Source organism: Olsenella sp. Marseille-P4559 (assembly GCF_900605015.1).
Taxonomy (GTDB): domain Bacteria; phylum Actinomycetota; class Coriobacteriia; order Coriobacteriales; family Atopobiaceae; genus Tractidigestivibacter.
Genome location: NZ_LR027573.1, coordinates 80,375 through 138,045, shown reverse-complemented (window position 1 = coordinate 138,045; position 57,671 = coordinate 80,375). Strand labels below are relative to the sequence as shown.

At 62.8% G+C, this 57,671-nt stretch carries 44 protein-coding genes, 3 tRNA genes, 3 rRNA genes and 2 pseudogenes (1 of these 52 cut by a window edge); 41 read left to right on the top strand and 11 right to left on the bottom strand.

From position 1 onward, the window contains the following. From E0E00_RS14210 to E0E00_RS00620, 9 genes and pseudogenes are all read left to right on the top strand, one after another. Positions 1 to 19, top strand: partial view of a hypothetical protein gene (locus E0E00_RS14210; protein ID WP_165443477.1) — the 3' portion only. 758 nt of this gene lie to the left of the window's left edge; only the last 19 of its 777 coding nucleotides appear in the window; the start codon falls outside the window, past its left edge; it ends in the stop codon at positions 17 to 19. Between the two features lie 461 nt (positions 20 to 480). Continuing rightward, positions 481 to 1,993, top strand: a 16S ribosomal RNA gene (locus E0E00_RS00650). Between the two features lie 230 nt (positions 1,994 to 2,223). After that, positions 2,224 to 5,160 (top strand): 23S ribosomal RNA (locus tag E0E00_RS00645). Between the two features lie 101 nt (positions 5,161 to 5,261). After that, positions 5,262 to 5,377 (top strand): 5S ribosomal RNA (rrf, locus tag E0E00_RS00640). The 16S, 23S and 5S rRNA genes sit together here, the layout of an rRNA operon. A 454-nt stretch (positions 5,378 to 5,831) precedes the next feature. Continuing rightward, on the top strand, positions 5,832 to 8,654 hold the full coding sequence (locus E0E00_RS00635; RefSeq protein ID WP_165443476.1) for a BTAD domain-containing putative transcriptional regulator: 2,823 nt from the start codon (positions 5,832 to 5,834) through the stop codon (positions 8,652 to 8,654). A gap of 194 nt (positions 8,655 to 8,848) precedes the next feature. Next, positions 8,849 to 11,446: pseudogene (secA, locus tag E0E00_RS00630) on the top strand (preprotein translocase subunit SecA); the annotation flags it as partial. 81 nt (positions 11,447 to 11,527) lie between these two features. Continuing rightward, positions 11,528 to 11,647: pseudogene (locus E0E00_RS15235) on the top strand (SEC-C metal-binding domain-containing protein); the annotation flags it as partial. A gap of 2 nt (positions 11,648 to 11,649) precedes the next feature. Beyond that, entirely contained in the window at positions 11,650 to 12,765 is a 1,116-nt protein-coding gene (gene prfB, locus E0E00_RS00625; protein WP_130810461.1) for a peptide chain release factor 2, read from the top strand. Continuing rightward, the gene (locus tag E0E00_RS00620) at positions 12,762 to 13,637 is read left to right on the top strand and encodes a YitT family protein (RefSeq protein ID WP_242622070.1); all 876 of its coding nucleotides are present in this window, start codon (positions 12,762 to 12,764) and stop codon (positions 13,635 to 13,637) included. Before prfB ends, E0E00_RS00620 begins: the two co-directional genes overlap by 4 nt. On the opposite strand, the gene E0E00_RS00615 is transcribed toward E0E00_RS00620, so the two are convergent. Next, positions 13,634 to 14,449 carry a DeoR/GlpR family DNA-binding transcription regulator gene (locus E0E00_RS00615; protein WP_130810457.1) on the bottom strand — a complete coding sequence of 272 codons (816 nt, stop codon included), beginning with the start codon at positions 14,447 to 14,449 and terminating at the stop codon, positions 13,634 to 13,636. The two genes, E0E00_RS00620 and E0E00_RS00615, sit on opposite strands and share 4 nt — an antisense overlap. A 414-nt stretch (positions 14,450 to 14,863) precedes the next feature. On the opposite strand from E0E00_RS00615, the gene E0E00_RS00610 reads away from it, so the two are divergent. The 9 genes from E0E00_RS00610 (at position 14,864) to E0E00_RS00570 (ending at position 21,075) form a co-directional block, all read left to right on the top strand. Continuing rightward, positions 14,864 to 15,319 carry a PTS sugar transporter subunit IIA gene (locus E0E00_RS00610; RefSeq protein WP_130810455.1) on the top strand — a complete coding sequence of 152 codons (456 nt, stop codon included), beginning with the start codon at positions 14,864 to 14,866 and terminating at the stop codon, positions 15,317 to 15,319. After that, positions 15,319 to 15,630 (top strand): PTS sugar transporter subunit IIB, encoded by a 312-nt coding sequence (locus tag E0E00_RS00605; RefSeq protein ID WP_130810453.1) that lies wholly within the window; start codon positions 15,319 to 15,321, stop codon positions 15,628 to 15,630. Before E0E00_RS00610 ends, E0E00_RS00605 begins: the two co-directional genes overlap by 1 nt. Before the next feature lie 75 nt (positions 15,631 to 15,705). After that, positions 15,706 to 17,019 carry a PTS ascorbate transporter subunit IIC gene (locus tag E0E00_RS00600; RefSeq protein WP_130810451.1) on the top strand — a complete coding sequence of 438 codons (1,314 nt, stop codon included), beginning with the start codon at positions 15,706 to 15,708 and terminating at the stop codon, positions 17,017 to 17,019. Between the two features lie 103 nt (positions 17,020 to 17,122). Further along, positions 17,123 to 17,890 carry an HpcH/HpaI aldolase/citrate lyase family protein gene (locus E0E00_RS00595; RefSeq protein WP_130810449.1) on the top strand — a complete coding sequence of 256 codons (768 nt, stop codon included), beginning with the start codon at positions 17,123 to 17,125 and terminating at the stop codon, positions 17,888 to 17,890. A gap of 18 nt (positions 17,891 to 17,908) precedes the next feature. Next, positions 17,909 to 18,649 carry a hypothetical protein gene (locus tag E0E00_RS00590; protein WP_130810447.1) on the top strand — a complete coding sequence of 247 codons (741 nt, stop codon included), beginning with the start codon at positions 17,909 to 17,911 and terminating at the stop codon, positions 18,647 to 18,649. 41 nt (positions 18,650 to 18,690) lie between these two features. Beyond that, complete coding sequence (locus E0E00_RS00585) at positions 18,691 to 19,299, top strand: SIS domain-containing protein (RefSeq protein ID WP_130810445.1); 609 nt, start codon at positions 18,691 to 18,693, stop codon at positions 19,297 to 19,299. Positions 19,300 to 19,344: 45 nt separating this feature from the next. Continuing rightward, positions 19,345 to 20,241 carry a dihydrodipicolinate synthase family protein gene (locus tag E0E00_RS00580; RefSeq protein ID WP_130810443.1) on the top strand — a complete coding sequence of 299 codons (897 nt, stop codon included), beginning with the start codon at positions 19,345 to 19,347 and terminating at the stop codon, positions 20,239 to 20,241. Positions 20,242 to 20,276: 35 nt separating this feature from the next. Then, positions 20,277 to 20,924: a ketohydroxyglutarate aldolase gene (locus E0E00_RS00575; protein ID WP_130810441.1), complete on the top strand. Its 648-nt coding sequence runs from the start codon at positions 20,277 to 20,279 to the stop codon at positions 20,922 to 20,924. A gap of 64 nt (positions 20,925 to 20,988) precedes the next feature. Next, positions 20,989 to 21,075 (top strand) — tRNA-Leu (locus E0E00_RS00570). 121 nt (positions 21,076 to 21,196) lie between these two features. Here E0E00_RS00570 and E0E00_RS00565 read toward each other — a convergent pair. Beyond that, the gene (locus E0E00_RS00565; RefSeq protein ID WP_130810439.1) at positions 21,197 to 22,450 is read right to left on the bottom strand and encodes a site-specific integrase; all 1,254 of its coding nucleotides are present in this window, start codon (positions 22,448 to 22,450) and stop codon (positions 21,197 to 21,199) included. Between the two features lie 21 nt (positions 22,451 to 22,471). After that, on the bottom strand, positions 22,472 to 23,602 hold the full coding sequence (locus tag E0E00_RS00560) for a hypothetical protein (protein ID WP_130810437.1): 1,131 nt from the start codon (positions 23,600 to 23,602) through the stop codon (positions 22,472 to 22,474). Between the two features lie 156 nt (positions 23,603 to 23,758). On the opposite strand from E0E00_RS00560, the gene E0E00_RS00555 reads away from it, so the two are divergent. From E0E00_RS00555 to E0E00_RS00535, 5 genes are read left to right on the top strand one after another with little or no spacing between them, the layout of a single operon-like run. After that, positions 23,759 to 23,923: a hypothetical protein gene (locus E0E00_RS00555; RefSeq protein ID WP_207302592.1), complete on the top strand. Its 165-nt coding sequence runs from the start codon at positions 23,759 to 23,761 to the stop codon at positions 23,921 to 23,923. Beyond that, positions 23,924 to 24,151: a hypothetical protein gene (locus E0E00_RS00550; protein ID WP_130810433.1), complete on the top strand. Its 228-nt coding sequence runs from the start codon at positions 23,924 to 23,926 to the stop codon at positions 24,149 to 24,151. After that, positions 24,151 to 24,594 (top strand): hypothetical protein, encoded by a 444-nt coding sequence (locus tag E0E00_RS00545; protein ID WP_130810431.1) that lies wholly within the window; start codon positions 24,151 to 24,153, stop codon positions 24,592 to 24,594. The genes E0E00_RS00550 and E0E00_RS00545 overlap by 1 nt, the downstream gene beginning before the upstream one ends. Continuing rightward, positions 24,578 to 24,859, top strand: a complete 282-nt coding sequence (locus tag E0E00_RS00540) for a helix-turn-helix domain-containing protein (protein WP_165443475.1) — start codon at positions 24,578 to 24,580, stop codon at positions 24,857 to 24,859. Before E0E00_RS00545 ends, E0E00_RS00540 begins: the two co-directional genes overlap by 17 nt. Before the next feature lies 1 nt (position 24,860). After that, positions 24,861 to 27,164: an AAA family ATPase gene (locus E0E00_RS00535; RefSeq protein WP_165443474.1), complete on the top strand. Its 2,304-nt coding sequence runs from the start codon at positions 24,861 to 24,863 to the stop codon at positions 27,162 to 27,164. A 919-nt stretch (positions 27,165 to 28,083) separates the two neighbouring features. Here the strand turns inward: E0E00_RS00535 and E0E00_RS00530 are convergent. Next, a complete protein-coding gene (locus E0E00_RS00530) occupies positions 28,084 to 28,278 on the bottom strand; it encodes a DUF6724 family protein (protein ID WP_130810424.1) in 195 nt (64 codons plus the stop codon). 147 nt (positions 28,279 to 28,425) lie between these two features. Here E0E00_RS00530 and serS point away from each other — a divergent pair, with 147 nt between their 5' ends. Further along, positions 28,426 to 29,712, top strand: a complete 1,287-nt coding sequence (gene serS / locus E0E00_RS00525) for a serine--tRNA ligase (RefSeq protein ID WP_130810422.1) — start codon at positions 28,426 to 28,428, stop codon at positions 29,710 to 29,712. A 115-nt stretch (positions 29,713 to 29,827) separates the two neighbouring features. Here the strand turns inward: serS and E0E00_RS00520 are convergent, their stop codons facing one another. Further along, positions 29,828 to 30,778, bottom strand: coding sequence for a patatin-like phospholipase family protein (locus tag E0E00_RS00520; protein ID WP_165443473.1), 951 nt, complete (start codon positions 30,776 to 30,778; stop codon positions 29,828 to 29,830). A 184-nt stretch (positions 30,779 to 30,962) separates the two neighbouring features. Between E0E00_RS00520 and E0E00_RS00515 the strand changes: the two genes are divergently transcribed. Then, complete coding sequence (locus E0E00_RS00515) at positions 30,963 to 31,352, top strand: hypothetical protein (RefSeq protein ID WP_130810418.1); 390 nt, start codon at positions 30,963 to 30,965, stop codon at positions 31,350 to 31,352. A gap of 66 nt (positions 31,353 to 31,418) precedes the next feature. On the opposite strand, the gene E0E00_RS00510 is transcribed toward E0E00_RS00515, so the two are convergent. From E0E00_RS00510 to E0E00_RS00495, 4 genes are all read right to left on the bottom strand, one after another. Further along, a tRNA-Arg gene (locus tag E0E00_RS00510) sits at positions 31,419 to 31,495 on the bottom strand. Between the two features lie 148 nt (positions 31,496 to 31,643). Beyond that, positions 31,644 to 31,734 (bottom strand) — tRNA-Ser (locus E0E00_RS00505). 92 nt (positions 31,735 to 31,826) lie between these two features. Further along, positions 31,827 to 32,840, bottom strand: a complete 1,014-nt coding sequence (gene gluQRS / locus E0E00_RS00500) for a tRNA glutamyl-Q(34) synthetase GluQRS (RefSeq protein ID WP_130810416.1) — start codon at positions 32,838 to 32,840, stop codon at positions 31,827 to 31,829. A 19-nt stretch (positions 32,841 to 32,859) separates the two neighbouring features. Beyond that, positions 32,860 to 33,588, bottom strand: a complete 729-nt coding sequence (locus E0E00_RS00495; RefSeq protein WP_130810414.1) for an N-acetyltransferase — start codon at positions 33,586 to 33,588, stop codon at positions 32,860 to 32,862. Between the two features lie 219 nt (positions 33,589 to 33,807). On the opposite strand from E0E00_RS00495, the gene E0E00_RS00490 reads away from it, so the two are divergent. From E0E00_RS00490 to E0E00_RS00440, 11 genes are all read left to right on the top strand, one after another. Continuing rightward, positions 33,808 to 34,467 carry a hypothetical protein gene (locus tag E0E00_RS00490; RefSeq protein WP_130810412.1) on the top strand — a complete coding sequence of 220 codons (660 nt, stop codon included), beginning with the start codon at positions 33,808 to 33,810 and terminating at the stop codon, positions 34,465 to 34,467. Between the two features lie 357 nt (positions 34,468 to 34,824). Further along, complete coding sequence (gene nifJ / locus E0E00_RS00485; RefSeq protein WP_130810410.1) at positions 34,825 to 38,379, top strand: pyruvate:ferredoxin (flavodoxin) oxidoreductase; 3,555 nt, start codon at positions 34,825 to 34,827, stop codon at positions 38,377 to 38,379. Between the two features lie 642 nt (positions 38,380 to 39,021). After that, positions 39,022 to 40,110 carry a hypothetical protein gene (locus tag E0E00_RS00480; RefSeq protein ID WP_130810408.1) on the top strand — a complete coding sequence of 363 codons (1,089 nt, stop codon included), beginning with the start codon at positions 39,022 to 39,024 and terminating at the stop codon, positions 40,108 to 40,110. A 410-nt stretch (positions 40,111 to 40,520) separates the two neighbouring features. Beyond that, positions 40,521 to 41,744 (top strand): glycosyltransferase family 2 protein, encoded by a 1,224-nt coding sequence (locus E0E00_RS00475; RefSeq protein WP_130810405.1) that lies wholly within the window; start codon positions 40,521 to 40,523, stop codon positions 41,742 to 41,744. Beyond that, a complete protein-coding gene (locus E0E00_RS00470) occupies positions 41,737 to 43,077 on the top strand; it encodes a sensor histidine kinase (RefSeq protein ID WP_130810403.1) in 1,341 nt (446 codons plus the stop codon). Before E0E00_RS00475 ends, E0E00_RS00470 begins: the two co-directional genes overlap by 8 nt. 85 nt (positions 43,078 to 43,162) lie before the next feature. After that, positions 43,163 to 43,882 carry a LytTR family DNA-binding domain-containing protein gene (locus E0E00_RS00465; RefSeq protein ID WP_207302591.1) on the top strand — a complete coding sequence of 240 codons (720 nt, stop codon included), beginning with the start codon at positions 43,163 to 43,165 and terminating at the stop codon, positions 43,880 to 43,882. Between the two features lie 27 nt (positions 43,883 to 43,909). Continuing rightward, positions 43,910 to 44,374, top strand: coding sequence for a metallophosphoesterase (locus E0E00_RS00460; RefSeq protein WP_130811620.1), 465 nt, complete (start codon positions 43,910 to 43,912; stop codon positions 44,372 to 44,374). A 192-nt stretch (positions 44,375 to 44,566) separates the two neighbouring features. After that, positions 44,567 to 45,091, top strand: a complete 525-nt coding sequence (locus E0E00_RS00455) for a hypothetical protein (RefSeq protein ID WP_130810401.1) — start codon at positions 44,567 to 44,569, stop codon at positions 45,089 to 45,091. 565 nt (positions 45,092 to 45,656) lie between these two features. Beyond that, a complete protein-coding gene (locus E0E00_RS14820) occupies positions 45,657 to 46,169 on the top strand; it encodes a Spy0128 family protein (protein WP_130810399.1) in 513 nt (170 codons plus the stop codon). Next, complete coding sequence (locus tag E0E00_RS00445; protein ID WP_242622146.1) at positions 46,133 to 46,630, top strand: Cna B-type domain-containing protein; 498 nt, start codon at positions 46,133 to 46,135, stop codon at positions 46,628 to 46,630. The genes E0E00_RS14820 and E0E00_RS00445 overlap by 37 nt, the downstream gene beginning before the upstream one ends. A gap of 180 nt (positions 46,631 to 46,810) precedes the next feature. After that, positions 46,811 to 47,518, top strand: a complete 708-nt coding sequence (locus E0E00_RS00440; protein WP_165443472.1) for an HAD-IIB family hydrolase — start codon at positions 46,811 to 46,813, stop codon at positions 47,516 to 47,518. Positions 47,519 to 47,763: 245 nt separating this feature from the next. Here the strand turns inward: E0E00_RS00440 and E0E00_RS00435 are convergent, their stop codons facing one another. Both E0E00_RS00435 and E0E00_RS00430 read right to left on the bottom strand, forming a co-directional pair. After that, complete coding sequence (locus tag E0E00_RS00435) at positions 47,764 to 49,071, bottom strand: alpha-amylase family glycosyl hydrolase (protein ID WP_130810392.1); 1,308 nt, start codon at positions 49,069 to 49,071, stop codon at positions 47,764 to 47,766. A 116-nt stretch (positions 49,072 to 49,187) separates the two neighbouring features. After that, positions 49,188 to 50,006 carry a spermidine synthase gene (locus E0E00_RS00430; RefSeq protein ID WP_130810390.1) on the bottom strand — a complete coding sequence of 273 codons (819 nt, stop codon included), beginning with the start codon at positions 50,004 to 50,006 and terminating at the stop codon, positions 49,188 to 49,190. 177 nt (positions 50,007 to 50,183) lie between these two features. Here E0E00_RS00430 and tatA point away from each other — a divergent pair, with 177 nt between their 5' ends. The 5 genes from tatA (at position 50,184) to disA (ending at position 57,659) form a co-directional block, all read left to right on the top strand. Continuing rightward, positions 50,184 to 50,540 carry a twin-arginine translocase TatA/TatE family subunit gene (tatA, locus tag E0E00_RS00425; RefSeq protein WP_130810388.1) on the top strand — a complete coding sequence of 119 codons (357 nt, stop codon included), beginning with the start codon at positions 50,184 to 50,186 and terminating at the stop codon, positions 50,538 to 50,540. Between the two features lie 51 nt (positions 50,541 to 50,591). Continuing rightward, the gene (greA, locus tag E0E00_RS00420) at positions 50,592 to 51,071 is read left to right on the top strand and encodes a transcription elongation factor GreA (RefSeq protein ID WP_130810386.1); all 480 of its coding nucleotides are present in this window, start codon (positions 50,592 to 50,594) and stop codon (positions 51,069 to 51,071) included. Positions 51,072 to 51,481: 410 nt separating this feature from the next. Then, positions 51,482 to 53,731: a lysine--tRNA ligase gene (gene lysS / locus E0E00_RS00415; protein ID WP_130810384.1), complete on the top strand. Its 2,250-nt coding sequence runs from the start codon at positions 51,482 to 51,484 to the stop codon at positions 53,729 to 53,731. Positions 53,732 to 53,881: 150 nt separating this feature from the next. Beyond that, the gene (locus tag E0E00_RS00410) at positions 53,882 to 56,482 is read left to right on the top strand and encodes an ATP-dependent Clp protease ATP-binding subunit (RefSeq protein WP_130810382.1); all 2,601 of its coding nucleotides are present in this window, start codon (positions 53,882 to 53,884) and stop codon (positions 56,480 to 56,482) included. 97 nt (positions 56,483 to 56,579) lie between these two features. Beyond that, positions 56,580 to 57,659: a DNA integrity scanning diadenylate cyclase DisA gene (disA, locus tag E0E00_RS00405; protein WP_130810379.1), complete on the top strand. Its 1,080-nt coding sequence runs from the start codon at positions 56,580 to 56,582 to the stop codon at positions 57,657 to 57,659. Positions 57,660 to 57,671 lie beyond the last annotated feature (12 nt).

Here is a 57,671-nt window from a genome sequence, read left to right as displayed (position 1 = left end):
CTACCGCTCGAACGACTAAGCTCGCGCCGCGTGTAATCGTCTAGGCAAGGAGACGTCTATGGGGGCAACGGGGGCAATCCCGTTGCCCCTTTTTCGATGGGTAAGCGTCCATGCACCGTAGGGAAGGGCCAGCAGGAGGTCCAACTCGCCGAGAAGCCACACGTGCCCTTGTCCGCCCCTGCAATCCGCGTTTGTGTGCAAACCATGGATGTCCCCCCCTCCCCCTTCCCCCCGCCCCGCGGGGGGCGTATATTACTTCCTCGCGCGGCGCGCCCCAAGCGGGAGGCGCCGCGGGGCACCCTGAGAACCGGATACCGTGTCCGAGAGATCGGACGACGAAGGACAGACTAGCGATGCTCGAATGCCGGGGGCGACCCCGGCGCCGAGTCGATTCCAGTGAAGTCCGAGACCGGCGTGGTCTTGGAGCGGGACCCGGACATCCGTCGCGAAGGAGACAGACGCCGCCCCCGGGCGGCGCTCCGAACGGAGAGTTCGATCCTGGCTCAGGATGAACGCTGGCGGCGCGCCTAACACATGCAAGTCGAACGGCCGGACCCCCCCGGGGGGCGAGGCAGTGGCGAACGGCTGAGTAACACGTGGGCAACCTGCCCCCCTCCCCGGGACAGCCTCGGGAAACCGTGGGTGATACCGGATGGGCCGCCCCCTCCGCATGGGGGGGCGGGAAAGCTCCGGCGGGGGGGGATGGGCCCGCGGCCTGTTAGCCAGTTGGCGGGGCAACGGCCCACCAAGGCGATCATGGGTAGCTGGGTTGAGAGACCGACCAGCCAGATTGGGACTGAGACACGGCCCAGACTCCTACGGGAGGCAGCAGTGGGGAATCTTGCGCAATGGGCGGAAGCCTGACGCAGCGACGCCGCGTGCGGGAGGGAGGCCCTCGGGTCGTAAACCGCTTTCAGCAGGGACGAGGCCGCGAGGTGACGGTACCTGCAGAAGAAGCCCCGGCTAACTACGTGCCAGCAGCCGCGGTAACACGTAGGGGGCGAGCGTTATCCGGATTCATTGGGCGTAAAGCGCTCGTAGGCGGCCCGTCTGGTCGGGAGTCAAATGCGGGGGCCCAACCCCCGGCCGCTCCCGATACCGGCGGGCTTGAGTGTGGTAGGGGAAGGCGGAACTCCCGGTGTAGCGGTGGAATGCGCAGATATCGGGAGGAACACCGGTGGCGAAGGCGGCCTTCTGGGCCACCACTGACGCTGAGGAGCGAAAGCTGGGGGAGCGAACAGGATTAGATACCCTGGTAGTCCCAGCCGTAAACGATGGACACTAGGTGTGGGGGGGACGCCCCTCCGTGCCGCAGCCAACGCATTAAGTGTCCCGCCTGGGGAGTACGGCCGCAAGGCTGAAACTCAAAGGAATTGACGGGGGCCCGCACAAGCAGCGGAGCATGTGGCTCAATTCGAAGCAACGCGAAGAACCTTACCAGGGCTTGACATCCCGGTGAAGCGGCGGAGACGCCGTGGCCGAGAGGAGCCGGGACAGGTGGTGCATGGCTGTCGTCAGCTCGTGTCGTGAGATGTTGGGTTAAGTCCCGCAACGAGCGCAACCCCCGTCGCATGTTGCCAGCGGTCCGGCCGGGCACCCATGCGAGACCGCCGGCGCCAAGCCGGAGGAGGGCGGGGACGACGTCAAGTCATCATGCCCCCCATGCCCTGGGCTGCACACGTGCTACAATGGCCGGCACAGCGGGCTGCCAGGCGGCGACGCCGAGCGAATCCCCAAAGCCGGCCCCAGTTCGGACCGGGGGCTGCAACCCGCCCCCGCGAAGCCGGAGTTGCTAGTAATCGCGGATCAGCACGCCGCGGTGAATGCGTTCCCGGGCCTTGTACACACCGCCCGTCACACCACCCGAGTCGACTGCACCCGAAGTCGCCGGCCCAACCCGCGAGGGGGGGAGGCGCCGAAGGCGTGGCCGGCGAGGGGGGTGAAGTCGTAACAAGGTAGCCGTACCGGAAGGTGCGGCTGGATCACCTCCTTTCTAGGGAGACACCCCAGAGAGAAAGACAGAGACGGACGGGTCCCGCCGACCACGCCCGCCGGCCTGCCACCTTCGCCGCGCCGCGAGGCGCACGGCGTCCGGTCCCCGGGGCCAGCCCCCGCCGCACCCTGAGAGCCGCATAGCGTGACGCAAGCAAGAAGATTCTCCATTAGTGGATCGCATCATGCACGATTGGATACGTGAAAGAGGGGCGCCGGCCGAGTGCCGGCGCGAAGGATACCAAGGGCACGAGGTGGATGCCTTGGCACAGGAAGCCGACGAAGGACGCGACAAGCCGCGATAGTCCACGGCCAGGGGCACATGCCCGCACGAGCCGTGGGTCTCCGAATGGGAGAACCCGCCGGGACTTGAGGCCCGGCGCCCGCCTCCGGAACACATATGGTGGCGGGGGGCGACCGGGGGAACTGAAACATCTAAGTACCCCGAGGAAGAGAAATCAAACGAGATTCCCCGAGTAGCGGCGAGCGAAAGGGGACCAGGCCAAACCGGCGCGCGGGAGGCCGCCGCCGGGGTTGTGGGGCCCGCCACACGGCAGTCAGAAAGGCGAGAGGCAGCGGAACGGCCTGGGAGGGCCGGCGAGACAGGGTCACAGCCCCGTACGCGAAGCCCCGCGCCCTGCCGGTGGGCACCCGAGTACCGCCGGGCACGTGAGACCCGGTGGGAAGCCGGGGGGACCACCCTCCAAGCCTGAACACTCTCCTGTGACCGATAGTGGACCAGTACCGCGAGGGAAAGGTGAAAAGCACCCCGGGAGGGGAGTGAAACAGCACCTGAAACCGCGTGCCCACAAGCAGTCGGAGCGGCCGCTCGCGGCCGTGACGGCGTGCCTTTTGTAGAATGAGCCAGCGAGTTGCGGTGCGCGGCGAGGCCAAGCCGCGAAGCGAGCCGTAGCGAGAGCGAGTCCGAACAGGGCGAGCAGTCGCGCGCCGCAGACGCGAAGCCGGGTGAGCTACCCACGGGCAGGCTGAAGCGGGGGTAAGACCCCGTGGAGGGCCGAACCCACCTAGGTTGAAAACTGGGGGGATGACCCGCGGGTAGGGGTGAAAGGCCTATCAGACCCGGAGATATCTCGTTCTCCCCGAAATAGCTTTAGGGCTAGCCTCGGGCGCTCACCCTGGGGGGTAGAGCACCGGATGGCCGCGGGGGCCTCACCGCCTGCCAAAGCCAACCGAACTCCGAATACCCAGGGCCCGGAGCCCGGGAGTCAGAGCGCGTGGGCTAAGCCGCGCGCTCGAGAGGGAAACAGCCCAGACCGCCCGCCAAGGCCCCCAAGTCCGTGCCGAGTGGCAAAGGATGTGCGTCTGCCCAGACAACCAGGATGTTGGCTCAGAGGCAGCCACCCATTCGAAGAGTGCGTAACAGCTCACTGGTCGAGTGGACACGCGCCGACAATACACGGGGCTAAGCACGGCGCCGAAGCGGCGGGCCGGACCGAGTCCGGCGGTAGGGGAGCTTCCCGTCGGGGGCGAAGCCGGGCGACGACGCCCGGTGGACCCGCCGGGAGTGAGGATGCTGGCATGAGTAGCGAGAGCGGCGTGGCGAAACGCCGCCGCCGTGAACCCAAGGTTTCCTGGGCGAGGCTAGTCCTCCCAGGGTCAGTCGGGGGCTAAGGCGAGGCCGGGAGGCGTAGCCGACGCACAGCAGGCCGACATTCCTGCACCCCCGTGGTGGCGCTACGACCGATGGGGCGACGGAGGAGGGTAGCTCGGCGGGGTTCTGGACGTCCCCGCGATGGCGCGTAGGGCGGCACCCGGCGAAGCGCGGGTGCCGGGTGCCCGAGGCGCCGGACGAAGCGACCGAGCGAAGCGAGTGAGCCCATGCTCCCGAGAAAAACCCCTAGGCAGCCGCCCGGGGCCCGTACCGCAGACCGACACAGGTGGGTGGGTAGAGAATACCAAGGCGATCGGGAGAACCATGGTTAAGGAACTCGGCAAAACCACCCCGTAACTTCGGGAGAAGGGGTGCCGCCTCGGGTGATGGGACCGGCTCCCGGAGCCCGGGGCGGCCGCAGCGGAACGGTCCAAGCGACTGTTTACCAAAAACACAGGACCCTGCCGAAGCCGTAAGGCGACGCATAGGGTCTGACGCCTGCCCGGTGCCGGAAGGTCACGAGGAGCCGTCAGCTCCGGCGAAGCGGCGAATCCAAGCCCCGGTAAACGGCGGCCGTAACTATAACGGTCCTAAGGTAGCGAAATTCCTTGTCGGGTAAGTTCCGACCTGCACGAAAGGCGCAACGACTTGGACGCTGTCTCAACCATGGCCCCGGCGAAATTGCACTAGTCGTGAAGATGCGACTTACCCGCAGAAGGACGGAAAGACCCCGTGAACCTTTACTGCAGCTTGGCATTGGCCGCCGGTCCGTCGCGTAGAGGATAGGTGGGAGACCGTGAGCCCGGGACGCCAGTCCCGGGGGAGTCGCCCTTGGAATACCACCCCCGACGAGCTGGCGTCCTAACCCGCGGCCGTGAGCCGGCGCGGGGACCGTGCCAGGTGGGTAGTTTGACTGGGGCGGTCGCCTCCCAAAGAGTAACGGAGGCGCGCGAAGGTCTGCTCTGGGCGGTCGGCAACCGCCCGCGAGAGTGCAAGAGCGCAAGCAGGCCTGACTGCGAGACGGACAGGTCGAGCAGGTGGGAAACCAGGCTCTAGTGATCCGGCGGCCCGGCGTGGGACGGCCGTCGCTCAACGGATAAAAGGTACTCCGGGGATAACAGGCTGATCTTCCCCAAGAGTCCACATCGACGGGAAGGTTTGGCACCTCGATGTCGGCTCATCGCATCCTGGGGCTGGAGCAGGTCCCAAGGGTATGGCTGTTCGCCATTCAAAGCGGTACGCGAGCTGGGTTCAGAACGTCGTGAGACAGTTCGGTCCCTATCCTCTGCGGGCGCAGGAGATCTGAGGGAGGCTGCCCCCAGTACGAGAGGACCGGGGTGGACGGACCTCCGGTGCGCGGGTTGTCAACCAATGGCACTGCCCGGTAGCCGAGTCCGGTCGGGATAACCGCTGAAGGCATCTAAGCGGGAAGCCCGTCCCGAGATGAGATCTCCCTTCGGTAAGGCCACTCGTAGACCACGAGTTCGATAGGCCGCAGGTGCAAGGCGGGCGACCGCCTCAGCCGAGCGGCACTAATCGGCCGAGCTCCTCCGCATTGCCCCTCGCAGGGCGGTCCGCCGGAGAGCACGCCTGCGCGCGCTGTGCGGCCCCCAGGGCCCGGCACGGGCTCCCCCCGGAGGCGAAACGCCCCGTGCCGGCCGGCGGCCATGGCAGGGGGGGCGCACCCGGTCCCATCCCGAACCCGGAAGTTAAGCCCCCGAGCGCCGAGCGTACTGCGGGGTAAGCCCGTGGGAGACCAGGTCGCCGCCGGCCGGCAGGGGGCGTTTCCGCCAGGGGAGGGCCCCGCGCGACGCGCGGGGCCCTCTTCGTGTCTCGCAGATGCTGCCGGGAGTGGGGTTCACCTTGCCTGCGCTGTGAATGACTTAATTCGCATCCTCTGTCATGTTTCTTGCAGCTATCTGACACAATTCGTTTGCCGTTCACCCGGTTTCTCATTTTTTGAAGACATATCAATGATAGGTTTCGGTCACCAGGATTTTGGGCGGTGACCCAACCAGACTCATCGCCCCACTAAAGCTTATTTGTCTAAGTGAGGTGTTGCGCCATGCCCGTCAAGGTCCATCGCTGTTCTCAAGTATCGCCTCCTGAAGATCTGGAGTCACCCGCAAGGAGAATGTCCTCGTGGCCCCTCACCCCGCGCATCATTTCTTCTTTCCTGTCTGGTTCTTGCCCATCCAGTTTTTTCGTGATGTGCTCAGAGCCAGGCATGGGAAAGACCACGGCCCTTCGGTCCCTTATCACTATTGGCAGACGATCGTCCACGACGCATTTCCTACGCTTACATGGGATAGAACCCATTGCTGCCGCAAAGAAGCTCGCGCGCTTTGCTCGCCAAGTTGAACGAGAGGCCCTTTCGGACAGGGGGGTCGTTGTTGCTCTCGATGATATACCCGCTGGGGATGATGCGACTGTTGACCGAGAGGTCTTTTCCATCTCGAGGATGGTCGCTGCTGGAGCAACAGTTGCGGTCTCCATGCTTCCTGAGGACGAGCTGCTGGCTGAGCGGCTTTCTGGTGGTATACGCCTCTCATCAAGAGAGCTTCTCGTTTCGGAGGTCCTTGACCTTGGTCCGAGTGACCCTCTTTATGAGGTGCTCTCGCTTACCGGTGGCATTCCTTCTCTTGTAAGCGCATTGCTGAGAGACAACGGGGCCCTGCAGGGAAGCAGACTTGTTGTCAGCAGCACATATTACGATGCATTAGGGCATCTTATTGGGTCTACGCTAAGGGCCGGTCTTCTCGATGAAGAAATATCGCTCCGCTTGGCAATGCTGCTTCTTGGACAGGGGACTTTCGATGATGTTGCCAGCTTGACGTGTGCCAACCCAGCAGAGCTGGCACTCAGCCTTGAAAAGTATGCCCCGCTCTTCGGCGTTTCTTGTCACGAATCCATTTTCCGCTGCTACGGCATCGATACGCTCGACGGCCTTGGTGCATGTGCTCCTGTCCTCGCGACAAAGGTCATGGCCTGGCAGCCCATATTTGATTCTGCCCTTAACGTACTGATTGAGAGGGGCGAGTATGGGCGTGCTGCGATCATTGCTCGAATGACTTCCTCGACCGAGGCAATCGCTACCGTCATAGACCACGCTGAGGACTTTGTATGCGCCGGAGAGCTTGGCCTCGTACGAAGCGTGGTGGGGCCAGCCCAAGCCCAGATGCTCGTCTCTCCCGAAAGGGCTGCGTGCGTTGCGTGCACCCTCTCTGCGCTCGGAGACAAGGCTGCCAGGCTTCCGGAGGACTGGGGCCTGCAGCGTGGTGGAGGTATGCCCCTCAAGGCCGAAGCGCGCGCCGCAGACATCCTCCTGACCGCCTGCCGTGCAGCACTTGCGGGCGATAACATCTCCGTGCCCTCTGGTGGTGAGGGGCAGCTTGAGGGCCTTGCCGTGCATCTCCAAGCCATCCAGCTTTTGCGGGATGGACGCCCTAGTGCCGTTCAGCGCATAGTGGGTCCCTACGCCTTTTCCAGCCTGGAGGGTACGCTTGCCGGTGCACTGCTGCGTCTAGATGCATGCATTGCCCGAACGCTTCTAGGTGACATCCAGTCGGATGATGAACCGTGTACCGAGGCTAGGGACTTCCTTGCTCGCAACGGCTTTTTGGCATTGCGCGACGAAGACTCCTTCCTGCTTGTCTTGGATGCGCTCATGCGGGGCTCTTGTGACCTCCCATCGATAGACGCGTTGGCAAGTGCTGCGGAACGCGCGGGAAACGAGCTTGTCCGCGTGGCCGCTCTCGTGATGGGCGCGGCTGCCGAGTATGTGTTAGGTGATTATCGCGGCGCTCGCCTCAGGAGTTCGGTTGCTGCTGCCACTGCGGGAAGGGCGGGATTCACCCATCTCGAGGCTGAGGTGTCTATCCTGTGCAGGGCAGCTATGGGTTCCGATTGCAGCGATGAGGCTCCCCCAGACTGGGAGGGCGCCTGCGATACCAAGGAGCTCTCCACCGTCGCCGCGCTGGTTCGTGCCTCCTTAGAGGAGGAGTTTTCTGCTGATGTCCTTCGCATTCGGGAGAGCCTGATTTTTCCCAGCGATGAGATGTGGCTTCTCAGGGTTTTGATTTCTGGAAGCGGGGATATCCCACGGCGAATAAGGGAGCTCATTCCGCATGCCTGGATAGCTGTGCTTGAGCCAGCTCTAGCCGAGTCGCCGCGTTCCCGGAGTGTTCAGAGGCTAAGCCGGAGAGACCCCGTCCCTCGTGACAGCAGCGTGGTTCATGAGGTGGCTGCGGGTGCGCGCATGAGACTCTGCCTGCTTGGGGGATTCTCTCTCTATGCCGATGGCGAGCCGGTTCCCGAGTGGCGCATCGAGAGGCGCTCTGCAAAGGCGATGCTGGTGTTTGTCGCACTCCACCCAAAGCTGACAGCAAAGAGATACGAGATTATCGAGCAGCTCTGGCCAGACTGTGACTACAAAGCCGGACTGGACAAGATCTATCAGGCCACCAGCACGCTGCGGCGAGAAGTGGGTGCTGTCGCACCGGATCTGGACCTCTTCCTCGGGGGCAGAGGCGATAAGTCTGTATCGCTCGATTCCTCACTTCTCGAATGCGACTTTATGGAGTTCGCGAAAGCTGCGAGGGAGGTCTTGGCCTCGGAGGGAGATGATGAACGTGCTCTAGAGGCAGTCTTGAGGGCCGAGAAGATCTATGCAGGAGACCTCTTCGTACCTACCAGGGACGTCTCGGGCTATGTCGTGGCGCGACGCCTGGAGTTGCGGGAGCTGTACGCTGACGCTATGGTCGCAGGGGCTGAGGCGGCGTTGAGGCTTGGCCGATTTAGGATCTCTGCTCGACTCGCGGACGCTGCGACAATGGCGGATGACCTTCGCGAGGATGCGGCAGAGGTTCTCATACGGGCCCTCCGTGCAAGCGGACGGGTGTTTGAGGCGGAGCAGCGCTACAGGAGATACGCGGTGCGCTTCGTCGACCGCACTCACATGCCTCCCCCAAAGCGCCTGAGGAAGGCGGTGGACGAAGGAGGGCATGGGGAAGACGGTGGATCTGCTCGACGCATCGGAAACAGCCCCTAGCAAGTTGAGCCTTGCGCGCCTCGGTTGCCGCCTGTTGGCCACAGGCCCGGTAAACGCGTATAGACACCGGGAATACAGTGCGCTTTTGGTGAGACCACGCACCTTGCTGCCATGGTGAGTTTGCTATGGGTAAAGTGAAAAAGCGCATGCGTCGGTGGATGGTCACCGCCCATCAAGAGTGTGAAGGATTGCCCATGCCAAACTTTCTCTCCAAATTGCTGTCAGCCGGAGCCGACAAGGACCTCAAGGAATACCAGCGCATCACTGCGCACATCAACGACCTTGAACCGCGCTTCGCTGCAATGGACGACGAGGAGCTGAGCGGCCAAACAAAGCTGTTCCGCGAGCGCGTTGAGAATGGTGAGACGCTCGACGACCTTCTCCCCGAGGCCTTTGCCGCTGTGAGGGAGGCCTCTTGTCGTACGACGGGCATGCGTCACTTTGACGTGCAGATCATCGGCGGCATTGCCCTGCACAGGGGCACGATTGCCGAGATGAAGACCGGTGAGGGCAAGACCCTCGTCTCGACCCTCGCCGGCTATCTCAATGCCCTCGATGGCAAGGGCGTGCATATCGTGACCGTGAACGACTACCTGGCCAAGCGAGACAGCGAGTGGATGGGCCAGATCTATCGCTTCATGGGCATGAAGGTCGGGCTTCTCCAAAATGGCATGAGGCTCAACCTCAAGAAGCCCGCCTACCAGTCCGACGTCACCTACGGTACGAACTCTGAGTTTGGCTTTGACTACCTGCGCGACAACATGGTCACGCGACCAAGCTTGCGCGTCCAGCGCGGCCACCGCTACGCCATCGTTGACGAGGTTGACTCCATCCTCATCGACGAGGCGCGCACGCCGCTCATCATCTCTGGCGCGGGGACGAAGTCGGCGGGTACCTACAAGGACTTTGCCCGAGCTGTTCGTGGCCTTACGTCGGACGTCGACTTTGTGATGGATGAGGCCAAGCACACCATTGCTGCGACCGATGGGGGTCTCAAGAAGATCGAGCGCAGCCTGGGTATTGATGACATCTACGCCGATCCCTCGGGCCAGCTGGTGAACCACCTTCAGCAGGCGCTCAAGGCGCAGTATATGTTCCATCGTGATCAGCAGTACGTCGTGGTCGACGGCGAGGTCAAGATTGTCGACGAGTTCACGGGCCGCATCATGGAGGGCAGGCGCTACTCCGAGGGCCTGCACCAGGCAATCGAGGCCAAGGAAGGCGTGCTCGTGCGCGAGGAGAACCAGACGCTCGCCACAATCACCCTCCAGAACTACTTCCTCATGTATGACAAGCTCTCCGGCATGACGGGCACTGCCATGACCGAGGATGCCGAGTTCCGCGAGGTCTATCACGTCCCTGTGCAGGTGATTCCGCCCAACAAGCCAGTTATCCGCGTTGACCACGAGGACCTTGTCTACAAGACCGTCACCGCCAAGTTCGATGCGGTTGCTGATGACGTTGCCGAGCGCCACGCCAACGGCCAGCCATGCCTTGTTGGCACGGTCTCGATCGAGAACTCTGAGCGCCTCTCTCGCATCTTGGACAAGCGCGGGATCAAGCACAGCGTGCTCAACGCAAAGTACCACGAGCGCGAGGCTCAGATTGTGGCGCAGGCAGGTCGCGAGGGAGCCGTGACCATCGCGACCAACATGGCCGGCCGCGGTACGGATATTCTTCTGGGTGGCAACCCCAAGGCCATGGCGGAGGACATGCTTCGTGAGCAGGGCTTCTATGTGCCGACCAAGGAGGGCGAGGAGCCCCTTCTGCCAACCGAGGAACAGCGCGCTGCCACACTGGAGAAGGCCAAGGCTATCTGCGACAAGGAGCGCGAGGCCGTGGTGGCTGCCGGCGGCCTCGCTGTCATCGGCACCGAGCGCCACGAGAGCCGTCGTATCGACAACCAGCTGCGTGGCCGCTCCGGCCGTCAGGGTGACCCCGGTGAGACCCAGTTCTACCTCTCGCTCGAGGATGACCTCATGCGCCTCTTTGGCGGTGATCGCATGGATCGCATCGCTGCGATGATGACCAGGTACAACATGCCTGACGACATGCCCATCAAGGCGAAGATTGTGACGCGCGCCGTCGAGAGCGCCCAGCGCAAGGTCGAGGAGGTTAACTTTGCCATGCGCAAGAACGTCCTCGACTACGATGACGTGATGAACAAGCAGCGCCAGGTCATCTACGAAGAGCGCAACAAGATTCTGGATGGCAAGGACCTCATGAGCCACGTGGAGGAGGTCACCTACGATACCGTCCAGCGCAAGGTGAATGAGTACTGCTCCGAGGCGATTGACCCGGAGGAGTGGGACCTTGCTGGTCTCGGCAAGTGGGTCTGTGACCTTACGGGTCGTACGGATGCGCCTGCCTTCACCGTCGACTCCGACCAGGGAGACATCATCGACGGAATCGATACCTTTGTTGGCACCTGCTACAAGGATAAGGAGCAGCGCCTGGGCGACCAGATCATGAGCGACCTTTCCGCGCAGGTCATGCTTCGTGTCATAGATACCCGCTGGATGACCTACCTGCAGGAGATGGACTACCTCAAGACCGGCATTGGCCTTCGCGGCTACGGCCAGCGCGATCCTCTCGTCGAGTACAAAAGCGAGGCATATGCTGCGTTTACCGAGCTCGTCAATACGATGTACGAGGACTTTCTCCGCACAATCCTCCGTATCGAGGTTGCCGTGCGCCCTCCGGCTCCCGCGAAGTCCCAGGGTGACGAGGAAGCCCTTTCGGACGAGCTGCGTGGTGCCCAGTACTCTGGTCCGGCCGAGGTTGACGGCGACCACGGCTCCCCTGCGCGTCGTCCCGCAGCTCAGGCCACGCGGCAGCAGGGCGGCAACAACAATGCCAACGCCGGCGTCGGCAAGCCCCGCACCTATCGCAAGGATGAGGACCCAGACCCTTACGTTGGCGTGGGAAGGAACGACCCCTGCCCCTGCGGGAGCGGTAAGAAGTTCAAGAACTGCCACGGCAGGAATAGGTAGCCATGGCAGACATAGACAGCGCTGCGCTCGATGCCCTCTCATCTAGGCTCGACGAGGTAGAGGGCTACCTCCATGTCGACGAACTCAGGGGTACTGTGGCGCAGCTCGAGCAGGAAAGTGCCGCACCGGGCTTCTGGGACGATGCCAATGCGGCGCGCGAGACCATGGCACGCCTTGCCAGCGCGAAGTCAGATGTGGCTGGCATCGATGATGCCCGGGCCAAGCTGGATGACGCACGGGCCGCCTTGGAGCTTGGTGAGGAGACGGCAGATGATGACCTTCTTGCCGAGTCTGCCTCGATTGCGGCCTCACTCGAGCATGACCTCACAGAGCTCGAGCTTTCCAGCTGGTTCACGGACGGTCTCGACCATGGTGACGCTATCGTGACGGTGACACCCGGTCAGGGCGGCCTTGAGGCGCAGGACTGGTGTGACATGCTCTTTCACATGTACCTGCACTATTGCGACAGGCGTGGCTGGGCTGTGGACGTGAACGACGCACCCCAGGCAGAGGTCATTGGCATTGGCCACGCCACCTTCACGGTGCATGGCCACAACGCCTACGGCATGCTCCGTGCCGAGCAGGGCGTGCACCGCTTGGTGCGCATCTCGCCAACGGACGAGAAGAAGCGTCGCCAGACCACCTTTGCGGGCGTTGAGGTCCTGCCGGTCCTGCCAGATGACATCGAGGTCGATATCGATCCTAAAGACCTGCGCGTGGACGTCTACCATGCGACCGGTCACGGTGGCCAGGGCGTGAACACCACAGACTCCGCCGTTCGCATCACCCACATTCCTACAGGTACTGTGGTTACCTGCCAGAACGAGCGAAGCCAGCTCCAGAACAAGGCGTTTGCAATGAAGATCCTGCGCAGTCGCCTCTACGAGATGGAGCTCGAGAAGCGTGCCGCCGAGCTGGACGAGCTCCGCGGCCCCAAGCATGAGATTGGTTTTGGTAACCAGATCAGGAGCTATGTCCTCTATCCCTACCAGATGGTGAAGGACCTGCGCACGGGGGTGGAGACCGGCAACGTCGACTCGGTCCTCCAGGACGGCGACCTCGACAAGTTCATCATCGCTTATCACAGATGGGTACTTGCCGGGAGGCCGGACCAGTGAGAAAGATCAGCTTGCGCGAGGCGGCGCTCGACGCCATCCTCATCTTCCTTGGTTCGCTGCTCTTTGCCTTTGGCCTTGACTGCTTTGAAGTCCCCAATGGCCTAGCCGCAGGCGGAATAACGGGTTTGGCCACGGTGTTTCACGCACTCGCCCTCCAGGTGGGGGTCAGCCTGCCCGTGGGCATCCAGTCCATCGCGATGAATGTCCTGCTCTTTGCATATGTTGTGCGTTCGGGGAGCAAGCGCTACGCCATTCTCACCGCTGCGGGGATCATCGTGTCGGGCATCCTCACCGATGCCCTGGCCCCTTTCGTACCCGTTTTGGGTGAAGGCGACCTTCTGCTCTGCGCGCTGTGGGGCGGTGTGATCACGGGCATAGGACTGGGAATGGTCTTCCGCACAGGCGGCAATACCGGCGGGACCGATATCATTGCGCAACTCATTGCGAGAAAGACGGGTGCGTCCGTTGGGAGCATGGCCATTCTGGTCGATGGCGCCATCGTGGCCATCTCTGCTCCCGTCTTCTCGATCGAGAATGCGCTCTACGCCGCCGTCGCGATGTACATCTGCGGGCGCGTGATCGACACGGTGGTCGATGGCCCGCGCGTCCAACGTGCTGCCTACATAATCTCCGAGAAGCACGAGCGCATAGCCCAACAGATCATGGATGAGCTCGATCGGGGTTGCACCGAGTTTGAGGCACGGGGCATGTGGAGCCGCGAGCTGCGGCCCGTTATATTCTGCGTGCTTTCGCGCGGGGAGCTGGCGCACCTCAAGGAGATAGTTGCCGAGACCGACCCTGACGCCATCGTCGTGATTGCCGAGGTCCACGAGGCGTACGGGGAGGGCTTCAAGAGCATCGATGGGCGTTAGGCGTCCTTCGGTCCGAACTCCTCATCTGCCATCTGCAGCGCGGCAGCATCCAGGTTGACGCGTACCACATCGGAGACGCCGTTCTCTTTGAGCAGCTCGACCTGCTCGTCCGTCGCTCCCGAATCTGTTATGAGCAAATCCACCTCGTCGGTGGAACCAAACTGGAAGCTCGACGTTCTACCAATCTTTGAGGAGTCAGCCACAATCACATGCATGTGCGACCGGTCAAGCATCATGGCATTGATGGCTGGCTCTGGGGCGGTGGCAGACGTGAGCCCATAGGTGGGCGAGAGGCCCGCGAGGCCAAGGAAGCACTTCGTGGCGGTGATGCGCTTTACGCATTCGAGCGCAAACTCCCCAGTAAGTGACGCCTTGGGGGACCGAATCTCACCGCCCGTGAGAATGATTGATGCGTTTGGATGCTCGCTTAGAAGCAGTGCCTTGGCATTATTGGTGATAACGGTGACGTCTTGTGCCGTGATATGCGAGATGATCGAGAGTGCGGTAGAACTTGCGTTGATGAAGATGCAGTCACCATCCTTCACGTAACGCGCCGCCTCGCGTGCGATGGCCTTGTTCGCACGAATCTGACGCGAGCCAGAGGGACGCCCCAGGGGGTTGAGCAGGGTGGCGGTTCCGTACTGTCGAGAGAGGACGTGCTGCTCCTCCAGGTATTCTAGGTCGCGCCTGACGGTGAGGGCCGAGACGCCAAAGTGGTCGGCAAGTTCGGCCACGCCCACATGCCCTCTTCTCTCGAGAAGGGCGACGATGGCATCCCTGCGCGCAGCGATGTATGCCTTGCTTCTCTTCACGGCCGTCTCCACTCCTCTTCATGTGACGCTGGCGGAATCAATTATACGAAGCAGGAAAGCCCATTCATACTCAATCGTACATAAAGACTGATGCATGACGCCGCATGAATCGCATTTATACGATCAAAGTGTTCAATGTTCTATCGTTCATAAAAATAGCTCTTAAATACATAAAATTATGCTTATAGATATTATCAATATATGATGCATGATTCAATAATAAATAGAACACTGCAGTTAGAAAGCATATATAGGCAATGGTTCAAAAGACCGTTGGGCGAAGTTGGGGAAAATTTGCGTCGGGAATATGGAAAATCAGTTGCGGAGATGTTCAATTAGCACCACGGTTACGAACGGTTGGTGAGGGGTAGTCCAAGCGGCTTTCCCGTGTATCGAGAAAGGGTAGGTGGTTGCATGCTCAGCGATCTTCTCGATGAGGGCCTCGTTCAGCTCGATATCGAGGCGAGCGACTGGAAGGACGCCATTCGCAAGGCGACTGCCCCCATGGTTGCCAACGGCAAAGTGACCGAGGGTTACGTTGACGACATCATCAAAGGCGTCCATGAGTTTGGCCCTTACATCGTGATCACGGAGCACGTGGCACTTCCGCACGCTCGTCCCGAGTGCGGTGCCCTCGAGTCTGCCGTGGGCGTTGTGACGCTCAGGAATCCCGTTGAGTTTGGCAGCGAGGACAACGATCCGGTGAAGTATCTCTTCCCGCTGAGCGCGAAGGACAACGATTCTCACCTGGGTGCCCTCCAGTCACTGGTTGAGCTGCTCTCGGACCCGGACTTCTTCACCAAACTCGACGCCTGCAAGGACGCAAAGGAAGTCGTGGACCTCGTCCACGAGAAGGAAAGGGGTATGTAATGGATCGCAAGTATCATGCTCTGGTGTGCTGCCGCGCTGGCATGGGCTCCTCGATGATGCTCAAAATCAAGTGCGACCAGGTCATCAAGGAGGACAACCTTCCCATCGAGACCGAGCACGGCAACCTCGACTCCATCATCGGATTCCGCGGCGACCTCGTGATCACGATGGTCGACCTTACCGAGGAGCTTTCCAGGGATCCTCGCGTCCCCTCTGCGGTGGGGGTCAAGAACCTCGTTGACAAGAACGAGATTCGCGAGAAGCTCCACGCGTGGCTGGACGAGCACAAGGGCGAGGAGCCCCGCAAGTAGCAAACGCGTAGTTGAGTAGGGATATGCACGAAGTGAGCGGGGAGTCCCGCAAGTGATTCATCGGAAGGATTTCACATGCTGAACGCATTCCTCATGCAGATGAGGGACACGGCGCTGATCATGGGCATCATCGCCCTTGTCGGCCTGCTCCTGCAGAAGAAGTCTGGCGTTGACACGTTCGCAGGAACGGTCAAGACCATCATCGGCTTCATGATCTTCAACATCGGCTCTGACGCCATGTCCGCGCAGATCACCACCTTTGGCGCGATGTTCTCCGCCGCCTTCAATGTCCAGGGCGTTGTCACGCAGGTCGAGGTGGCCACGTCGCTGGCACTCCAGACCTATGGCACCGAGGTGGCCCTGGTCATGGTCTTTGGCTTCATCATGAACCTCGTGTTTGCCAAGGCCACCCCGTTCAAGGCCATCTTCCTTACAGGCCAGCACTTCCTGTACTTCGCCTGCGTCCTTGCGCTTGTCTTCATCGCTCTGGGCGCCCCCATTGCCGTGACCGTTATCCTCGGCGGCATTGTCCTGGGCTTCTGTGGCGCAGCCATGCCCTCGCTCTGCCAGCCGTTCGTTGAGAAGCTCACCGGCTCCAATGACTTTGCCATTGGTCACTTCAACTGCATCGGCTACGCCTTCTCCGGCTACTGCGGCAAGCTCTTCGCCAAGAAGAACGAGGAGGAGATCGAGAAGGACGAGGTAAAGGAGCAGAACCTCCCCGAGTTCTTCAAGCTCTTCCGTGACTTCGTGTTCTCTGTGGCCCTGTTCATGATCGTGCTCTTCTACATCGTGACCATCGCCTGCTTCGTGACCGGCCACTTTGGTGACACCCTTGCCAATGACAAGCCCTTCACTTCCTACTTTGGCAACGACGTCTGGTGGATTTGGCCGTTCCTCGCTGGCCTGAAGTTCGCCGCTGGCATGTCCGTCCTTATCTACGGCGTGCGTCAGTTCATCGCCGAGATCACCGCGGCCTTCGTGGGCATCTCCGAGAAGCTCATCCCAGATGCCCGCCCTGCCGTCGACTGCCCTGCCATCTTCCCGTTTGCGCCTGATGCCGTCATCATCGGCTTCATCGGCTCGTTCCTCGGTGGCCTCGTGGCTATGGCTCTCATGGTTGTCTTCCACAGCGAGACCATCATGATTCCCGCGGCCGGCATCTGCTTCTTCTCTGGTGGCACCTGCGGCGTCTGCGGCTATGCCTACGGTGGCTGGCGCGGTGCCCTGCTCGGCTCGTTCCTCGTTGGCATCTTCCTCTGCGCTGGCCCCCTGGTCCTGTATCCCGCGTTCGCCTCGCTCGGAATCGCCGGCGCCTCGTTCCCCAACGTCGACTACAACATCGTCGGCTCGATCATCTATGGCATCGGTGGCCTCTTCGGCGCCTAATCGAGTGGGAACCCAGATTGCACTGCCTGCTCAGCCCTAACGTTTGAATTTCAGGGGGTGCCTGCGGCACGCCACGGGTGCCCCCCTGCACCAGGGGGTCGGTATGGAAAACCTCGCAAAGCGCCAGATGGGTGGCTTGTTTGTCCAAGTGCTGGACTCTGCTCCGGCAGTGGCCATGGCCCAAGCTGCTGGCTTTGACTTCCTCTTCTTTGATGGCGAGCATGGTGACATCGACTGGCCGCGTCTCAGCTCGGCCATGCTTTACGCGCATGCGCTGGGCTTGCCCTCGCTCGTACGCGTGGGAGAGCTCTCAAGGTCTCTCGTATCACACACGCTTGACCTTGGGGCAGCGGGCGTGATGGTTCCCATGGTCGAGAGCGCAAATCAGGCGCGTCAGCTGGTGCAGTGGGCGAAGTACCCTCCGCTCGGCTGTAGGAGTTACTCTGGTGGGGCGCATACCGGATATGGGAAAAGCGGCAGCCACGCTGCCAATATGGCTCGCGCCAACGCCCAGACCCTTGCCATTGCCCAGGTTGAGACCGTTGAGGGCGTATGCCAAGCCCAGGCGATCGCTGCGGTAGGTGGTGTCGATGCCCTGGTGGTGGGGCCCTGCGACCTGGCCATCTCCATGGGAAGGTCCGATGAAGTTGGCTGCGCAGAGGAGCTTGCCCTCATCGAGCAGGTGCATCGCGCCTGCGTCGACTGTGGTAAGGCATTTGGCATTATCGGCTCTGCCGGACTCGTCGAGCATTTCATGCCCGACGTGAATCTCATGGTCTCCGCGATCGACGCGCACCTTCTGCGCTCGGCCTTCACGGGTGCAGTGCAGGACTACGAGCGCCTCAAGAGCGCAGCAGCCAAAGCGCAGTAGTCGGAGGGGAGCAGAGAGGTGTTGCAGCAGAAGAAGCAAAAGTGGCATACGATCGCCGCAAAAGCCCAGGAAAATCCCGTTGAAGCTCCCAAGAAACAGGCAGGTGCCACGGAAGGGCCTGCGCCCGTCGAGAGTCCCAGGAAGGTTGGGGGACACGCCGGGGACTCCTCGGCTGACAGGGCGCGCAAGGCAAGCGATGCGGTCCTCGGCAACATCGTTGGTATCGCAAGGCCAATCGCCATTCCAGACTTGCCCGAGGACGAGATTGAGCTCTCCGTCGAAGAGGACAGGAGGCGGCTCGTTTTGCAGGGCCTGCTCCTTGCCGTTGCTGTGCTCGCCCTTCTCCTCCTTGCGTTCTGGTGCGGCATCGCGGCCAACTACTCGGGCAATGTCTGGCTACTTCTGGCGCTCATCGCCTCGCTCACGGCAGCGTGGTTTGTCTCTAAGCGCATGGGGAGGCTTCTCAGGAAGTACTTCATGAGGACGGGCGTCATCGACTTTGGCCACACGTACGTCTACATCTACGAGAAGGCTGACCCCAAAGAGGCGACGGTTGTCACATACAAGGACATCAAAGCCTACAAGGTCGTGCGCCAGGACAATTCGCTGAGGCTGCTTCTGTGGGGCGATTGGGTCAAGCATCCCTCGGGCTATCTCTACGTGGGCATCACGCGCCCATTCATGGCAGGCACGCTCGATTCGCTTGAGCAGGGCTTTGCCTCGACCATGGCGCGCCATCACGTCAAAGAGAAGAAATAGGCGTCATTGCCTGTGGTTTAGGCCATCAGAAAGGAAAGAACATGGCATCAGATAAGGAACAGGTCGAGCAGTTCCTTGGCATCGTCAAGGCATCCCTTGACGAGTACATTGCCGGCATCGGCTTCGATGCGCTGAGTGCAGCCAAGCAGCTCATCTTGGACGCCGAGAGGAACGGCGGTCGCGTGCACGTGACGGGCATCGGCAAGCCTGGTCACGTCTCTGGCTACGCAGCCTCGCTCTTCTCGTCCACCGGCACGCCCACCTACGAGCTCCACGGGACCGAGTGCGTCCACGGCAGCGCCGGTCAGGTTGTTCCCGGCGACGTCGTGATTGCCATCTCCAACTCGGGCGAGACCATGGAACTCAAGGCCACGGTCACCTGCCTCAAGAAGAATGGCGCAAAGATCATCGCCGTCACCGGCAGTCCCAGCTCCTGGATTGCCGAGCAGGGTGACGTTGTGCTCATCGCCGGTGTCACGCAGGAGGGCGACCCCATGAACAAGCCGCCTCGCGCTTCGATTCTTGCCGAGACGCTTGAGCTGCAGTGCCTCTCCATCCTTCTCCAGAACGAGTTTGGTCTTACGCCCGAGAAGTACGTCACCTGGCACCCGGGTGGGGCGCTTGGCGCTTCCATCCGCGCTGGCAAGTAGCAAGTAGCGTATCCGCAAGCACAGAGCAGAAAGGCAGTCCCAGGCATGTCTGCGTTCTCCGGGGTCATCGTCCCCATGGTCACGCCGTTCAGGCGCGACGAGGGGCAGACCATCGACTACGAGGCCGGCGAGCAGCTCGTCGAGAGGCTCGTCGCGGCCGGCGTCTCCGGCATCTTCGCCTTCGGCTCCAACGGCGAGTTCCACGTGTGCACGCCGGACGAGAGGATAGGGTTCTCCAGGTTCGTGGTCGAGAGGGCCGCCGGCCGCGTGCCCGTCTACGTGGGCACCGGCTCCTGCTCCACGCGCGAGGCCGTCGAGATGTCCAAGCGCGCCGAGGACGCCGGCGCCTCCGCCGTCTCGGTCGTGAACCCCTACTTCCTGCGGGTCTCCGACGCCGAGGTGGTGGGCCACTACGAGGCCGTCGCCGAGGGCGTGGGGATCCCCGTGCTCATGTACAACATCCCCAGGTGCACGGGCGCCAACCTCTCGCCCGAGGTCGTGGCGCGCGTCGCCGAGGTCGACAACGTCAGGGGCGTGAAGGACTCCTCCGGAAGCATGGCGAACCTCGCGGCCTACGTCGAGGCGGCCAGGGGCAGGGGCGTCGACGTCCTGGTGGGCTCCGACGGGATGATCTCCGCGGCCCACGCGCTCGGGGCCTCCGGCGCCGTCGCGGGCACCGCGAACCTCATACCGGGGGTGGTCGTGGGGCTCTGGCGCGCCCTCGAGGCCGGCGACGCCGGGGCGGCCGCGCGCCTGCAGGCCGAGGTGGGGCCGCTGAGGGACGTGCTGCACATGGGCTCCGTCCCCCAGGCGCTCAAGCGCGCCCTCGAGCTGGCCGGCGTGCCGGTGGGCCCGGCGAGGAGGCCCGTGGCGGAGGCCTCGCCCGGGCTGGACGAGAGGGCCCGCGCCATGCTCGACCACTACGGCATCGCGCACGGGTAGCGCTGCGAAACAATAACGAGAAGGGGGATACAGCAATGGGGATCCAGAAGGCAAGCGTAACCAGGGCGCTCTACGACACGTGCGCCTTCGCGGTCGTCCGCGTCCCGACCGTCGAGCGCGGCCCCGAGGTCGCGGAGGGGCTGCTCGGGGGCGGCGTCGGGGCCATGGAGGTGAGCTATACGCTGCCCAGCGCGGGAGGGGTCATCTCCGGCATCCGGGAGCGCTTCGGCGGGGACATGCTCGTCGGCGCCGGCACCGTGATGGAGGCCACGACGGCTCGGCTGGCCGTCATGGCGGGCGCCCAGTTCGTCGTCGCGAACACGCTGAGCGACGGGGTCGCGCGCGTGTGCAACCTCTACCAGGTCCCCCACCCCCCCCGCCGCACCACCGTGACCGAGGCCAACCGCGCCCTCGAGATCGGCGCCGCCTTCGTCAAGTGCTTCCCGATCTCCAACGCCTACGGGCCTCAGCTGGTCGGCCTTTTCAAGACCCCCACGCCCTGGATGCCCCTCATGGCCTCCGGCGGCATCAACCTCGGCAACCTCGCCGAGTGGGTGCGCTCCGGCGTGGACGCCTGCGGCATGGGGAGCCTGCTCACCAGGGGCTCCGCGGACGAGATCGCCAGGAGCGCCGCGGAGGTGCGCCGCATCATCGACGAGACCCGCGCCCAGATGGGGGCGTAGACTACCCGATTTTGTGAATCTCCAGTTGGCATTTGCGGCGGGATGCTGTAATATATCCCAGCACGCGGGCGTGGCGGAATTGGCAGACGCGTACGGTTCAGGTCCGTATGAGAGCAATCTCATGAAGGTTCAAGTCCTTTCGCCCGCACCATAAAATCGAGAAGAGCGTTTCCGCTGGTAGAGGCTTTAAAACTTACCACCGGGGACGCTCTTTTTCTGTTGGACGAGCACCTGCCCGGTACGAATCCGGTACGAATTGCGCGGACCGGCGACTACGAGACGTCGCTTTCGAGGGCATTGGAGGCCCTGGTTTCAGACCCCGGGCTGACGCCCATACCCCCGTGGAAGAAGCTGCTCACCTCGCTCATGGCGTTCCTCCCGTTCTCCGGGTTGTAGTGCATGTAGATGTTGAGGGCGACGTCCCCCGTCGAGTCCCCTATGAGGGTCTGGATCGTCTTCACGTCCACCCCGCGCCGTCCAAGGGCAGTCGCATACGTGTGCCTCAGCGTGTGTAGCCCGCACGACCGGATGCCGCACTTTTCGCAGAAGGCCCTCCACCAACGGTAGAAGCTGTTGGGGTGTATGCGCCCTCCCTCCCTGTTCGTGACCACGGGGGTTGCGGGCACCTGCTTGATGCCCAGGGCAGAGAGGCGAGAGGACTGGACCTGCTGCCACTCTGCCAGGCGATGGTGGAGGGGACTGCCCGTGATGGGGATATAGCGGTTGCCCTTCCTGCTCTTGGTGGGCATGACCGCCTCATCGTCTGCCGTGTAAGCGCCGCACACGTGGACAATGCCGTGCAAGAGGTCCACGTCCCCCCATGAGAGGGCGAGAAGCTCCTCGCGCCTCAGGCCGCACTCGATGGCCAGGGTAGCGCCCATGCGGTGGGCGTCCGGCATCCCGTCGTAGAGCGCTGCAATGAGGGCCTTGGCGTCCGCGTCTGTGAGGGGTTGGCGCTCCTTGGTGTCGACGCGCGGCCTTTCGTCCGCATCCAGCAGCTTGCAGGGGTTGGACGGTATCAGGTGACGCTTCACCGCCTTGTCGAGCACCTGAGACAGAACGACGGACACCTTCCTCGCGCTGGTGCCTGAGAGAGGCCTGCCGGACAGCGACGCCTCTCCGCTCATGAGGCGCGAGTAGAAGGCCGCTATGTGCTCGGCGTTGAGGTCCTTCAGCAGGATTCCGCCGAGCGACTTCTGGATTGTCCTTACTGCAAGGTCGTTGTTCCTGAGGGTGCCCTTGCGGGGCGGCTTTACGGTGTTGGTCTCGCGTTCTCTCATCCACTCCGAGGCGAACGTGCCGAGGGTGACGGTGCCGGCGTCCAATGTTGTGCCGTTCTCAAGCTCGGCGATGAAGTTGCGCAGCTTCCTGCGCGCCTCAGTGATGGTGCCGTGGACTCTGCGCGTCTTCGTCTTGTACTCTTTCGACAGGTAGTCCAGGCCTACCGGGACGCGCAGCTGCCAGTACGTGCATGTTCTCTCCGGCTTCTCAAGCGCGACTATGGTCCCCTTGCCGCGTACCTTCATTTCTGCCTCCTCTCTGAGCCCCTAGATTCCGTAGTTGAAGCCGTCCTTGAAAAGCTCATTTCGGACTGCGATTTCCCTGACCCGCTTCAGGCTGATGTTTCCCACGTTCCGTTGCGCCTCTTCCGGCGTCTCCCCGCCTTCGATGCGGGCAAGCACATTCTTGGTGCGGGTGTAGGCTTTCTCGCATCCGCCACCCGAAACGCAATACATGCGCTTCTCCCTCCTCTCACTCGTGGCGATGAACGGCTTCCCACAGACGCGGCAAAAGCCCACGCGCCCACCAGACCCCGACTCCCTGAGGCGAACCCACAGGGCAGTGACGATGTCGGTGGAAAGAAAACGAAACTGGCCCGTCCCATAGTGCTTCTGGGACACGTGGTTAAGGTGAAGGTCCAGGAGGATGCCCAGCAGGTTTTCTATTGCCTGACGGTATCCTTCTTCCGAATTAGGCACCAGGCCCAGCAGGCAAAAGAGATTTGCGTCTGATTGTGCTGCGACCCAGCCAAAGCGCTGAAACAACGGACTCTTCCGATCGGCGCTTGATGGAATGAAGTCAGCCCCAATGGCATTGTATGGATTTATCGACCGTTCAACCCCCTCCCATAGGTATGGCAGGTAGTCACTGGGGGGGAGGGCGATGGAGCACGTGCAACTGACGCTCCCTGCTACGAGGCTGCTGTGGACAGTGGCGCGACGAGGGGGTAAACGAGCTGCGACGTCCTCTGCCGTGAGGTTGCTGTCCTTGGTCACAATCCCAGCCCGGACAAGCGTGTCCCGGGTTATGTGGGAATCACTCTGTAGGGTCGAGAGCAGCGTTATGGCTAATCGTATGAGTCGGCTGGCGGTGGAGATGGCCGTCAGCATGCGCCTCTCGTGGCTTTCTTCGCGCCCCCTCCGCATAGAGGCTATCTCGCTCCAGTATTCCTTGTGGCCTTCGACGTCCAGGGGGGAGCGCATGCCTCCAGCACCATTCCCTGTCAGACGGGAAAGATAGTCCGGAAGGAAGTTCGAGCCCCCGTATCGCTCCACAAGCCTGTCGAGGCGCTCCTCATCAGTTTGATTCGTACCATGGGGGTTGGCGAATTCGAGCACGTCATCGAACGTGACGTCATCAATGCCAAAAATCTCTTGGAAAGCCTCATCCCGTGTCACTCCATGCCTCCTCTAAAGTCTTGTAAAAGTCATGTTTAACCAGACTCACACTGAGATTATCCTCAATGTGAATTGAAAACGTCAAGACTAAATCGGAGGTAAGGCATGACGGATTCCAAGCACGTAAGAGTCAGGGACCTGTTGGAGGAAAGGGGATTGAGTATCGCCAAGGCCGCAATGCTCTGCAAGGTCAACTACTCCTCGATGTGCCGCATCGTGGGCGGCAAGGAACCCGCCTACCCCAAGCGGGGCAAGCGCATCGCCGAGGCGCTGGGGTGGACCGGAGACCCCGCCGAGCTGTTCGAGGAAGTGGAGGAGTAGATGGGCCACAAGTTCCCTAGCTTCAGCAGGTATCACCTGAGCACGTTCTGCCCGATGACGGGCGAGGAGTGCAGGAGCGACGAGTGCGCCTGGGCCATTCCGTTCGAGGAGCGCGGCGTCCCCGCAGGGTCGGACATGCTTGAGGACCACAAGGCCCTGACGTGTGCCGTCGCAATGATCGCGAGCCGCGCCGATTGCCCGCTCATTGAATGGGAGGAGGAATGGTAATGGCAGGGAAGAAAAGACCCCGCTGCCGCGGGTGCCTGGAGAACAAACGCGACAGCAGGGAGGCCGACGGCAAGGATGCCGCCACCACCAGCCATGATAGGACAGTGCAGGACGCCAGAAGCGCGTACCGCTGGATCGAGGACAACCGTCCCGCCTACGCGTGCGGGTTCTGCGCGGCTCTTGACGCGGACGTCAAGGCGGGGCGCAAGGCCTCCCCGTACCGAGCCGCCGAGAACATGCGGGCCAAGCGCTACGTGGACAGCAGCGGGGACACGACCCAGCTACCGAACGCCCTCATACCGTGCCTGGTACGCATTTACCTGGCAGACCACCCAGAGGCCGCACCCTTCGTGGAGACCGCGAGGTCGAGGTTCGACGGAGTGAGCCTGCATGGGGTCGCCGCCTTCCTGGATGGGAGGTGCGCCCATGCCGAACTCTGCTAGCGTGCAGCCCACTTGCGCCACCCACGGTGATGGCGATGGGGCTGTCGGTACCGTCACGCCCTCACCCTACGTCCCGTTTGCGTCCTACCCGGACATGAACAGCACTTCCCAAGCCGCCGAGGCGCTGGGGACCAACGAGAAGACCCTGCGCGAGCTTATCCGGCGCAGCGACCTGTTTGCCGTCCGCATGGGCCGCGTGTTCCGCATTCCCAAGCAGAGCCTCATCGACTTCAGCGAGGGCAAGACCCATGGGGGAGGCGCTTAGGTTGGCAGAGCGCTTCCAGAGACAGGCAACAGTCCACGAGGGGCAGGACAACGGCAACGGTGCCGTGGGACGGAACGACTACCTGTATCGCTACGCATGCAGCCTTAACGCCAAGGAGACTGCGCGGGATGAGGCCGAGTGGCTTGTGCAGGCGGAGAATTCCACCGTGTGCGCCCCGCCCCTTCCGGAGAACGAGGCTTCCCGCTGCGTGGCAAGCGCATACGGGAAGCCTGCGGGGCGCTCCTCGGAGTTTTTGGATAGCTACCGGGCGTCTCATGGCGGGCGGGAACCGGAGTCGGTACAGTCCACACAAGCCCCCCGGAGGGCGGCTGAGAGCCGCTCTAAGACCGGTTTAGGCCGCTCATGGGATCTGAGGCTACCAGAGGCCGACGTGCCCGTTCCGCCCGCGCTAGACCGCCCTCAGCAGCTTGTGGCACAGGTCCACGCAATGTTCCGGGACGCAGAGCAGGCCAACCTCGTGAAGGACCACACCTCCGGAGGAAGCCCGGTCGGAGGGGGTGACACGCTGCCCCCCGCGGCACTCCGGGACGGTGAGGTTGCGGGCGCATATCTTGACGGGTGCGATGCGGCCACGGGCGCGTGGCTCAGGGTGAACCCTACGAGTGGCGAGCATGAGGCCAGGGGTGGCAAGGCCGAGGGAGACGCGGACGTGACCGCCTTCCGGAACGTGCTTGTGGAAAGCGACCCCGAAGGTGCGGGGGACATGAGCGTCGAGGAGCTGGAAGAGGCTAAGCGTCGGCAGTTTGAGAGGATAGTTGCCCTGCGACTGCCCTGTGCGTGTGTGGTGGACAGCGGGAACAAGTCCGTCCATGCCGTCGTGCGTGTGGCAGATGACGGGGAGAGCCTTACCCGCGACGAGTGGGAGCGTCGACGCGACCTTGTCTATAGTGTGTGCGACGCCAACGGCCTTCCGCATGACCCGCAATGCAAGAACCCCTCCCGGCTCACGCGCCTTGCCGGTGCCATGCGCGGAGGGAGCGTCCAGCAGCTTCTAGCCGTTGAGACGGGAATGGGATCGTTCTCCTCCTGGGAAGCGTGGGTGAGGGAGCGGGCGAGCGGGGCAGGGGGTGCCAGTGACGCAGCGCCCGTCGCGACGTTTCGGATCGTCCACGCATCCGACCGCACGGGACCGAACAGGCGTCCGCTCAGGCCCGCCCTCATTGAAGGCCTCATGCGCAGGGGCGGAAAGTGCCTGATAGTCGGCCCGATGAAGTCCCACAAGTCGATGGAGGCCATCCACCTCAGCCTGGCCCTCGCGACGGGCGGCGAGTGGTTCGGTCACAGCTGCCAGCGCGTGCGCGTGTTCTACGTGAACATCGAGCTTGACGAGGACGAGTTCCATGCCCGCGTGGAAGTGGTGAGGAGGCACATGGGCCTGAGCTACCTGAGCTACAAGGACACTCTGGACACCGTGTCGACTGGAGGCGGGACCATCGACGGCAGGCGCGTTACCGTGGAGGGCCTGAGGCGCTGGATAGAGGCGCAGCCAGGCGCGCGGGGCTACGACGTCGTGGTGATAGACCCGATATACAAGCTGGAGGAGGGCGAGGAGACCCATGAGACGGTGAACGAGATGCTCCTCCAGCTGGACATGCTGCGCAGGGACCTGGACTGCTCGATCGTCTATGCCCACCACAGCGCCAAGGGCGGGGCGGCGAACAAGACCGTCTACGAGCTTGCCAGGGGTTCCGGGGACTTCGGGGGCGACGCGGACCTGGTTGTCGGCATCAGCGAACTCATGCCCCTCAGGGAGGGGACGGACGCCTGGGACAGGGCGCTTTCGCTGGGCATCGGAAGCCCGGAGCACAGCGGGTACCGCGTCCAGTTCGGCCCGAGGAGCTTCGCGGACCGCGACAGCCTCAACGTGTACAAGACATGGCCGCTCTTCACGGTGGACGAGTGGGATGCGCTCGGGGGGATAAGCCAGCGCGGCGACATGGCCCACGAGAAGGGCGGGAGCGCGACGAGGCAGGCTTGCCAGGCGAAGCGCAACCTGAAGGACGAGGCCGTCACCAAGGCTGTGAGGATTCTTCAGGGACGTGGGGAGCAGCCCACGCGGAAGGCAGTCTACGAGGCCATGGACAGGACCTGCGGGGAGCTGGGCATAGACCGCCCCACATTCGGCACGTTCCAGGATTGGACACGGCGCTCGGACGGATGCACCCATTGGAGGACAGGTGCGGGCGATGCCCTGCGCGAGTGCGAGCGTGGCAACGACGGACGCGCGAGGTACGAGGATGGCAGTCCCGTGTTCCTAGAGGAGGACGCGGAGGAGGACGAGTAGGGGTTGGGTTGGTTGCGAACTGCCAGCTGTCGACACCCCTGGGTTGGGTGTGAATGGCCCTATAAGAGAGAGAACACAACCCAACCCAACCCATGGCATGGGCCTGATGCCCCAGGGGTGGGCGGCGTAGCTCCCGCCGCCGCCCACCCGCGTGGAGGCACCCCCCCACTACCCGACCACCCCTCTGGAATATTTTGCGTGGACCGGCGTCCCCTCCACGGATTTCGACCGGACGCCCCTAAATGAAAAGCTCCCACTCTTTAGGCTATCAGCTGTTTGGCCGGGACCCCCGATGGACTAATTTTTTGTCGCAGGGCCGGTACGAATCCGGTACGAATTGCGAGTTAGTGAGGTACCGCAAAGGTATGCGAGGTTACACATAACAGCAGGTAGAGTGGCATAAAAGGGAGGGAGATTCCGCGACGCTCCACCCGCCCGGACAGTTCATGAAGGTTCAAGTCCTTTCGCCCGCACCATGAATTGCCAGAGCGCCTCCGTTGGATTCTCCAGCGGAGGCGCTCTCTGTGAGCAAGGAATTGAATTGGTACCGGCGTCGATGGATAGGAGTTCTCACGCCTGTGGTGTGTGCGGTGGCAGAGAAAGCCACTCGTGCGTACGCTCGATCAGGATTTTCTGCCAGAAACGGGCCTGGGCGGGCGTGCGGTGGCAGGAAAGCTCACTTGTGCGTACGCACCATCACCATCTGTTGCCAGGGGTTTCTCGCCCAACTGGGCAAACGTCGGGGCCATGTCAGAGCTTGTGGGTTGTGCGTACGCACGACCCCACTTTTCTACCCGGGAGAAGTCCTAGGGGAGCAAAATTGGTAGAAGTTGTGGGTTGTGCGTACGCACGACCCCACTTTTCTGCCAGCCGCCCTCCTCGAGGCAGGATGTCGCGCGTTTCTCGGCACAAGAATGCCCTACTTGTCGGCGTCCTCGTCCTCGTCGTCGCCAAAGAGGTCCCAGTCGTCCTCGGACTTCTCGTGATTGTAATAGCGCTCGCGCGTGCGGCGCTCAAGGATGAAGGAAATGAGCAGGCAGACCAACATGCCGCCCACAACGAGGCATACCACGCCGGTCCTGTCAGTGAAAAGCCAGGTGATGAAGTCCTCCATACGTAAGCCTCCCGGGCGCTAGGCCCGCAAGGGGCCAACGGATACCGCACAAGTATATACTTGGAACGCCGCCGGGCCGCAGATGTGGCCTTGGCGCGCCAGACCTCACCACGGGGTATCGACGCACATAAGCAAGGGAGTTCACACATGCTCGACATCAAGTTCGTGCGAGAGAATCCAGACCTCGTCGATAAGTCCTGCGCTTCTCGCCAGAACGCGCGCTGGGATCGCGAGCGCTTCTTCGAGCTTGATGGAGAGCGTCGCTCGGTCATTTCAGAGGTGGAGCAGCTGCAGGCTGACCGCAATGCCATCTCCAAGCAGGTTGGCCAGCTCATGCGCGAGGGCAAGAAGGATGAGGCGGAGGCCGCAAAGGCCAAAGTCGCAGCCAGCAAGGACCGCATCGCGGAGCTCAACGAGAGGCGCACCAAGGTCGAGAAGGACCTCTTCGACCTTGTCGCCGCAATTCCCAATATCCCGCACGAGTCCGTACCCTACGGCGTTGATGACTCCGACAACCCCGAGGTTCGCCATTGGGGAGAGCCCACGAAGTTCGACTTTGAGCCCAAGGCACACTGGGACCTGGGCTCCTCCACGGGCATGATTGACTTCGAGCGCGGCATCAAGCTTGCGGGCACGCGCTTCTACCTGCTTGGTGGTGCCGGCGCCCTCATGGAGCGCGCTCTCATCAACTTCTTCATTGACACGCATGTGAAGGCTGGCTTTACCGAGTGGTGGCCACCCGTCATCACCAACCACGAATCCCTGTTTGGCACGGGCCAGCTGCCCAAGTTCGACGAGGACCTCTACCACGTGAGCGGCGGCATGTACCTCATCCCCACGGCCGAGGTCATGCTCACCAACATCCACAGGGACGAGATTCTCGACGGAGATAAGCTGCCGCTCTGGTACACCGCGTTCACACCGTGCTTCCGCGAGGAGGCAGGCTCTGCCGGCCGGGACACGCGCGGCATCATCCGTGTGCACGAGTTCGACAAGGTGGAGATGGTCAAGTTTGCCAAGCCTGAGGACTCCATGGGCCAGCTTGAGAGCATGGTTGCCGAGGCGGAGAGGTGCCTGCAGCTCCTTGGCCTGCCCTATCACGTGGTTTCGCTCTGCACCGGCGATATTGGCTTCTCTGCTACCAAGTGCTATGACCTTGAGGTCTGGCTGCCTAGCTACAACAGCTACAAGGAGATTTCTTCCTGCTCCAACTGCTGGGACTTCCAGGCTCGCCGTGCGAACATTCGCTACAAGGATCCCGCGGAGTTCAAGGGCACGCGCCTGGTCCACACGCTCAACGGGTCCGGTCTCGCCGTTGGCCGCACCATGGCGGCAATCATGGAGAACTACCAGAACGCTGACGGCTCGATCACGGTGCCCGAGGTTCTGCGTCCGTACATGCGCGACATGGAGGTCATCAGGCCTCTCGCGTAGCTGGTATCGCTGGGCTGCGGTTGGCTTTGGCATGCGCTACGAAGGGGGCGTCGCCTGGTGACGGTGCCCCCTTCTTCGTTTGGAGGTCTGGGAAGTGCGCCTCTGTGGTTTGCCCCTAGCCCTGCTGGGAGTTCTGCCAGCCACGGACCATGCTGGCAATGGCGTCGACTGCGGCGCGCCGCATTGCGGAGAAGGCGCTGGGTCGAGCGGCGCTCCAGTCGACGGGGTTGGCACGGAGCATCTCTCGCGCCTCGTCGATGGCAAGCTGACCGGTCCCCGCCTGGAAGGCGTCCGTGCCCGAGACGGGCAGGTTAACGTAGATGTCGGCGGCCTGTGCGTGCAGGCGGTCAAGCTGGTTTGCGCCGCACGACATGGTCCTCTGGGCTATGGCAAGGGGTTTGAGGTCGTGCAGGGGCTCCATCTGACGGATCATCCCCACACCCACCACGGCGTCAACCGAGCTGCGGTCAAAGAGCGGCGTGGGAAGGTTCATGCGGCAGCCGCCGTCCATGTAGACGTGGCCACGGTAGGATGTTGGGGCTATCACCAGGGGATACGAGGCCGATGCGCATGCGCAGCTTGCAACGTCGAGGTCGTCTCCCGAGATGCAGGTCCAGCCAGCTCCCGTGCCCCTAAAGAGGTCTGGGTCGTTCGTGAACACGGCAAGCTCGCCCGAGACAATGTCTACCGCCGGCATGGCTACGGGTATGATGAAGTCCGCAAAGGTGTGGACGCCCGCCTCGCCAAGGACTTCTCGCGCAAGCTCCTGCATCTTCTCGGATTCGACTATGCCGTTTGAAGCTACCATGGCGATGACACGCAGACGTAGGTTCTTGAGGGTGCCCGTCTCCACAACGCGACGGTCCAGCTCTACCAAGAGCTCCGCGACGCGGCGAGGGGAGAGCCCCGCGCCCACGAGGGATGCTACGAGCGACCCCATCGAAGTGCCTGCAACGGCACCGATGGTGATTCCCTCTCGCGCCAGGTCCTCGACAACTGCGACCTCGGCGTACGAGCGGAAGCCGCCGCCACAGAACGCAACGCCCACCCCGTTGACCTTGCTCATGCTGCCCTCCATCCCTCGGTAACTAGGTTCTAAGGTACCCCGGAAAGAAATCCTGCACCACGCACGGGGCCTGCCACTCACCGAAGAGAAGCATCGGTGAGCGAATAACAAGAACATATGTTCTATTTTTTCATGTCGATGGAGTAGACTTCTCTCAACACACAATCAGTCGGGAGGTATAAAGATGGCAGAGAAGAGCATGTGGGGCAAAGAGATGCAGGTCATAGCTCGAAAGGAGAAGATGGGCGACGTCACGGTCATCGAGTCGGGCTACTCTGGGGACGGCTCTCTTATGGTGAGCGAGGAGGTAAGCGGACCATCGGCTAGCGTTGCGTACGGCGAGCCTCGGCACAAACTGCAGATTGTCTTTGCGCCAGAGGTCATTGGCTGCCTTGCATCGGCGTTGGGTGCTGGAGCCGAGATGAACTCTCGCCTGCATTCCTATTTCGACAGCGGCGAGCATGCGCTTGTGGACCTCATGGATCTCTGCGATGCGCACAGGGTCTCATATTCGTACCAGTCGCTTGGTTCCGCGACGGGCGTGACATACCGGCCGGTGTCAGGGGGATGCTAGGCGTTGGAGGCTGAGCCAGGGCAACAAAAAGACCAGACGAGAAAACCCGTCTGGCCTGTGTTTGCGTGGTGCGCCGTATAGGATTCGAACCTATGACGCCCTGATTCGTAGTCAGGTCCTCTATCCAGCTGAGGTAACGGCGCGTGCGGTTAGATAATATGACACGAAAGCCTCGGGGAGTCAAGGGTTATTTCCCGCACATATTCTTTGTCGCACTGTGGTGAGATGGGCCCAAAATACAACGAACCCCGCCCGGAAATAACTCAGGACGGGGTTCGCGGTAGTCGCAACTGGCGGAGAGCTGGGGATTCGAACCCCAGATTCCCTTGGAGGGAATACTCGCTTAGCAGGCGAGCACCTTCGGCCTCTCGGTCAGCTCTCCGAACGTTGTGCCCAAGCATGATACCCCACAAACCCGGCTCGTCACAACCCAGTTTTAAGAGATGGGGACGTTCCCCAACCGTTCCCCATCTCTTATCGGCCAAAGTTTTTGCGGGAAGCGCCTACGAAAGGAGGGCATGCCCTATGTTCCATTACGATGTCGGGCCCGTGCCCACGGAGAGCATTCCACGAGAAGCGCGGTACAAGCTCGTCTGCCGAGATTTCCTCGTCCCTCTCCGCAAGCCCTACAAGGGAGGCGAGAAACCCAACAACCTGATGCGAGCTATAGCCACTCTCGCGAATAATGCCAAGGTCAAGGTCATGATCGCGCTTGGAGAGACGTCGTCCGTCCGGATTGATAAGCAGAGGGACATGGGCGTAGGACGGTGTGGGAAACCCAAGCAGGCGCTGGAGGTAAATCTGGCGAGGCACAGACCCAAGAAGGTCGTGTCCGCGAACCACCTGGGTCACGCCCATGAGGGCGTCATCGACAACCACGGCGAGCTGGTAGGCAACAACGCCGTCGCTTCTGCGAACGAGAAAGTCACCGCATTCGTGTGCGAGCACTTCGGTGTGGCGGCCGTAGACCAGGTCATCGAAGGAGATGGTGCCTGTAGGGTCGTTCTCGTGGGGCACGCGGAGCCTTGTGGCGGGCGGTCGCAGCCTGGACTTGCGGACAATTTCATCGGGGGAGAGGTTTCTGCACGTACCTTGGTAGACATAGGTGCCATCGGAGGCGTGGGGCGCGGTGGCTGCATGCAGTTCGGAACGCGTGCAAAAGCAGGGGTAGGTGAGTCCTCGGCTGCTCAGCCGGCCGATGGCTGCGGAGTACAGGTCTCCCCGCTTGCTCTGGAAGTAGGGGCCTTCGTCCCAGTCAAGGCCAAGCCAGGAGAGGTCCTCCATAAGCAGTTCTGCGGTCGAACGACCCTGGGCCCGTGGGTCAAGGTCCTCTATTCTCAAGGCCATGCTGCCGCCGGCGTTTCTTGCGGAGAGCCATGCCATGAGAGCAGAGAACACGTTACCCAGGTGCATGCGACCGGAGGGAGTGGGCGCAAACCGCCCGACTACCCGCGGATGCGATGGGACGGGCGCTTGCGAAGCAATCATCGGTCGGCTGCAGGAAGGGCTAGCGCACATCGCTCTCGTCTCCCAGCCGCGCGCCATAGAGGTAGACGTGGAACGGCCCCTTGTCGTGGTGCCCCGCCAAAGGCGCGGTGCAGCCAGGTGCCTCTCGCTCGGCAATGCGCTCGAGGCCAAGGTGGTCGTAGAAGCCAAAGTCACAGCCGTCGTCGGTTGCCAGGAAGAAGCCCGGTGCTCCTTGGTGGCTCAGGTAGTCGAGGGCTCCCATGAAGAGGGCCTTTCCGACGCCTTTGCCATGGCATGCAGGGTCAACGATTAAAAGTGTGACTTCCCAGGCAGCGCGGTCGTCTTGGCTCTCGAGGAGCTCCTGGGTCAGAGCCATCTCGGCAGTGATGGGGGCAAGGGCTACGCCAATGGCGGCCCCGTCGCTGGTTTTCTCGGCCCAGGGAGCAACTGCGCGCATATGGTCCCGATACCACAGGGCGCTTACGTTGCCTGGCTTTGGATGGCGGTGCAGCTCCGTGGGGGCAGCTGCGACGATTCCTGCAAATCTGTTGCCGAGCATTGCCGCGCGTACGTAGGTTGCGTGCTTGAGGTGGTGTGCGAGTTCGATTTTCTCGCAGGCACCACGCCTTGCCTCCGGCTCGTCTGGATACCAGGTTCTGCCTATCAGCCCTGCCGCATCCGCAAGTGCCTGCCCTGTGGGCTCCTCAATGGAAAGCACTGGTGGCCGTTGGGCCCTTTCGTTACGCGTGCGTTGGTCACGCCATGCCATGTATCTGCACCTCTCACGTTCCTGCACTTGGCTTTGCTTGGCGTCATATCTTCTCACAGTACCGCAGGTGGCGCATCGGGTACTATGCTCGATGCGTGTGCGAACGTCGCGCAGCCAGTCTGGTGGTCGCCCGGCTTAAGCGGGCCCCCGGCTTGGCGTCGAGGGGTCGTACAATCGGTCTCACGGCGTCACGGGAAGTGTGTCGGGAGGGTGGCAACGATGAGCGAGAGAGCTTCAGAGCAGGACTTCACCTTGGGCCAGCCGGTCCTCGTGTGCCGATGGCGGCTGGCATCGGGCAGGTTGCCCATGGAGAACCGCCACCTTCGAGCCCTTTCGAAACGCATGGTGAACGGGCGAGCGGTTTCGACCCAATTGGTGGCATGGGCCAAGCAGCACATCGAGTGGACGCTCGCGAATGGCTCTGCGAGCAACCCCGACGGTGTCCTCATGATTGTCATAGACGACAGGGGCCAGGCTGCCATGACCGTTGGCCCCTACACGCCGATTGACGCTCCCACGGCATCAGCGCTCGCAAGCCGCGCGCTCGCGTCATCGCAGGAGGCCGAGGAGACCGGCGTTGCCCCAGAGACGCTCTGGATTGTGAAAGGCGACACTCTCGTCTGCGGTATGGGTGATGCCGAGGATGCCTCGGGCGCCGTCACGCTCGTGCAGGACCTTGCCAATACGGTGGGAATCACCGTCACGCGTGAGGAGGGGGTCGCCCAAGGCCTTCTCGACGGCACGCTCAACCACGACGAGGTGTTTCTCGTGTCAGACGAGCATGGCGTCGTATGTGCGACGGATGCCGGAGGGCCTCGCGGGGCACGACTGGCCGAGGGGTACGCTCGGCTTCTTGCGACTCAGAAGAAAAAGAGGTAGTTGTAAATCGCTTTGCGGCGAACGACCTAATTCACCCGGCGAACGGTACTTTAATTGGCTCAATTACTGATGCGGTAACACGTGCTTGCAAAGGGCTGCGAGTGCTACGGCCTGCATTGCCCCAGTTCAAATAATCCCTAGTTAAATAGGGGTATTTTGCCAGGCAGTACCCAAGCGCGCCCATTGCTCAGGACCTGCCCGTTGCACCCTTTTGATGGGTGCATTGCGGTATCATAAAACACGTCTGGACAACTGCTCCGTGCAGTTCCAAGGCAGAAGTCTCGGGGCCAGCCAGTCCCTGGGTCACTTAGTTTGGCATTACCGTTATCGCGGCGGTGCTGCCGAGGAGGAGAGGATATGGCGAGAAAATTCAAGTCGATGGACGGCAACGAGGCGGCGGCTTGGGTGTCGTATGCCTATACGGAGGTGGCGGGCATCTACCCGATCACGCCGTCTAGCCCCATGGCCGACCATGTCGACCAGTGGGCTGCCAAGGGCATGAAGAATGTCTTCGGTACTCCGGTCAAGGTCGTTGAGATGGAGTCTGAGGGTGGTGCCGCCGGTGCCGTGCACGGCTCTCTTGGTGCGGGCGCCCTCACGAGCACCTACACTGCCTCTCAGGGCCTGCTCCTCATGATTCCCAACATGTACAAGATCGCTGCCGAGCAGCTCCCCACGGTCTTCCACGTGAGCGCCCGTACCGTCGCAACGCAGTCGCTGAACATCTTCGGCGATCACTCCGACGTTATGGCCTGCCGCCAGACCGGCTTCGCCATGCTCTGTGAGAGCAACGTTCAGCAGGTCATGGACCTGTCCCCTGTCGCACACCTCGCAGCCGCCAAGGGCAAGACCCCGTTCCTCAACTTCTTCGACGGCTTCCGCACCTCTCACGAGATTCAGAAGGTCGCCACGTGGGACTTCGATGAGCTTGGCGAGATGCTCGACATGGGCGCCGTGCAGGCCTTCCGTGACCACGCGCTCAACCCCGAGCACCCGCATGCGCGTGGTTCTCACGAGAACGGCGACACGTTCTTCCAGAACCGCGAGGCCTGCAACACCCTCTACGACGAGCTCCCTGACGTCGTCGAGGCCTACATGGACGAGATCAACAAGCGCATCGGTACCGACTACAGGCCGTTCAACTACTACGGCGCTCCCGATGCCGACCGCGTCGTGGTCTGCATGGGCTCCTTCTGCGACACGCTCAAGGAGGTCATCGACTACCTGGTTGCCAAGGGTGAGAAGGTCGGCCTGGTCGAGGTCCACCTGTATCGTCCGTTCTCCATCAAGCACCTCGTGGCCGTCCTGCCTGAGACCACCCAGAAGATCGCCGTCCTCGATCGCACCAAAGAGCCCGGCTCCGTGGGCGAGCCCCTCTACGAGGACGTCATCTCCGCTCTGTACGAGGCCGGCCTCTCCAACATCACCGTTGTTGGCGGTCGTTACGGCCTCGGCTCCAAGGACGAGCCGCCCGCGGCAGCCTTCGCCGTGTACGACGAGCTCAAGAAGGACGCCCCCAAGCAGGAGTTCACCATCGGCATCGTGGACGACGTCACCAACCTGTCGCTGCCCATGGATCTTGACGCCCCCAACACCGCTGCCCCTGGTACCATCGAGTGCAAGTTCTGGGGTCTCGGCGGCGACGGTACGGTTGGCGCCAACAAGAACTCGATCAAGATCATCGGCAACCACACCGACAAGTACGTACAGGCCTACTTCCAGTACGACTCCAAGAAGACTGGCGGCGTCACCATCAGCCACCTGCGCTTTGGCGATTCACCCATCCGTTCGCCGTACTACGTTACCAAGGCCGACTTCGTTGCTTGCCACAACCCCAGCTACATAGTCAAGGGCTTCAAGATGGTCCGCGACGTTAAGCCTGGTGGCACGTTCCTCGTGAACTGCCAGTGGGATGACGCCGAGTTCGCCGAGAAGATGCCTGCTGCCGGCAAGCGCTACATCGCCAAGAATGGCATCAACGTGTACCTGATTGACGCTATCGACCTTGCTGCCAAGGTTGGCATGGGCAAGCGTACCAACACGGTGCTCCAGTCCGCGTTCTTCTCGCTGGCCAAGGTGCTTCCTCCCGAGGACGCCATTCAGTACATGAAGGACGCCGCGACCAAGTCCTACATGAAGAAGGGCCAGGCCGTCGTTGACGCCAACCACAAGGCCATCGAGGCTGGTGCCACCGCGTACCACAAGTTCGAGGTGCCTGCCGACTGGGCAACCGCCGAGGACGAGCCCTCCACGCTCACGCTTGAGGGCCGCGAGGCCATCGTGAGGCAGGTCAAGGAGCTGCTCACCCCCATCGACATGATGGATGGCGACAGCCTGCCCGTCTCCGCCTTCGAGGACCACGCCGACGGTCAGTGGGAGCTTGGCGCTTCCGCATACGAGAAGCGCGGCGTTGCCGTTATGGTTCCCCGCTGGGATCCCTCGAAGTGCATCCAGTGCAACACCTGCTCCTACGTGTGCCCGCACGCCACGATTCGTCCGGTTGCCATGACCGAGGAGGAGGTTGCTGCCGCACCCGAGGCCATGCGTACGACTGACCTCAAGCTCCCCAAGGGCACCGGCTACAAGTTCACCATCGCCGTGTCCCCGCTCGACTGCATGGGCTGCTACAACTGCGTTGCCATGTGCCCCAAGAGCACAATCGAGGAGGGTGGTGCCCTTACGATGGTGCCCCAGGAGGCCGAGGCCGATCAGGTCGAGGTCTGGGATTACGCCGTCAACAAGGTCACCGAGAAGGACGAGCTTGCCGGTGACGCCAACATCAAGGCGTCCCAGTTCAACAAGCCGCTGCTTGAGTTCTCCGGCTCCTGCGCCGGCTGCGCCGAGACCAGCTACGCCCGTCTCGTGACCCAGCTCTTTGGCGACCGCATGTTCATCTCCAACGCCACCGGCTGCTCCTCCATCTGGGGAAACCCTGCGGCCACCTGCCCGTACACCATGAACGCCGAGGGCCACGGTCCCGCGTGGAACAACTCGCTGTTCGAGGACAACGCCGAGCACGGCTTTGGCATGGAGGTTGGCTACGAGGCCGAGCGCGACCGCGTTGTGGCCATGGCGGAGGCGCTTATCGAGTCCGGCGCATCTGACGAGCTCAAGACCGCTGCAACCAACTGGCTCGAGGCTCGTAGCGATGCCGCTGCATCCAAGGCCACGGCTGCCGCGTTCGTCAAGGCGCTCGAGGCCGCGGGTACCCCAGAGGCCGAGAAGCTCCTGGCCGAGAAGTCCTACCTCACCAAGAAGTCCTTCTGGATCTTCGGTGGCGACGGCTGGGCGTACGACATCGGCTTTGGTGGCCTTGACCACGTCCTGGCCCAGAACCGCGACGTCAACGTCTTTGTCTTCGACACTGAGGTCTACTCCAACACAGGTGGCCAGGCATCCAAGGCGTCTAACCTTGGCCAGGTCGCTCAGTTCGCTGCCGCAGGCAAGGAGACCAAGAAGAAGTCCCTCGCCGAGATTGCCATGAGCTACGGCTACATCTACGTGGCGCAGATCGCTATGGGTGCCAACCCCATGCAGACCCTGAAGGCCATCCGCGAGGCCGAGGCCTACGACGGCCCGTCGCTGATCATCGGCTACAGCCCCTGCGAGATGCACTCCATCAAGAAGGGCGGCATGATGCACTGCCAGGAGGAGATGAAGCGCGCCGTCGATTGCGGCTACTGGAACCTCTTCCGCTTCGATCCCTCCGCGCCCGATGGCAAGAAGTTCGTGCTCGACTCCAAGGAGCCGAAGGGTGGCTACCAGGACTTCCTGATGAACGAGGCTCGTTATGCCCGTCTCGTCAGCGAGTTCCCGGGCCGTGCTGAGAAGCTCTTCGCCGAGAACGAGGAGGCCGCGATGGCTCGCTATGCGCACCTTCTCAAGCTTAAGGACATGTACGCCAGCGCGTAGCGTCTGCTAGGTAAGACCTGCTGCCGGCTAAGCCGCACAGCTCAAGAGGCCCCCGCCGCAAGGTTGGGGCCTCTTTGCTCGGCATGCGTACACACAAGCAGAGGAATCTGTCATAAGAAGATGCGAGGTGGATCCCTCTGGCGAGAAAGTCCCATCGTGCGTACGCATAACGCCCACCTTTTACCAAGCCTTCCCGGGCCAACTGGGCAAACGTTAGGGTGCCGTCAAAAGTTAGGCATTGTGCGTACGCTTGACCGGGTATTTCTGCCCGACGGGTTCCCTGGAGGGGCGAAATTGTCAGGAGTTCCCCGTCGTGCGTACGCACGACTATGGATATTTGCCAACCTGGCCAGGTGTCCAGAGAATCCCCAAGGCAGTGTCGGCGACTAGTCCGTATGGGTATGCACCACAGAGGATTTTTGCCAACGTCACTGCGAGAATGGGGAGCGTCCATCTCTGCATGCACCAACTCGGGACTCTCTAGTTACAACCCTGTTTACCAGCCGAAATGCTGTCCTTGTCTGCAAGGCCACAGTTCTCCGTGCAAGCTGCATGACAGCATCCTGTCCGTGCATCGTCAGAAGCTTGCAAGGGCCTTGTGGGATGCTCGGGCTCCGCAAGCGGTAACAAAAGGAGGTTCCCATGAAGTACGTGCTCTCTCACGCAACAGCGCTTTGGGTTCTGGCAACCTTGGCAGATGCAGGTGGAAGAACGTCAATACCCCCAGCATCTGAACTGGCAACCCTAGATGAAGCATCATGCTCGATTGGGACAGATGGCCGTGATGTCGAGGGATTACAAGCTCGGCTGTTAGAACTTCTCGGCATGCGTGAGCTTCCAAGGCGCATTGATGTGCTCGTCGACTCCAGCTCGAAGAGGCTCAGGTCCCGTCATCTTGCACCGCATTGCTGGAGCGGCAAAGTGTCTTCAGGTTCGTTGGTCTCTCTCGGCGACGGCCTTTGGGCCTCGAGCCCGGAGTTCTGCTTTCTTCAGTTGGCCGGCGAGCTTCCCCTGGTAGACCTCATTCTCTTGGGTTATTGTCTCTGCGGGAAGTACTTTCCCTCCTGCACCGAGAAGGGGTTTGTTGCTACTGGCGGCATAACAACAATCGAGAGGATACAGGCATTTCTCGACGCTCAAGAGCCGGGGGCCTATGGCTTGCGCAAGGCACAAAAGGCTCTTCGTTGGGTACTCGATAACTCTTGGTCGCCAATGGAGTCGAGAAGCGCGTTGGTGATGATACTCTCGCGCTCCCTTGGCGGTTATGGTTTGGAGAGGCCTGTACTTAACCAAGTTGTCTGGCTTAGCGAAGGGGCTGCAGCAATTGCGAGCTGTCCCTACTACGTAATCGACATCTACTGGGAAAAGGCCCACTGGGCCATGGAGTATGACGGGCCCGAGTTCCACAAGCGCCTGATGCGCGATATACAGCGTGACCTCGCACTCATGCACGATGGCATCACACTGCAGCATGCGACCGCTACCCAGATTCGAGACGAGAGGCAACTGAGTGAGATGGTCCGGCAGCTGAGCAAGCGTTTGGACAAGCGACTACGCCGGCCCCCAAAGGGGACGGCCGCGAAGAGGCACCGCCTCATGAAGGGCCTATTCCCTGAGGTCGCATTTCTGCCGGACGGAAAGGTCGCCTTCGAGAAGCCCATGTGGGCGCTGCCGGGGGAGTGCTTGGCGTGCGAGCGAGAGGAGTGCAGGGGCTGGTGGCTCGCTGCATAGCGCCATGGGCCTGGATTTCGGAGCGGGGCCGCCGACGTCCCGTTCGACGGAGAGGCGCATCTGTGCGTACGCACGAATGTAGGTATCTGCCACAAGCGGTCTTTCCGGGGTGCTCTTTGGCAAGAATTCTGCGTCGTGCGTACGCACGACCTCGATTTTCGCCAAGCGCCTCCCGGTCAACTGGGCAAACGCGAGAGGCCTGGCAAATATGCGCACTTGTGCGTACGCACAATCCCTCGTTGCTGCCAGTCGGACCCGTCTGAAGGGTAAGATTGGCGAGAAAGTCCCGTCGTGCGTACGCGCAACGCCCACAACCCTCCGCTTGCTGCCCGAGGCTCCCGCGTGTCTCGTGAGGTACCATAAGCACGGTGCGCAGCCTGCGCCCATCGTTCGTTCAACCGGAGGCAGCCGTGGATCCCGTCATCGTGATTCCCTCGTACTGGGCCGAGAGCAAGTCTCACGGCCGGCTGGGGGAGCGCGGCTCGTACGACTACTCCACGCCCACCAGCAAGCCACTGCCAGAGCTCGAGATGTGCCTCTCGTCGCTCGAACAGGTGCGCGGCGTTTCTCGCGTCATCGTCCTTCTCGTCGCGGCTCCGTCCTGCGTAGCCTCCGCCCGGGCTCGCGTGAACTCCATCTGCCGCAGCCACATGGACCTTAACCCCATCGTTATTGGCGACGAGGGGGCGGCGGCCATTCAGGAGCAGTGCGCGAGCATGTACGCCAAGCTGCGGGGAGACCCCATCGCACTCCGCGGCTACGGTGCCATTCGCAACATGGGACTGGCCGTGGCTTCGGCCTTTGGGCACGATGCCGTGGTCTTCATGGATGACGACGAGGTGGCCCTCAGCGAGGACTACCTCATCGACGCCGTCTACGGACTTGACTCCCTTACCCGTCAAGACCTGCCCATTCTTGCCAAAAGCGGCTACTACGTAGACGTGCGGAGCTCCCCCTACGCACAAGTGCAGACAGAGTGGTGCGAGCGCCTCTGGTCCAAGCACGTTGGGTTCAACGAGATGATGAGGCGCTACCTCACCTCGCCCACGCGCATTCTCCGCTCAAGCTACCTCTGCGGTGGGTGCTGCTCCATCCATGCGTCAGCCTTTACGCGGGTGCCCTTCGACCCCTACATCACGCGCGGAGAGGATCTTGACTACCTTCTCGACCTGCGTGCCAATGGCATTGACGTGTGGTTTGACAACGCTTGGCACGTGCGCATGCAGCCGCCGGAGGAGGCGGCCTCGACACCGTCGATCTTCATCCAGGACGTCTACCGCTGGTTCTACGAGTACCGCAAGCTCGAGGCCATGAACGCCCGGCGAGACCTGCGCACGATAACGCCGGAGTCGCTCATGCCCTATCCTGGCCCGTGGCTCACCCCGCAGGTGCGCTCGCGCGTGACGGCCACGGCCATTCGTCGTGCCCTGGTGGGACGCGACCGTTCGGACTACCTCCGCATCCTGCGCACCGGCTGCGGCGAGGCGGACAGGTACGCGCGGGAGGCCTCCACGCGCTACCTCTCGTTTGCCACCATCTGGCCGAGCATCGCCTCGTCTATCTGGGACAGCCACTACCTCCAGCGTGAGCTCCTGAGCACAGGGGCGCCCGCGAAAGGAAGCCCACATGAGTGATGGCTCGTCTTCGTTCTCGCCTAGCTCGGTGAATACGATTCTCAGCGCGGTGACTGCCGTTTTGCTCCTTCTCGTTGCATGGGGAGTCGCGGTGGGCAACGTTATCGCATCCATGCTTGCGGGCGCGGGGCTTGCCGTTGTCATCGTTGCCTTTGGCACCATCAACCTCGTGCCCGACACCATGCGTGCCGAGGCAACAGAGAGGACCCTCGCCGTCGCCTCAGAGACGCTGCGCAGCTGCAACCACGGCCTCACGTCCGACAACGCCGCCCACATCTGTCGCCTGCTCCTGCCCGAAACGGCCGCTGTGGGCATAGCCGTCACCAACACCAAGAAGGTCCTTGCCTACGAAGGCGAGCATGGCGTGGGGAAGCCGGTTGGAAGCGATAACACCGTGCCTACGCTTGAGGTTCTTGAGAGCAAGCGCATGGAGACCTTCGTATCGATGGATGATGGGGGCCAGACCACAAGCTACTTCAGCCTCATGCAGAACCGCTCGGGGCACGCCTTTGGCATCATCGTGCCGCTGCTCGTGCAGGATGAACCCATGGGGGCCATCAAGCTTTACTACCGCAGTGGTACGGACATCGATCGAACGCAGCTGGCTATTGCCAAGGGCTTTGGCGAGCTGCTCTCGACCCAGCTATCCTCGTACGAGCTTGACCGCCAGGCGGAGCTTCTCGCCCGCGCCGAGGTCAAGGCGCTGCAGGCGCAAATCAACCCGCACTTCCTCTTCAACACGCTCAACACCATCGCGTCGCTCACCCGCACCGACCCCATCAAGGCGCGCGACCTACTTCGCGAGTTCTCCATCTTCTATCGCCGTACGCTTGAGGGCACAGACCAGCTCATCCCGCTCTCGCGCGAGCTTGAGCAGACGCGGCGCTACCTCAAGATCGAGAAAGCGCGCTTTGGCGAGGGCCGCATCGTGGAGGAGGAGTTCGTGGAACCCGGCTGCGAGAGCCTCCCTGTGCCCTCCTTCCTGGTGCAGCCTATCGTCGAGAACTCGGTGCGCCACGCCATGCGCGAGGAGGGCACCCTCCGCATCGACATCCATGTTGCCGTGGACGGCAATGACGTGCTGGTGGCGGTCGCAGATGACGGCTTGGGCATGGACCAAAAGACGGCGGACAAGCTCCTTGCGGCGGCCTCTGGGCCGTCGGGTGCCGAGAAGGGTACCGGTATTGCCCTCAAGAACGTTGCCGAGCGCGTCGAGCGCTTCTATGGGGCAGATGCGGGCGTGGAGATTATCTCCAAGCCAGGGGAGGGTACCTGCGTAACGTTGCGTTTGGGCGAGGCTGCCTTGACGTTGCGTCAGGGGGCTAAAGGGTAGCATACTAACGATAAACGGTAGGCTATAGGCTTCTCTGCGTGTCTGCGGCGGGACGTGTGTCGCAGTCGGAAGGTAGGTTGTTGTAATGCTGCGTGCGATGATTGTCGATGACGAGGCACCCGCCCGTTCCGAACTGCGCTACCTCCTCGAGGAGACCGGGCGCGTCGATGCCATCACCGAGGCATCAAGCGCGCGCGAGGCGGTCGAGAGGCTCATGGAGGCGCGGGCCGATGTGATCTTTCTTGATGTCTCCATGCCCAAGACCAACGGCATGCAGCTTGCAGAGGCCCTCCACAAGCTCAAGAACCCGCCGGCGGTTGTCTTCGTGACCGCCTACAGCGAGTACGCACTGGAGGCCTTTGACGTGGACGCAATCGACTATCTCATGAAGCCGGTCGAGACGGACCGTCTCAACCAGGCCCTGGACAAGGTGCAGTCCCGCGTCAAGCCGCAGCCCCAATCGCACTCCTCCGTGGAGCGCATTCCCGTGGTGAAGAGCGGTCGCAAGGTGCTCGTCCCCATCGACCAGATTCGCTACATCGAGGCCAAGGACGACTACTCCTGCATCTACACGGACGATGACCGCTACCTCTCGACCATCTCTCTGGCCAAACTCGAGCAGAAGCTCGCGCCACACGGCTTCTTCCGCGTGCACCGCGGCTACATCGTGAACCTTGAGTATGTCGAGGACGTCGAGGTTGTCTCCAGCGGCATTCTCCAGCTGGGCGTCAATGGCATCGAGGGCAAGAAGATTTCGGTCTCGCGCAGACGCGTGGTCGCCCTCAAGCGTGCCCTTGGGCTCTAGGTGCTGGTAGGGCAGGGCGTGGCAAGGATGCGCTACGACATCGTCTCGGACACGCACGGGTATCTCTCGCCGCGTCTCCTGGACGAGCTTCAAGGGGCAGATGTTATCGTTCACGCGGGAGATATCTGCTCGGCGTCAGACTACCGCACGCTGCAAGAGATGGCCACGGTGCAGCTGTGCCTGGGCAATAACGACTGGTCCTACGACTTTGGCCCCGAGGTCAAGCGCCTCAAGGTCTTCTTCTCGAGTGGCCTGCGCTGGGAGGTTTGCCACTATCGCGAGAGGCTTGACCTCAAGATCTGCGACATCGCTATCTGCGGGCACACCCACCGCCCGTTTGTCGAGAAGGACCGGGCAACGGGCGTGCTTGTGATGAACCCGGGGAGCCCCACGCACCCTCGTGCCGGCGGCCCCAGCATGGGACGCGTTATCTGTGAGGGAGGCAAGGTCGTCTCGGCGCGGATCATTCCGCTTGATGAGGCACAAGAATGACTCGGTAGAGGTCCGCTGCAGGTGGGGGGCGACGGCATAGGCACGAGAAGGGCGGTACGAATGAGAAGGAAGTTGTGCTACCTCATGGGCGCAGTGCTCGCGCTCGGCATCTTCATGCCCGGAGGGACGATGCGCGCCATCGTCGATGAGGGCGCGGGGACGTAGCCCGTTGCCATCCAGGGTGACTCCCCGGTGGAAGGCGAGGGCGCCGAGGGGCTCGCCGCCCAGGAGGGCTTCCCCGACGAGGACGCGCCGCAGGCCGTCATAGGGGAGGGCACCCCAGAGCCCACGGCCGCCACGCTCCTGCGCGCACCGGGTGCGTCGGGCTTCCATGCGACCATCACCTTGAACAAGGACTCCTGCTCCGCCGGTTCCACGGCGATCTTCGCGGTCAAGTACACCATCGATCGGGGGTCCTTTCAGGAGGGCGGCACCATTACCGTGAGCATCCCGACGGAGGTCGCCAGCAAGGTGAGGCTCTCCGTCGACCCCCTGCACTTCAGCTCCGTCGCAGACAAGGGCGACGGGACGTGGGAGCTCACGTTCGGCCCTAATGCCCTGGTAGCGCTCGCCGGGTCGTTCAGCATGCACATCACGACAGCAGACGTCACCGAGCAGACCACCGCGCCCGTCCCCGTCGGAGGAGACTCGAGGGACCTCACCGTCATCCCCAGAGGCGGTGCCGGCGGGGTGGGAGCTACACCGACGCCATCATGAAGGACGCCAGCGACGGCAAGGTCAGCTATGGTGACTACGACTACTCGGAGGGAATGGGCGACAATGCCGCCCAGATAGGGGTGTATGACTCGACCAGCGACGAGACCATCGGCTACCGCCTGTTCGTGAACAACAAGCGCGCCACGATGGGCAGCGTCACCGTCATCGACACGCTGCCCGACGGCATGGGCTTCGACCGCACCCGCGACGTCCGCGTCACGACCCCCTCGGGGGAGGTGCTCGACCCCTCCCTGTACTCCGTGAGCATCAGCGGCCAGCAACTCGCCTTCAGCTACCCGGGGACGCTGACCGACACCGTCTGGGTCTACTACTGGGCCAGCGCCAGGGGAGGCACCGGCGTCAAGTACACCAACCGAGCCGAGATCAACTACCGGTCCGGCGGCACGACCTACCAGGGGCACCGCAACTACGTGCTCCAGGGCAGCGACTACAACGCGGCGTGCGGTGAGAAGGGCGTCGACAAGACCGTCGTCTCGTCCGACCCCGCCGACCAGCGGGTCACCCACACCAGGACGTCCCCGAGGGCTACGCGGTGGAGGACAGCGTGGGAGCCAACACCACCAAGACCCCGAAGATGCCGACCGTGCAGCTGGGCGCGACCAAGACCGTCGACGGGCAAGCGCCGGGCTCCGGCCAGGCGTTCGCGTTCCAGCTCTGCGACGGGCAGGGCGAGGTCCTGCAGGAGAAGCAGAACGATGGCGGGACCGTACCCTTTGACAAGCTCGTCTACTCCGAGGACGGTCTCGCTGCTGACGGCAGCGACTCGACCATGCGCTACGCCGCCGGGGAGAAGGCGGGAGACAGTCCCTCCTACGCCTACGACGATACGGTCTACGACGTGGCCGTCACCCTGCACAGGGAGACGGCCCCCCACGGCAGGACGACCGTCACCGCGACGCCCGCCATCACCAAGGCGGGACCCCGGTCGCCTCGATGGCGTTCGACAACAAGTCGAGCACCACGTCGGTCCCTGTCACCAAGAGGTGGGTCGGCCCCGAGGGCGGCCCCGTCACCGTCCGCCTGCTGGCCGACGGGGTGGACACCGGCAAGACGCTGACGCTCTCGGCCGAGGGCGGCTGGGCGGGCTCCTTCGACGGCCTCGCCAAGCACGTCGGCGGCCGCAAGATCGCCTACGCCGTCTCCGAGGACCCGGTCGAGGGGTACACCCCCGAGGTCTCCGGCGACGCCGCATCCGGCTTCACCGTGACCAACACCGAGAGGCCCAAGCCCGATGAGCCTGACACCCCAGACGAGCCGACCTCCCCGGACAAGGGCCGTGGCCGCATACCGCAGGCCGGCGACGAGGGCACGCCGCCCGTCGCCCTGCTGGCCGTGGCGGCCCTCGCACGTCGTTGGGCGCCCGAGGCGGAGGGAGAAGACGTTGCCATGAAGAGTGGGCGCCGGATGAGGTCGTCCCGGTCGGCGACCATGCCGCGCTCGTCCATAAGAAGGTCGGCTTGCTGTTCGAAGGTGAGGAAGGGCTTGGTGTATTCCATAGACAAGACGACCTTTAGATAGGCGAAAGCCCGCCAGTGTGCATCGTAGAGAGGCCAGGCGGGCTTACTAAGGGCATCATACCACGGGAGATGGAGACGATATGGGTTCCGTCTACGAATCCACGGAGGGGGTCGTTATGGTCCCGAGCGCGATGCCGCCGTTGCTCCAATCTCGGCAGCGGGCCTGCGCGCAGGCAAGGTCGTGACAATCGCCACCGGGCGCAGTTCGAGCCTGGTGCGCCCCTATCGCGTGCAGCTGGAGGGGGTGTCCTACGCCATTCTCACGAGCGGCGCGCAGATTGTCGATCTTCTTCACGGGCGCACGCTGGCCGAGCGCACCTTTGATTCCGATATCATCCTGCGGCTCCTCAAGACGCATGAGGGCAAGGACGTGATGCTTGAGGTCCTTGCGGGTATGGAGGCCTACCAGCCCGTCGGAAGCCTCGAGCGCCTGCCGCGCTATGGGCTCGAGGGGTTCTACGACACGTTCAAGAGCGCCTGTCACTTTGTGCCAGACGTCGAGGAGTGGCTCCTCTCGCATCCTGGTGTCGTGTCCAAGTACATCATGCATCCCGCCGTTGGTACGTATGTGACCGACGTTTTGCAACGCATCGAGGAGCAGGGCATTCCCGTGGAGCCGACCTTCTCCACGGCGAACTCGCTGGAGCTTTCTCCCAAGGACGTGAGCAAAGGCGCCGCACTGGTGGAGCTGTGCCAGCTGCTTGGGATTCCGGTCGAGAAGGGCGTTGCCATCGGAGACTCCGGGAACGACCTCGACATGCTGCGCGATGCTGGCCTGGGCATTGCCATGGGCAACGCGTCGTCCGATGTGCTGGCGGCTGCGGACGTCGTTGTTGCCGACAACGACCATGGCGGCTGTGCCGAGGCCATCTACACCTATCTGCTGTGAGACAAGGGACAAGGGAAGGGGACAGTCCCCTTGTCTCATGGCGGCTTTTGCCGGTTGTGCGTACGCACAACCCCCATCCGCTGCCAGGGCCTTCTCGCCCACCTGGGCAAATGCCAGGGCAATGTCAAAGGAGCCCGGTTGTGCGTACGCACGACCGGGCCTATCTGCCAGCGAGCATCTTTTGGGCCGTGCTGCCTCGCCTACGCCCCCCTCGGGTGCGACTTGCGATTCCGGCAGGTCCCATGCTAGACGCCCCAGGCGCACTCCACGTGTGCCGTGACCACGATGGGCGAGCCCGAGCACGAGAGGTGCCCGTCGGTCACGGCCACCGCAGACCCGTCGATAAGGTTCGTGTAGGCGCCGTCGGGCAGCTCCACCTCGACGGATGCCGAGCGGGACCTCAGCGAGAACACCCCCACCTTGCGCTCGCCCCCGTGCTCGCGGCGCAGGACGGCGATGTCGTTCTCGTCGTCTGCCGCCACAAAGAAGGCGTCGTCGGCGTCTAGCGTGTCGTGCTTGATCTGGGCCATGCGGCGCATGAGCCCCGAGAGGTCCGTGCCCGTATCCCAGGAGATGGTGTCGCGGTCGAAGAGGCTGGGAAGATGATCGCATGCGGCCTCTTGGCCGGCGTAGACGAGCGTCGTGCCCTTCTTGAAGTAGAGCATGGCGGTGTAGTTGCGCAAATCAGATTCGCCCGTCACGTGCGAGGCTATGCGCGGCACGTCATGGTTCTCGAGAAAGCGCAGCTTGTCGTAGTTCTGGGGATAGAGGTTCTCCTGGAAGTCGAGAAGGTCGAGGTAGCACGAGAGGGGCGTCTCGCCCTTGAGGTAGCGCTCGAATGCCTCCTGAACGTCGTACTCGTACTCCATGTCGAAGGCCTCGAACGCCTCGGAGTCGCGCGCGCACGTCATGCCGGCAGCGCGGCAGGCCGCGCCAAACGAGCGGTGGACCGTCTCGGCAAGCCACATGCAGCCCGGGTGGACCTCCTCGACAGCCGTACGCGCGCGCTTCCAGAATTCGACGGGCACGAAGGAGGCGACGTCGCAGCGGAAGCCATCGACGATGCGGGCCCACTGGCACAGGGTCTCTATCTGGTAGTCCCAGAGCGCCGAGACGCTGTAGTCAAGGTCGATGACATCGGACCAGTCTCCCACGTGGTTCCCGGGCCGGCCGTCGGGCTTGCGGAAGAAGAACTCCGGGTGCTCGTCGTAAAGGACGGAGTCAGGGGAGGTGTGGTTGTACACCACGTCGATCATGCACTTCATGCCCTCGGCGTGGATGGCATCCACCAGCGCGCGGAAGTCACCCATGGTGCCATGCTCGGGATTCACCGTGCGGTAGTCGCGGTTTGCGTAGGGGCTTCCCAGCGTGCCCTTGCGATTCTTCTCGCCAATGGGGTGGATGGGCATGAGCCACACGACGTCGGTGCCCAGCGCGTGGATGCGAGGCAGGTCAGGGATCACGGCGCGAAACGTGCCCTCGGGGGTGTGGTTGCGCACAAAGACGGAGTAGATGACAAGGTTTCTAAGAGAGGTGCTGGTGTCTTGTGCCATGAGGATCCCTTCTCGGCGATGCCGGGCATTGCGTCTGATGCCCATGGTGGACCATCGCGCCGCGGGACGCAATGCTTGTTTAAACAAGATGGCCGCAAGTGGACGGGCGAACGGCGCTACTTCACGACCACGGCACCCTCTGGTAGCGTCAGCGATGCATCATCGGTCGCAATGAGGACGTTGTTTCCGCGGTCCCCGGGCTTGTCGGGCCACTCGGGTACGTAGGCCACGCGTGCGAACTGCGCCGAGAAGGCCCGCTCGACTTCCGCAAGGATGCGTGACTTGCGCCCCTCGGTGGAGCAGCGCAGGTTGGCAAGGTACACCCCGCCCGGGGTGAGCTTCTCGTGGATAAGGCGTGCGCCCCCATCGGTTCCCAGCTGGCCGAGCGGACGGTTGCCCGAGAAGGCGTCGTTCACGATGATGTCGTAGGGCTTCTCAGCGCGGCGTAGGTAGGCCCACCCGTCGTCATCCACAAGGGAAATGCGGTTCGCGCCGTACTGCTCGATGAGGTCATCGAGAAAGAAGCGCTCGCGTGCAATTGCGGTGACACGCGGATCGACCTCGACGGCGTCAACGTGGAGCTTGGGCCTGTGCGCCACGAGCCACTTGGGCAGGGAGTAACCGCCGCCGCCGATGACCAAGGCACGCGTGGCGTTGGGCAGGTCGTAGCTCACCTCGGCCATGGTGCGGTGGTAGACGCAGGCAAGCTCAAAGCGCAGCTCGTCGGGAAGGTAGCAGACGCTCTGGAAGGTGCCGTTGACGTTGAGCAGGCGCACCGGCGTGCCGTCGTCGTCTGCCGCCTCAAAGATGAGCGCGGGGCCAAACTTGGTCCGGCGCATCTCGACGCCACGGCGCCTGAGCAGCCATGGCAGTGCCAAAACGATGGCAAACAGGACCCACGAAACGATCACCAGGACTAGCAGCCAAGTTGGCACAAGCGCTCCTAACAGGGGAAACCGGAAGTGTTGTGATGGCGGGGCAGGCGACTTGAGAGGTCCCGGGCAAACTCCCGGTTTATATTGTGAGCAGTAAACATCCTCGGCTATACTAGCGGATGCGGCAGTGCGCGACGTGTGCCTGCTCCATTCATCCACATCTAGGAGGACCTGACCATGTTTCTTGGACTTGGCATTCCCGAGCTGCTCATCATCGTTGTCGTTGTGCTGATCATCTTTGGGCCCAAGAACCTTCCCAAGCTCGGCTCCGCCCTCGGCAAGACCGTCAAGAACGTGCGCGAGGGAATGGAAGAGGGCGACGAGGGCGATAAGGACTCCAAGAAGGCTGAGGAGCCCAAGGCGGCCGAGGCCGAGGATGTCGTCGCTGACGAGGATGACGCCGACATCGAGGACGCTGCCGCCGAGAAGGCCGGGGCTGGCGATAAGGATGTTCAGTTCTGCCCCAAATGCGGTGCCGAGAACCCTGCCGACGCCGCCTTCTGCAAGAAGTGCGGCGCCAGGCTGGGCGAGTAGCCCAAGCGCCTAGCGCACGTACCTCCCACGCACTACGAGGAAAGCAGAATCATGGATAACAGCAAGGAAATCACTCTTACCGCCGAGGGTCGCCAGAAGCTCGTTGACGAGCTGGCGTACCGTGAGGGCGAGCTTCGCGACGAGATCGTCGAGCGCCTGAAGGAGGCCCGCTCCTTCGGCGACCTCTCGGAGAACTCCGAGTATGACGCTGCCAAGGAGGAGCAGTCCCAGAACGAGTCCAAGATCGCCGAGATTCGCCAGACCCTCTCGGTGGCAAGGGTCGTCGAGGGTACCCAGCACGGTGGCATTAGGGTCTCCATTGGCACTGTCGTCGAACTCGAGGATGAGCGTGGCAAGAAGACCAAGTTCACCATCGTGGGCACCACCGAGACCAACTCGCTCGAGCACAAGATCTCGAACGAGTCTCCCGCTGGCCAGGCCCTCATCGGCTGCGGCAAGGGTGACCAGGTCGAGTTCATCACGCCTGCTGGCAAGACCAAGGGCTACACGGTTGTGGGCATTGCTCGATAGAGCAAACGCCTCATGCGCTGCGACTTGGGCCCCTCTTCGGAGGGACCTTTTTTCTCGGTCTGCCTGCCCGGAGGAGAGGGCCGCTGCGGCACCGGCTTGACGCCGTGGCACACGCCTCGGCAGCCTCCCACGTCGCTAGCCCTTCCCCAGCCGTGATTATTGCGCGCAACTTTGGGATTCGTGCAGGGCCAACTGGGAAAACGCCGAGACAAGACAAAATGCCGCGCAATAATGCCGGGCTCCTGCAGCTGCCCACATCCGCGCGCTTCTCGGCACCGAGAAACCCGGCGTGCCAACGCGCCAGCCAAATCGCTACAGTACAATGGTCTGTGCCGTGGTCGCATTGCACCGTCGGCCAGGCATGGGAGAGAGATCGCGCCGACAGGCGCATGTGAGCACTAGGAGCAGCAATGGCCGACCAGAGCAAGACCGGCGAGAACAACACCAATGACGAGAGGGCCCAGCGCCGCGCCCGCCGTCAGGCGCTCATCGACGCGGGCGTGGACCCCTATCCCATACGGTCCAACGTCACCGCCCATGCGGCCGAGCTGGAGCAAAGGTACGCCAACCTGCAGGACGGCGAGGACACAACCGACGAGGTCACCGTGGCGGGGCGCGTTCGCGCCTTCCGCGACTCGGGAAAGATTGCCTTCGTGGTGCTGGAGGACGCCACCGGTCAGATTCAGCTGTTCTGCCGCGTGAACAACTTCGCTCCCGCCGACTGGGGCCTGCTCAAGCAGGTCGACCTGGGTGACATCGTGGAGGCCACGGGTGTCGTGGTGCGCACGCGTCGCGGGCAGCTGTCAGTTAGCCCCACCAGCGTGCGTCCGCTCTCCAAGTCGCTGCGTCCGCTGCCCGAGAAGTTCCACGGCCTTACGGACCGTGAGGTCCGCTACCGCCAGCGCTACGTCGACCTCATCATGAACCCAGAGGTGCGTGACGTGTTCCGCCGTCGCTCCGCCATCGTGAGCCTGATCCGGCGCTACATGGAGGCCGACGGCTACATGGAGGTCGAGACCCCCATGATGCACGCCATCATGGGCGGCGCGAACGCCAAGCCGTTCGTCACGCACTTCAACGCGCTCGACCGCGACTTCTACCTGCGCATCGCCACCGAGCTGCCGCTCAAGCGCCTCATCGTGGGCGGCATGGAGCGCGTGTTCGAGATTGGCCGCCAGTTCCGCAACGAGGGCATGGACCTCACGCACAACCCCGAGTTCACCACGATGGAGGCCTACTGCGCCTATTCCGACCTCGACGGCATGAAGCGGCTCACCGAGGGCCTCTTCAAGGCCATCGCGCGCGAGGTCTGCGGCTGCGAGGAGGGTCACGAGGCCATCACGTACCAGGGCCAGGAGGTCGACATGAGCGGCACGTGGCGCTCGGTGGCCCTCTCCGAGGTGGCTTCGCAGGTCGTGGGCGAGCACGTGGACATGGACACGCCCATCGAGCACCTTCGCGGGCTCTGCGCGGCCCACGGCATCGATGTCGAGGAGGGTTGGGGCGCCGGCAAGCTCCTCTTCGAGCTCTACGACGAGTTGGGCGAGTCCACGCTCGTGAACCCCACCTTTGTGTGCGACTACCCCGAGGAGGTGAGCCCACTTGCCAAGCGCAAGGAGGAGGACCCACGCCTCACCGACCGCTTCGAGCTCGTGATCTGCGGCCATGAGTACGCGAACGCCTTCTCCGAGCTGAACGACCCCGTCGACCAGGCCGGCCGCTTTGCCGAGCAGGTCGCGGCCAAGGGCATGGGTGACGACGAGGCCATGGGCTACGACTACGACTACGTGCGCGCGCTCGAGTACGGCATGCCTCCCGCGGGTGGCATTGGCTACGGCATCGACCGCATGGTCATGCTCTTCTGCGACCAGCCCGCCATCCGTGACGTGCTGCTCTTCCCGCAGATGAAGCCCGAGGTCGTGACCAAGGCCGACATCGCCTCGCAGCTCCCGGAGGCAACGGACAGCGCCGCCTCTGTCGACGCCATTGCCGACGATGCCGAGACGGGCGCCTCCCAGGAGGTCGCGCGCGAGTCGGCGGAGCCTGCGCTCTCGACCGGCCTCACGCGCGACCAGGCGCTCTCCCTGCTTCGGCGCCACAACAAGGACCCCTTCCACATCCAGCACGCCGAGACCCTCGAGGGCCTCATGCGCCATTACGCCGAGAGGTACGACCCCGCCAACGTCGACTTCTGGGGACAGGTGGGCCTTCTCCACGACCTTGACTGGGAGGAGTCCCAAGACCCCGTGCGGCACACGGTGAGGGCGGGCGAGCTCATCGAGGCCGAGGGCGGTACGCCCGAGCTGGTGCATGCCATCCAGACGCACAACTCCGACAACAACCCCTACCTGCCCCAGCCCGAGGCCAGGATGGAGCGCGTGCTCTACGCGGCCGACGAGCTTAGCGGCCTCATCCAGGCAGCCGTCCTCATGCGCCCCAGCAAGTCGGTCATGGACCTCGAGGTCAAGTCGCTCAAGAAGAAGTTCAAGGACAAGCGCTTCGCCGCCGGCTGCAGCCGCGACGTTATCCGCCGTGGTGCCGAGCTCAACGGCATGGAGCTCGACGACCTGTTCGCAAGCATGATCTGCGCCATGCGCGCCATCGCGCCCGACCGTGATGAGTGGCTCGCCGCGCACCTCGAGGATTCCGAGAAGCAATAGCATACGTTTTCGTCCGTGTGTTTGCCCGTCCGTGCGCGTGGGTAAACACACAGCCAAGAAGACGTCGCGGGGCATGCCACCCTATGCGCGGGCCTTCGGGTCCGCGCATTTCGTAGCCCCCCCCGCATGGCACTGAGGAGACATCAGCGCATGTTCGAGAAATTCACCGACAGGGCCAGGAAGGTCATGAGCTTGGCCCAGGACGAGGCGAGGAGCCTCGGCCAGATGTACGTGGGCACGGAGCACCTGCTCCTGGCCCTCATCAAGGAGGGGGACGGCGTCGCTGCCAAGGCGCTCGCGAAGCTCGACGTCACATACGACGAGACGCTCGCCACCGTGAAGCAGATCTCCCAGGACGAGACCGAGCCCGTCCCCGGCGGGCACATCCCCTTCACACCGCGCACCAAGCGTGTGCTGGAGGCCGCATACCGCGAGACCATGACCCACGGCCAGACCTACATCACCACCGAGCACCTGCTCCTGGGCATTGTGTCCGAGGGCAACGGCCGTGCCATGGACGCGCTGCGCGCCATGGGCGTCTCGGGCGACGCGGTGCGCAACGCCGTGAGCGAGCTCGTGTCCAAGAAGGCCGAGGAGGAGGGCCAGTCCGCTGCCGAGGTCCGCATGGACTCCAGCACCTTCATGGGCATGGGGTCTGCCCAGTCCTCCTCGGACGATGGCTCCATGCTTGAGAAGTATGGCCGCAACCTCACCAAGCTCGCCGAGGCGGGCAGGCTCGACCCCGTGCTCGACCGTGACCGCGAGATCGAGCGCGTTATGCAGGTGCTCGCGCGTAGGCAGAAGAACAACCCGCTCATCCTGGGCGACCCAGGCGTTGGCAAGACGGCCGTCGTCGAGGGCCTGGCTCAGCTCATCTCCGCCGGCAACGTGCCCGACATTCTCCGCGGCAAGCAGATCTGGACGCTCGACGTGGCATCGCTCGTGGCAGGCTCCAAGTACCGCGGCGAGTTCGAGGAGCGCATGAAGAAGGTTGTCGCCGAGCTGGAGGACAACCCCAACGACATCCTCTTCATCGACGAGATCCACACCATCATTGGTGCGGGCTCCGCCGAGGGCTCGATCGACGCCGCCTCCATCCTGAAGCCGCCCCTCTCGCGCGGTGAGATCCAGGTCATCGGCGCCACCACGGCCGAGGAGTACCGCAAGCACATCGAGAAGGACTCCGCCTTCGAGCGCAGGTTCCAGCCGGTCAACATCGGCGAGCCCAGCCCCGAGGACACCCTCGAGATCCTGCATGGCCTGCAGAGCCGCTACGAGGAGCACCACCACGTCCGCTATACCGAGGGCGCGCTGAAGGCAGCCGTGACGCTGGCCGACCGCTACATCCAGGACCGCTTCCTGCCCGACAAGGCCATCGACGTCATCGACGAGGCCGGTGCCCGCACGCGCGTCCACAAGACCACGCTGCCCCCCGAGATCGCCCAGGTCGATGCCGAGCTTGCCCGCGTTCGCGACGAGAAGTCCAAGGCTGCCGCTGCCCAGGAGTTCGAGGACGCTGCCCGCCTGCGCGACCAGGAGAAGGAGCTTGTCTCCAAGCGAGACAAGCTTGAGGGCGCCTGGCGCGAGAGGCTCGCCCAGAACGTGGTGACCGTGGACGAGGATGACATCGCCGACGTCGTCTCGAGCATCACCGGGGTGCCCGTATCCAACCTCACCGAGGCCGAGGCCTCGAAGCTCCTGCGCTGCGAGGACGTTCTCCACCAGCGTGTCATTGGGCAGGACGAGGCCGTGACCAAGGTTGCGCGTGCCATCCGTCGCAGCCGCTCGCCCTTGAAGGACCCGCGCCGCCCCGGCGGCTCGTTCATCTTCCTGGGCCCCTCGGGCGTGGGCAAGACCGAGCTTGCCAAGGCGCTTGCCGCGTTCCTCTTCGGCTCGGAAGACGCGCTCATCACCTTCGACATGTCCGAGTTCATGGAGAAGCACACCGTCTCCAAGCTCGTCGGCGCGCCTCCGGGATACGTGGGCTATGACGAGGGCGGCGAGCTCACCAAGGCCGTGCGCAGGCGCCCGTACTCGGTCGTGCTCTTCGACGAGATCGAGAAGGCCCACCCTGACGTCTTCAACGTGCTGCTCCAGATTCTCGACGAGGGCAGGCTCACCGACGGCCAGGGTCGTCACGTGGACTTCTCCAACACGGTCATCATCATGACCTCCAACATCGGTGCGCGCGACATCGCGCAGACCACCACGATGGGCTTCTCGGCATCAGGTGCCTCGGGCCTCTCGGACAAGGAGATCACGAGCCGCGTGACCTCCGAGCTCAAGAAGCTCTTCCGCCCCGAGTTCCTGAACCGTGTGGACGAGATCGTGGTCTTCAAGTCGCTCACGGGCGAGCAACTCCGTGGCATCGTGGAACTCATGGTCTCTGACCTGCGCGATCGCCTCATCACCAACGGCATGTCGATCAACCTCAGCGATGCTGCGCGCGACCTTGTCGCCAAGCGTGGCACCGATCCGATCTACGGTGCGCGTCCGCTGCGCCGCGCCATCCAAACGCTCATCGAGGATCCGCTCTCGGAGGAGCTCCTGGAGGGCAAGTGGCAGCGTGGCGACATCATTGAGCTGGACGCCGACGGCGACGAGCTTGTGTTCTCCAAGGGCACAGGCGAGATTCCCGCTCCGCGCAAGCACGAGCACATGGAGCTTCCTTCGGCGCACGACCGCTGGTCTGTCGACTCCGGCGCTCACCGGTCGCCGCAGGAGGGAGGGCTTGCCGCGTCTGGCGTATAGGCCCACGGCCCAAGTGCCCCCGCTCGTCATATACTGCTATGAGGTTTGAGATTTCTCCGGCCCGCCTTGTGCGGGCCGGCGTGTCCGAGGAGGCGCCATGGATCCTGCCAAGCTAGACAAGGGGGCCCTCACCACCCAGCAGCGCATCGACGGCGCCATCAAGATGACGGCGCCGGGGACTGCCCTGCGTGTGGCCCTCGACATGATCATTGCCGGCCACCTGGGGGCCCTCATCTGCGTGGGCGACACCGAGAACGTGCTGGCTGCCGGCGATGACGGCTTCGCCATGGACGTCTCGTTCACCGCGAACCGACTCTTCGAGCTCTGCAAGATGGATGGCGCCGTCATTATCGACAAGGACCTCACCAAGATCTTGCGTGCCAACTACCACCTCAACCCGGATCCGTCGCTGCCCGCCACCGAGACGGGCACGCGCCATCGTACGGCAGCGCGCATGAGCCTGCTCACCAAGGCCATGGTCATCTCGGTCTCCGAGCGTCGTTCGGTGGTCAATGTGTACGTGGACGGCTGCGGCTACCAACTTCGTCCCGCCGCCGAGATCATGTCCACCGTGAACCAGCTCACTGCGGCCATGCAGAACACCCGCTCGCAGCTTGACCGCAGCCTCCAGCACCTCACCAGCCTGGAGCTCGACAACTTTGTCACGCTTGGTGACATCACGAACATCTTCTACCTGTTCGAGGTGCTCATGTCGGCGGGCGACGAGCTTGACCGCTGCATCGTCCAGCTGGGCACCTCTGGCCGCATCACCGAGATGCAGCGCGAGGAGTTCCTCGGTGACATGGACGAGGCCTACAACCTCATGATTCGCGACTATGCCAGGGACTCCTCCGAGGAGCATGCCCGTGCCATCCGCAAGCAGTTCCACGAGATGGCCAACCCGCAGCTGCGTTCGCCCAAGGTCGTCGCCCGCATCCTGGGCTACGACGAGGACTACGGCGAGGACACCATCATGACGCCGCTTGGCCTGCGCACCCTCTCGCGCGTCTCGGTGGTGCGCGAGGGCATGGCGGACAAGATCGTGGACGAGTACGGCTCGCTCCAAGAGATTCTCGAGGCGGCCGAGGACGACTCCTCCAAGCTGGGCGAGATTGGCGTCAGGAACCCAGATGCCCTGGCAAACAGCCTGCATCGCATGTGGGGGCAGAGCGAATGAGCGCACCAGAGG

What these genes read in the sequence shown, in the direction of transcription:
- E0E00_RS00460 (WP_130811620.1), top strand. Translation starts at nt 43,910, where the DNA reads ATGCGCTACGACATCGTCTCGGACACGCACGGGTATCTCTCGCCGCGT.
- serS (WP_130810422.1), top strand. Translation starts at nt 28,426, where the DNA reads ATGCTCGACATCAAGTTCGTGCGAGAGAATCCAGACCTCGTCGATAAG.
- E0E00_RS00575 (WP_130810441.1), top strand. Translation starts at nt 20,277, where the DNA reads ATGGGGATCCAGAAGGCAAGCGTAACCAGGGCGCTCTACGACACGTGC.
- prfB (WP_130810461.1), top strand. Translation starts at nt 11,650, where the DNA reads ATGGCAGACATAGACAGCGCTGCGCTCGATGCCCTCTCATCTAGGCTC.
- E0E00_RS00520 (WP_165443473.1), bottom strand. Translation starts at nt 30,778, where the DNA reads ATGAGCAAGGTCAACGGGGTGGGCGTTGCGTTCTGTGGCGGCGGCTTC.
- greA (WP_130810386.1), top strand. Translation starts at nt 50,592, where the DNA reads ATGGATAACAGCAAGGAAATCACTCTTACCGCCGAGGGTCGCCAGAAG.
- tatA (WP_130810388.1), top strand. Translation starts at nt 50,184, where the DNA reads ATGTTTCTTGGACTTGGCATTCCCGAGCTGCTCATCATCGTTGTCGTT.
- E0E00_RS00490 (WP_130810412.1), top strand. Translation starts at nt 33,808, where the DNA reads ATGAGCGAGAGAGCTTCAGAGCAGGACTTCACCTTGGGCCAGCCGGTC.
- E0E00_RS00495 (WP_130810414.1), bottom strand. Translation starts at nt 33,588, where the DNA reads ATGGCATGGCGTGACCAACGCACGCGTAACGAAAGGGCCCAACGGCCA.
- E0E00_RS00585 (WP_130810445.1), top strand. Translation starts at nt 18,691, where the DNA reads ATGGCATCAGATAAGGAACAGGTCGAGCAGTTCCTTGGCATCGTCAAG.
- E0E00_RS00580 (WP_130810443.1), top strand. Translation starts at nt 19,345, where the DNA reads ATGTCTGCGTTCTCCGGGGTCATCGTCCCCATGGTCACGCCGTTCAGG.
- E0E00_RS00435 (WP_130810392.1), bottom strand. Translation starts at nt 49,071, where the DNA reads ATGGCACAAGACACCAGCACCTCTCTTAGAAACCTTGTCATCTACTCC.
- E0E00_RS00610 (WP_130810455.1), top strand. Translation starts at nt 14,864, where the DNA reads ATGCTCAGCGATCTTCTCGATGAGGGCCTCGTTCAGCTCGATATCGAG.
- E0E00_RS00605 (WP_130810453.1), top strand. Translation starts at nt 15,319, where the DNA reads ATGGATCGCAAGTATCATGCTCTGGTGTGCTGCCGCGCTGGCATGGGC.
- lysS (WP_130810384.1), top strand. Translation starts at nt 51,482, where the DNA reads ATGGCCGACCAGAGCAAGACCGGCGAGAACAACACCAATGACGAGAGG.
- E0E00_RS00550 (WP_130810433.1), top strand. Translation starts at nt 23,924, where the DNA reads ATGGGCCACAAGTTCCCTAGCTTCAGCAGGTATCACCTGAGCACGTTC.
- E0E00_RS00635 (WP_165443476.1), top strand. Translation starts at nt 5,832, where the DNA reads ATGGGAAAGACCACGGCCCTTCGGTCCCTTATCACTATTGGCAGACGA.
- E0E00_RS00600 (WP_130810451.1), top strand. Translation starts at nt 15,706, where the DNA reads ATGCTGAACGCATTCCTCATGCAGATGAGGGACACGGCGCTGATCATG.
- E0E00_RS00545 (WP_130810431.1), top strand. Translation starts at nt 24,151, where the DNA reads ATGGCAGGGAAGAAAAGACCCCGCTGCCGCGGGTGCCTGGAGAACAAA.
- E0E00_RS00540 (WP_165443475.1), top strand. Translation starts at nt 24,578, where the DNA reads ATGCCGAACTCTGCTAGCGTGCAGCCCACTTGCGCCACCCACGGTGAT.
- nifJ (WP_130810410.1), top strand. Translation starts at nt 34,825, where the DNA reads ATGGCGAGAAAATTCAAGTCGATGGACGGCAACGAGGCGGCGGCTTGG.
- gluQRS (WP_130810416.1), bottom strand. Translation starts at nt 32,840, where the DNA reads ATGATTGCTTCGCAAGCGCCCGTCCCATCGCATCCGCGGGTAGTCGGG.
- E0E00_RS00595 (WP_130810449.1), top strand. Translation starts at nt 17,123, where the DNA reads ATGGAAAACCTCGCAAAGCGCCAGATGGGTGGCTTGTTTGTCCAAGTG.
- disA (WP_130810379.1), top strand. Translation starts at nt 56,580, where the DNA reads ATGGATCCTGCCAAGCTAGACAAGGGGGCCCTCACCACCCAGCAGCGC.
- E0E00_RS00470 (WP_130810403.1), top strand. Translation starts at nt 41,737, where the DNA reads ATGAGTGATGGCTCGTCTTCGTTCTCGCCTAGCTCGGTGAATACGATT.
- E0E00_RS00530 (WP_130810424.1), bottom strand. Translation starts at nt 28,278, where the DNA reads ATGGAGGACTTCATCACCTGGCTTTTCACTGACAGGACCGGCGTGGTA.
- E0E00_RS00480 (WP_130810408.1), top strand. Translation starts at nt 39,022, where the DNA reads ATGAAGTACGTGCTCTCTCACGCAACAGCGCTTTGGGTTCTGGCAACC.
- E0E00_RS00515 (WP_130810418.1), top strand. Translation starts at nt 30,963, where the DNA reads ATGGCAGAGAAGAGCATGTGGGGCAAAGAGATGCAGGTCATAGCTCGA.
- E0E00_RS00565 (WP_130810439.1), bottom strand. Translation starts at nt 22,450, where the DNA reads ATGAAGGTACGCGGCAAGGGGACCATAGTCGCGCTTGAGAAGCCGGAG.
- E0E00_RS00465 (WP_207302591.1), top strand. Translation starts at nt 43,163, where the DNA reads ATGCTGCGTGCGATGATTGTCGATGACGAGGCACCCGCCCGTTCCGAA.
- E0E00_RS00410 (WP_130810382.1), top strand. Translation starts at nt 53,882, where the DNA reads ATGTTCGAGAAATTCACCGACAGGGCCAGGAAGGTCATGAGCTTGGCC.